Genomic DNA, 56,357 nt, shown 5'->3' on the forward strand with positions numbered 1-56,357 from the left:
AGGCGCTGCAACGGCACCTTGAACTCGGTGTCCTCGTTGCGCCTGCTGATCTCCAGCAGCTGGTTGCGGGTCAGCACCAGCTCCGAGACCATGGTCATCAGATGCTCCAGCGTATCCACGTTGACCCGGATCGACTGGTTGGCGATGCGGTCGCCCTCGGAGGCGCCCTCGTCGGCCATCGACTTCTTCGGCGCGGCCTTCTCCTTGGCGGGCTTCGCAGCTTCCTTGACAGCTTCCTTGGCGACAGGGGCCGGGGCTTCCGCGACCGGCGCCGGTGCAGGTTCAGCCTTGGCAATTGGCGCGGGGGCCGGCGCCTCAATGGCGGTCTCGCGGAAGGCGCGCTCCAGCTCGTCGAGCGACACTTCGCCCGGGCGCAGCGGGCGCTCCAGGGTCTGGTCGATCAGCGCCCCCGTGGTCATCTCCTTGGCCGGCGCAGGTGCGGCGGCGGCCGGCGCTTCCGGCGCCAGCGCCGGGGCGTCGGCAACGGGAGCAGCAGCACCCGCCGCCGGCATCGGCTGCGCCGAGCCTGACATTGCGGCCATGCCCTGCTCGACCATCGCTTCCAGCTTGTCGATGAGATCGCGGTCGGTACCCTCCGGCTCCGCTTCGGTCGCCTCGAGGCCGGCCAGAATCTCCTTGATGCGGTCGATCGAGGACAGGATCACCGTCACCGCCTGCCCCGTCACCGGCATGCCGTCACGGAACTTGCCCATCAGCGTCTCGCCGGCATGCGCCAGCGCTTCCAGACGCGGCAAGCCGAGGAAGCCGCACGTACCCTTGATGGTGTGGACCAGGCGGAAGATGTTATCCAGGATCTTGGCGTTGTTCGGCTCCTGCTCGAACTTCACCAGCTGATTGTCGACGGTGTCCAGGCTCTCGCTGGTCTCCGTCAAAAACTCCCGCAACAGATCATCCATGAGCTACGCCTTACTGAGCTGGGCTTCGGCGCCTGAGCCACGCTTGGCATCGACGGAAGTCCGCGCGTGGATCGTTAGACATCCCCTTTCACGGTCCCGTTAATTTCATCCTCCGTGCTAATACGGATATTGAAGAGAACTTTGCGGGTCGGCCGCACGCGGCAGCGATTTTCGGCAAAACCGGCCCCGAACCGTCACGAAAGGAAGCGTTAGGTAAACGCGCCGATAACGCCGAGACGACGCGCGCGAAAAGTCCTGCTCGTGAAGGACGATATGCACGGCCCGCGTGGGATCGAAGCCGATCGGCCGCGATCGGGAGCGCTCTCGCGACCGTCGCGTCGTGCCCTGCCGGGATCCGCAAGGCCCGCGTTTGTAGTAAACAGATGCTTACCCCGCCGCCACGACGGCCTGCGCCGCGCTAACCCAGGCGCGCGGCCGAGGCAACGTCATCGGAACGGTGCTCCGCGAGGCAATCCTTGATGGCGGCGAGCAACGCGTGCGGCGTGAACGGCTTGCGCAGACAGCGTGCCGCGCCGAGCTCGAGCGCCATCCGGAGGAAATCGGGAGCGGGTGAATTCAGATTTGCGAAAGCGTAGCCGGACATCGCGATCAGCGGAATGGTGGGCGCCCGCTCGTGGAAGATCCTGATCGATTCGAAGCCGCGCATGTGCGGCATGAAGATGTCGATGATCATCAGATCGAAATGCTCGTGTTCGAGGGCGCGCAGTCCGACCTCGCCTCCTTCGGCAATCGTCACCCGAAAATGATTTCGCTGGAGATAGACCTCGATGGCCATGCACACCATCGGGTCGTCGTCGACAACGAGAATATGGTGCAGACTTTCTGTCCCCGTTTGAGCTTCCAGTTTCGGCGATTCAATAATTGAACCGTGGGGCACGCCTTTCTCCTCTGGTTGGGATCGAAGAATTGACAGTCGCAAACATCTTTGGCGGAGCCAGGAAAACGAAAACGACGGATGCGAAATCTGCAGCCATGCGGCGCCATGGTTCGGAGCGATGTCCGGTTGCTGTAACCGCTCGTCCGATAGACGAGGCTGCGCGGACTGACCGGCGTCCGATCGCAGCGCGGATACAGTGCTGCCGGTCATGAAGGCCCCCCTGCCGCTTTTTCCTGCGCACCCTCGCAGGACTGGCGCGAAAGTTCCCGAGCGAATCAGCGCGCAGTACTTATTTCCGCCGTAAATGCGGCAGCCTGTCTGCCCTCTAACGGGTATATGGACAGCTACACAACCTGTACAATATGCTCTATTGCCGTGCAATTTGACCGACGAAACGGGCGCGGCGTCGATCGTAGATTGAACGCGCCGGAATTGATCCTGCATGACCGCGAGCGGCTCCCCGCCCAATCAGTTGCTGCAAATGCTCGATGCGGCGGATTTCAACCTGCTGCGCCCCCATCTCGCGACAGTCGAAATGGTCAGGGAATCTGTCTTGGGCGAGGCGGGCGCCGCATTGAGATACGTCTACTTCCCGCACGGCGGATCCGTTTCGATCACGCTGGGCTTGTCCGAAGGACAAATGATCGAGATCGCGATGCTGGGGCGCGACAGCGTCGTGGGCGGCGGCGCGGCGCTTGCCGACGGCGTCGCGCCGACGGACGCGGTCGTGCTCTTCCCCGGCACGGCTTCCATGCTTTGAAATCGCGGCTTTCCGGACGATCGCCGCCGCGAGCGTCCCGTTTCGAAGTCTGATGGTGCGTCATGAGCAGGTTCTGCTCGCACATGCGCAGCAATCGCTGCTCTGCAACACGCTGCACCCGGTCGAGGCCCGGCTGACGCGCTGGCTCTTGCGGGCCCACGACCTCTCCGACAGCGCGATCCTCCCGCTGACACAGGAGGCGCTGGCACAGATGATAGGCGTGCGGCGCAACGCCATTTCTCTCGTCGCGCATGCGCTGCAGCGGGCTGGCATCATTCGCTACACCCGCGGGCAGATCGAAATCATCGACCTGCGCGCGCTGGAGGCGACGTCCTGCGACTGCTATGCGACGGTCAAGGCCTTCCATTCACGCCTGCTCGGAGCGCCGCGGTGACGAGAGCTCGACGCGGCCGATCTGCATGCCGAGGTGCACACAGCGTCGCAGGGGTGACGCCGCACCCGGACATCTTGTCTCAATTGCCTATATATCCCGACGGGAACATGATGGAGCTTACCCGTGCCGGGATCGGCAAATTCGCTCTCGCAAGTCCCTGCCTGACGAGACGGGAGGCAGCTTTGGAAACGATGGCGCGTCCCTCCAACGGTTTCCTGTCCGCGCTGTCGGCGGACGATTATGAGTTGATCCGCCCGTACCTGCGCACGGTCGATCTGCCGCACGAGGCCGTGCTGGTCGAGGCCGGCGAGACGCTCAAGCGCGCCTTCTTTCCCCACCGCGGTGTCATCTCGCTGGTGGTGAAGCTCGCCAAGGGCGAGCACGTGCAGGTCGCCATGATCGGCCGCGACAGCCTGCTCGGCACGCTCTCGACCATGGGCGATACATGCGCGCTGAACACGGCAATCATGCTGATTCCCGGCGTCGCGTCGGTGATGGATCTCGACCGGCTGCGCATCGCGGCCGACCAGAGCGGCACCCTGCGGGCGTTGCTCACGCGCCACGGGCTGGCGGTTTACGCGCAGGTCCAGCAGACCGCGGGCTGCAACGCCGCCCACCCGGTGGAATCGCGGCTATCGCGCTGCCTGTTGCACACCCATGATCTGTCGGGCGACTACCGGCTGCTGCTGACCCAGGAGGCCATGGCGCAGATGATCGGGGCGCGGCGCAACAGCGTGTCGCTGGTCGCCAACACCTTGCAGCAGGCCAATTTCATCCACTACAGCCGCGGGCACATCCAGATCCTGAACCTGGACGGCCTGCGCCAGACCGCGTGCGAATGCTACGCCACCGTGAAGGCCCAGTACGACCGCCTGCTCGGCCAGCGCTGACCGGCGCCGTCGCGTGGTAAACCTGCAGCTAATGCCGGCCTGCAAACACCCGCCGTCCTGCTACCGGAACTGAAATTCAAATGCCGTAGACACGGGCCGAACCTCGCGCCGGACGCGCCGCGCGACAAACGAACCGTGATCAAGGCAGGCAAAGCCATGCTTGAAATGACCGTTGCGCCTGCGCAGGAAGCGCTCAATGCCGAGCCCGCGCGCGAGCCGGGCGCGTACGCGGCGCTGGTGCGCGAGATCGGCGAGGACGGCGCCGGCGAAGTGCGCGCCGTGTTCTGGAGCGAGACCTGCGCGCGCCTGCAACTGTTCCGCACGCTCTCGCTCGCGCAGCACCCCACAAAAATTGCGCGCGAAGCGCATTCGCTGAAGAGCGCGGCCGGGACGTTCGGCTATGTCCGGCTCGCGGCGCTGGCGCTGCGGCTGGAGAAGACCGCGGAGACGCTCGGCGAGGCCGAATTCAGTGATCTCCTGGAGCGCATGGATGCCGCCTACGCCGCCGCGCGCGCGCAGGAGCCGCAGGCATAACGAGACCTACGCAACCCCGCCGTACTTCTACGGTTTGGGATTTTCACAGATGGCTAATCATAGCTGGCGATAGTCGCGGGAAACCAGGAGGGTTTCCATGTTCACCTACGAGACTGTGGACCAGAAGGAGGTCCGTCGCTTTCGCATCGCACAGTTCAACGGCCGGATGGCGACGGTGAGGGCTGGCGAGTCGACGGTGACTGGCTTCGTGCGCTCGGTGCTGGAGCAGGAATCGAGCATCCCTCCCCGCTGGACCATCACGATCATTCCGAACGCGCCGAAGGAAGAGATCAAACCGCCGCGCCCCATCTCGCGCGCGCGTCCCTTCTCCGAAGACTATTTCTGAACGCGATCGGCTTCTCCGGCCCCGCGCCGCCACCGGCGGCGCAAGACAAGAACCTCAATCGATCGAATGCAGCAGCGCTGCGCGGACGAGGTCCGCGGTGTTGCGCGCACCGAGCTTGCGCATCGCCTCGGCGCGATGGCTCTCGAACGTGCGCGGACTGATCTGCATCCGAAGCGCACCCTGCTTGTTCGAATAGCCCTCGCTGATCAGCCGGAGTACCTCGCGCTCGCGCTTGGTCAGCCGCTTCTGGCCCGACAGGCCCAGGAATTCGGCGCTCGGCACGCGCTGCGGCTGCGGCACACGGGCGGCCTTCGATTCGGCGTCCTCGATCCGGGACGGGATCGGCGAGTCGCCCTTGTGGGGACCGGCAAGCTGCTTGACCAGGCCGCAAACGCGCTCGGTCTGCGTCAGCGCATTCTCCACCACCCGCTGCAAATAGGCACGGTCGCCCGTAACCGGCGCGAACTGATCGCTGTGATGCTTGATCTCACCCATGTAGAGCAGGAGCGCAGTCAGGGGGCCGTTGAGCTCGCGGGCGATGGCGGCGGCCATCTCGTCGGCGGCCTTGGCGCGGGCGGCGTTCAGGCGGACGAAATCGAGCTCTTCAGCCGGAGCAGTGCTGCTTTCGTACCATTCCGACGGCCCCGAATCGGTCGCCGTATCGTTCTGTGACCCCATGTGACCTGTTTAGCGGAACCCGGGCCGATCTGTGGTTAACTTTTTGCTCCGTAAGACTACGGTAATTTTGGCAGTTTTGCGCTGAAATGCCGACATCGGCACAATTTATGCTTGCACGAAGCCGACTTTGACCATGCAAAGGTTGAGAATTTCGCCCAAATCCCGGGCAAACGGGGCCGAAGCCTCCTTAACCGCCGTCTCCACAGACGGTCGTCCGCCGCCCCCGGATTTTACGGATAAATTAACGGCGACTTGCTTCTCTAGATCCGATTGAGAGCGCGCAAATGCCTCCATGCATTGGGCCGGTAGGCTTGCTGGAATCGTTGCGGAAGATTGCGTGCCATGAACGAGATCGATCGGCTGTCGGAATTCTTGCAGCGGCTGACGCCGCTCTCACGCAGCTGTCTGCTCAGCGAGCTCGAGCGGCTCGAGCTGTGCGGCATCGACATGCCCGGCTCGGCCGACGTCCAGGCCCGCCTGCGCGCCGAGTTTCGCAAGGACGGATCGACCCAGGCGCGCGCCACCAGCCCCTCGCGTTATTTCTTCGCGCCGCTCGAGCTGCTGCTGATCGACGGCGCACCCGAGCACGCCAATATGGGGCGAATTTCGCGCAACACCCTCACCCCGATCTGGGAGTGGATCTGCCGCGACCTGCTGCCGACCATGGCGCGCGACTACATCAAGGCGATCAACGACCAGGTCGCCGCCAACAACCCGAAGGAAGTGCTGAAGATCGCGTCGACCTTCCAGACCAAGGTCGTCAAGGTCCTCGAGAACACCCTCGCATCAGTGGAGAGCACCGAGTTCGCCCGCGGCAAGCTCGCGCAATACACGGCTTCGCGCAGCGCCTTCGACGACGTCAAGAAGATGCAGCAGGTGCTGCGCGCCGGCGCCGCGCTGCCGAAGTTCAACGAAAAGCTGCCCGAGAAGATCGCGAAATTCGACGACGGCCAGGTCGCCCAGATCACCGCGCAGCTCGATGCCTTCAAGAAGGCTCATCCCGAGGCGCTGCCCTTCGCGCTGGCGCTGGTGGCGCGGCGGCTGAAGACGTCCTGGCAATTGGTGCGCCTCGCCACCAGGGCCGCCGCGAGCAAGAGCGCGGCCGACGTCGCCGCCACGCCCTATGCCTGCGTCGTTGCCATGGTGCTCGACCGGCTCGACGACAAGCGCCTCGCTCTCAGGATCGCGCTCCGGCACAACCGGGTGCTGGTCGCCCGCGACCTGCTCGCCGAAATCTACGACACCGAATATGCGCTCAAGGTCCGCATCGACGGCATCGAACATTGCGAATGGGGCGTCCGCCTCCAGCAATTGATGGACGCGATCGCGGCGCTGGTGGCCGCCGAGGTGAGCCGCTTCCCGGACAATGTCGGACACATTCTCGGCTCGCGCCGGCTACGCAGCCACGATACGCTCGGCGGCAAGCTGTCCTACCTGGCCTGGAAGGGACGCGACGCCGTGCAGGACGGCGCGGCGGCGTTTCGCAAATTGATCGGACAGACCTGACATCCGGCCGCGCAATCAATGCGCGCGCGGCAGGCACAGGAAGCGATCGAGAAATCGCCCTGACAGCACGAACCTGAACCACCAATACAATATTCGCCGCGTCGTCATTGCTGCGATCCTCGACAGCCCACCACCGGCTGCCTGGAGCAATAGCGCAGGTGCAGCAAGCCGCATGTGATCTGTTTCACACTTGCGCCGTCGCGGCCGCGCGCATTGTCGCAGAACCGTCACGAGCGGAGGCGGAACTTGCGCGCATCGCGCGAAAATGAGTTCTTCGGCCGTAGCCGTCGCTCCTATTCTCCGGTGCACTGCGTGCACATTGGGAAGGAATTCGCGATGAGATCGAACCGACGGATATTGACGATGGCGGCCCTGCTTGCGGGCGCGCTGGCGCTCACATCGACAACGATGGCGCAGACCTCGCCGCCGCAAGGCAATGCCGCGCCGACCGCCGACAACGCGGTGCTGCTCACCGTCTTCTTCAAGCACGACCAGTCCCGCCCGCTCGACGAGCTGAATGCGCAGCTCGACAAGCAGGGATTCCGCAAGGCGTTTCCGCCGCCCGGAATCGAGGTCGTGAGCTGGTACGTGATGATGGGCATCGGCCAGGTGATAACGCTGCGGCTGCCGGCCTCGCGACTGCGCGAAGTCAATCGCGTCATCGAGGATACCGCGTGGGGCGCGTACCGCACCGAGTTCTATCCGACCTATGACTACAAGGCGGTCGGCATGGCTCAGCACGACAAGGCCACAGGCAATTGAAGACCATCGTTATTCAATTGGGCGAAGCGCGAACGGCGTCGTCCAATTGCAGGACACCGGCCTTGCTCTCGCACCGGCCGCAGCTTTCAAAAAATCTCTCGCGATGACCGTGTCATGCGTCCGTCACACGCGGTCAGACGTAAAGACTTCTCGAACGAGATCCGAACAATTTTAGGAATGATGAGGGCTTTAACGTTACCCAGATAATCCGACAATCGACTGAAGCCCTCCATATTTGAAACTGCTCCCATCGCTAACACCGTCGCCGAACGGGAGTGGCTTGAGATGAACGATCAAATTGTAGAACTCGCCGGACGAAGGCCCAAAACCTTCGGGCGGCGAAAGGTAACGCCGCGCGCTTGCGTCGCCGACGGCAAGCGCCATCTGCGTGCTTTCCTCGCCGAGGTGCTGGAGGATCTCGGCTTCGTCACGACCGAATGCGCCAGCGCGGAGGAGCTGCAAACCGTGCTGACGAGCGAATTGCCGGACCTGATCCTGCTCGGAATCGCCGCCGACGGCATCGAGCCCGGGACATTTCTGCAGACGCTGGTGCGCGAGGCCTTCGACGGCAAGGTTCTCGCCGTCGGCGCCCGCGAGTCGATCATCGTCAGGGCCGTGCAGCAGGTCGGCGAGGAATATGGCCTTGCGATGCTGCCGCCGCTGACCACGCCCTTTGCCGCCGAGACGCTGCGCGAGCGCGTCGCGATGCTGCTGCCGGAGGAGCCGGCGCCGAGCCCGGCCGTGCATGTCGGCGAGGCCCTGCATGCCGGCTGGCTCGAGCTGTGGTACCAGCCCAAGATCGACGCGCGGACGCTGATCCGCAGCGGCGCCGAGGCGCTGGTGCGGATGCGCCACCCGACCTGGGGCGTGGTGCCGCCCGCCTATTTCGTTCCCGAGGCACACGATCCGCATCTGCGCGATCTCTCGGAATTCGTGATCGAGCGCGCCGTGCAGGACTGGCACTATCTGCTGGAGCAGCAGAGCCCAGTCGACCTCTCGATCAACCTGCCGGCCTCGTATCTGAAGGAGCCGCAGGCCGTGCGCGACCTCTGCCGTCGCATGCCGACGCATCCGGCCTTCGGCGGACTGACGATCGAGATCGACAGCGAGGAGGCGATCCGCGACCTCGATGTCCTCGGCGAGGTGGCGCGCGAAGTGCGCCTGCACAATATCGGCCTGTCGATCGACAATCTCGGCGCCAACTGGCCGTCGCTGATGGACCTGAACAAGCTCCCCTTCATCAAGCTGAAGGCCGACCGGCACTTCGTCACCGGCAGCGGCAATGACCGCCTCAAGCGCACGGTGTGCCGTCACATCGTCGAGCTTGCGCAGGGCTATGGTGCGGGCACGATCGCCGAGGGCGTCGAGAGCCGCGCCGACCTCGTCGCCGCGAACGAGATCGGCTTCGACCTCGTGCAGGGTTTTCTGTTCGGCAAGCCGATGCCGCTGAAGAAATTCGCGAGGAGCACGCTGACGAAGACGGTGATGGAGTGAGCGCGTTCGCGGCGATCAAGTTCGCGCCCGTGCATGATCGATTGCGTCGAAGCTTTTCCGGCGCACCGCGTGCGGGTATCGTGATCCCGCACGCGTTCGCCGTCATGCAAGGCAATTCGCAGACCTAGGCAGTTGCCGCGCGAACATCCGTCGGCTGCGGCTCGGCACGCGAGCCGTGCGACTCGGCCCGCTCGACGTGAAGCGCGAAGCCGCTCGCCGCGGGATGCTCGAACCCCGCGCGGAGCTGCATGCCCGGAATCAGGTAGTCGCCGCCATTTTGGCGCCGATAGGGAATGGGCGAGGTCGTCGCAAGTGTTCGCATCCTCTCGCGCAGACTTTCGGCAACCGCCTGGTAAGCGGCTTCGTCAAGCTTGTCGCATTTATAGACCACGAACGGCGGAAGAACCTCATATCCCGGATAATAGAGAATGCCGTGATTGATCGGGAACAGCAGGTCGTCGATCGGCCCGTTGATCCCTCGTGCCGAATAATGCTCCTGCCAGCCGCCCGCCGTCACGATCAGCATCGCGCGTTTGCCTGCCAACGTCCCCTCTCCGTAACGGTCGCCCCACCGCTTATCGCTGTGCTCGCCGACACCGTACGCGAAGCCGTAGGCGAACACGCGGTCGACCCAGCCCTTGAGGATTGCCGGCATGCTGAACCACCACAGTGGGAATTGCAGGATCAGCACATCCGCCCACAGCAGCTTCTCGATCTCGTCTTTGACGTCGGCGGTCAGCGTGCCGGCCTCGAACGCCTGCTTGGATGCGGCGGCAGGCGCAAGTCGCGTGTCCGCCGGCAGCGAGGGGAAGTCCGCGCGATCGACATCCGATGTCCAGCGCTGGGCGTAAAGATCCGACACCCGCACCTCGTGGCCCTGCGCCTCGAGGGACCTGACGGCAACATCGCGCAGCCCGCCATTGAGCGAGCGCGGTTCGGGATGAGCGAAGACGATCAACACTTTCATGATCAGCACCAATGATTGATGATTTCGCACAGCAACTAGCCCGACGGGCCGCAATCCGCTAGATATCGGCAATGGATAGGATTATGCCGAAAAATGGATAGATTGGAGGTTTCGCTCGATCGCATGCGCAGCTTCGTGCGGGTCGCCGAGCGGGGAAACCTACCCGCGGTGGCACGCGAGCTCGGTCTCGGCCAGTCGACCGTCACGCGGCACATTCGGGAGTTGGAGCAAGCGGTCGGCGTGCCGCTGCTCACGCGAACGACGCGCAGGGTGACCATGACCGACGAGGGGCGCCGTTACTACGCCGATTGCGTACAGATCCTGCGCCTTGTCGAGCAGGCCGGCGAAGAGGCACGCAGCACGCGCGGCGCGCCTGCCGGGACGGTACGCGCCTCCTGCACGGCGGCCTTCGGCGTTCTCCACGTCAGCCGTTTTGTCTTCGCCTTCCAGGACCGCTATCCGGACGTATCAGTGGATCTCAGCCTGACGGACGAACGGATCGACCTCATGCGCGAAGGTGTCGACGTCGCGGTCCGCCTGGGCCCGCTCACCGACAGTTCGATGAAGCTCAAGCCTCTTGGCCGGTCGCGCCGGGTGCTTGTGGCCTCACCCGACTATCTGGCCATGCGCGGCAGGCCCGCGCGCCCGCAAGATCTCGCCAAACACGAGGCAGTGGGGATGTCCAACATCGCCGGCAGCGATGTGCTGGTGCTGCACGGGCGCCGCGGCGGCCGCCATGCGGTGCCTTTGTCCGGGCGATTGCGTGTCGATCACGGGCTTGCCGCACGAGAGGCGCTCGCTGCCGGTCGCGGCATTGCGCCGGCCCATCTCTGGCTGGTCGGGGACCTTCTTGCCGCCGGCAGACTCGAACGCGTGCTTCCGGACTATTCGCCGCCTCCCGTTCCACTGAACATGCTGATCGTGCCGGAGCGGTCCGGCATCGCGCGGGTGCGGCTGCTGGTCGACTTCCTCGCCGAGCAGATCGCGCGACTGCCCGGGATCGAAAAGGCGCTGCCCGGCGGCAAGCAGACCTGATGGGGTGTCGTCATGCAAACCGCCGCGCGAAGAAGACGCAGGCGACCACGAGCGCGGTCGCGGCGATCATACTCCATGCGACCGGCTCGTGCAGCAGCAAGCCGGCGAGCGCGAGACCGAAGAACGGCTGGAGCTGCTGCAATTGACCGACCCGCGCGATGCCGCCGATCGCAAGGCCGCGGTACCAGAAGATGAAGCCGACGAACATGCTGAAGATCGAGACGTAAGCGAGCCCGATCCAGGCCGGCGCAGTGATGCCGCTCCATGTCGACGGCCAGGTCAGGATCGCGACCGGCACCATCAGCGGCACCGCAAGCAGCAGCGCCCAGGAGATCACCTGCCAGCCGCCGAGGCGGCGCGACAAAGCGGCGCCTTCGGCATAGCCGAGCCCGCACAAGACGATCGCGGCGACCATCAGCAGATCGCCGGTGATTGACGCCGCGCCGCCGTTGGAGAGAGCAAAGCCGGCCACCGTGGCGCTGCCGAGGATCGCGAACAGCCAGAACAAGGGTTGCGGCCGCTCGCCGCCGCGCAGCACGGCGAAGATCGCGGTCGACAACGGCAAGAGGCCGATGAAAACGATCGAATGCGCGGAGGTGATGTGCTGGAGCGCAAGCGCCGTCAGCAGGGGAAAGCCGACCACCACGCCGATCGAGACGATGGCAAGCGAGGCGAGATCGTTGCGCTGCGGCCGCGCCTGACGGAGCAGGCCGAGCACGGCCGCACCTATCAGCGCGGCGATGACCGCGCGCGCGGACGTCAGGAACAGCGCAGAGAAGCCGCCGACCGCCACGCGCGTCGCCGGCAGCGAGCCGCTGAAGATGATGACGCCGAGAAGCCCGTTGCCCCAGCCGCTGCCCACAGACTGCATATCCGCCTCGCTTTTTGGGCGGCGATACTCGGCCTTCCCCGGTAGCAGGAACAGCCACAATCCAGTACAATCCAGCCAAACTGTATGGGTATAGAAGGCAGTACACCTTGGACAATTGGGCGCAACCGAAGGGCCGGGGCGGCACCCGGACCGTTGACGTGATGAGCGCGATCCGCGCCAAGGTCGCGGGCCGCGCGCTCGGGGCCGGCGACCGCCTGCCGTCGATCCGCAGCCTTGCCGCGACGATGGGTGTTTCGCCCTCCACCGTCGTCGAGGCCTACGATCGCCTCGCCGCCGAGGGCCTGATCCGCCCCCGCCGCGGCTCGGGCTTTTATGTCTCGCCGACCGTCACGCCGCCGCTTGCGTTGACCGAGGTCGAGCCGCGCCGCGACCGTGCGGTCGATCCGTTCTGGGTCTCGCGGCAGTCGCTCGATGCCGACGAAAGCGTGCTCAAACCCGGCTGCGGCTGGCTGCCGCCGGAGTGGATGCCGGAAGAGGCCTTGCGCCGCGCCGCGCGCGCACTCGCCCGCACTGACGCGAGCGTATTGACCAATTACGGCTCGACCTCGGGCTCGCTCGCACTGCGCCGGCTGCTGCTGACGCGCCTTGCGGAAGACGCGATCGAGGCATCGGTCGACCAGCTGATGCTGACGGGCTCGGGCACGCAAGCGACCGACCTCGTCTGCCGTTTCCTGCTTCGCCCCGGCGACACGGTGCTGGTCGACGATCCCTGCTACTTCAACTTTAGCGCATTGTTGCGCGCGCATCAGGCCAAGATCGTGGGCGTGCCCTACACGCCGTCGGGTCCGGATATCGCGCGCTTCGAGCAGATCCTCACCAGCGAGCGGCCACGGCTCTACATCACCAATTCAGCGCTGCACAATCCGACCGGCGCGACGCTATCGCTCCAGATCGCGCACCGGCTGTTGACCGCGGCCGCGGCACACGACCTCACCATCATCGAGGACGACATTTTTGGCGACTTCGAGCCGGAACGCTCGCCGCGCCTGGCCGCACTCGATGGCCTCAATCGCGTGATCCGCATCGGCAGCTTCTCCAAGACGCTGTCGGCCTCGGTGCGCTGCGGCTACATCGCCGGGCGCGCCGACTGGATCGAGCATCTCGTCGATCTCCAGGTCGCAACCAGTTTTGGCGGCCCGAGCCCGGTTGCGACCGACATCATCGCCGGTGTCTTGGCCGGCGGCAGCTATCGCAAGCACATGGACGAGCTCAGGCAAAGGCTCACACGCGCCCGGCGTGAGGTGGCACGCAAGCTCCAGGCGCTGGGCATCGAGCCGTGGCTTGTGCCGCGCGGCGGCTTCTTCCTCTGGTGCCGCCTCGCGGGCGGACAGGATGCTACGTCCGTTGCGCGCGCGGCGCTCGAGGAGAACGTCGTGCTCGCACCGGGCAACGTGTTCAGCGTGTCGCAGACGGCATCGCACCTCATGCGATTCAACGTAGCGCAGATGAGCGATCCCAGGATGTGGGACGTGCTGCGGCGGGCGCTGAAGGCGAAACAGATCGACCGCTAGAGCATGATCCGGAAAAGTGCGCAGCGGTTTTCCGAAAAGATCATGCTCAAACAATGATCTAAAGCGCGATGACGATTCATCCCAATCTCATCGCGCTTTAGTACAACGGCTCCTCGTACACCGGCTCGCCGTCGAGCAGCAGCCGCTTGATGGTGGCGCGGCCCGAGGGCAGCACCGCGGCGACGACCCGCAGCTTCTGCTGGTTGCGGGCCTGCTCGAGCTTCTTGCCCTCGCCTTCGGGCACGAAATAGCTTTCGAGACCGTATTTGATGGTCAGCTTATCGCAGAAGATGGGGCTTGGCGAACCGCAGGAATAGCTGACGCGGCCGCGGATCAGGATTTCCGGAGACGTGACAGGAACAGGCTCGGCGAACACCGAGACCGCCTCGTAAAGCCCGTTGGCATTGGGCACGAGCTTGACGAACACGACGGTATTGCGCTCGGCGGCGGGCTTGCCGGCGAGTGCGCCTGCCGGCAGCTGCGAGATGTCGTAGCGCAGCACGACATAATCGCCGCGCAGGAGATCGCGAGGATCGACCGGCTGCGTCTGCAAGGTCACCTCATGGCCATCGCGCAGGATCTGCATGCGATCGGCAACCATCAGGACGAGCAGCGCGCATTGAAGCAGGATGGCGACGCCGAACAGCACGGCTTTCGGGATGCGCTGCCAGAGTTTTGTAACGGATGCGACCATCTCCATCATCGCCCGGTCCTCGGCAGCGCGCGATTGAGCGCGGTTGCAAATGCGACGGCGACGATTCCGGCCGCCGCAAGGAAGGCCGAGCGGCGCAGCAGCGAGCCCTTCACCGCCCAGGTGATGCCGGCGATGACGCCGGCGATCCCGAGCCAGCCGGCAACGATCCGCGGACGCACCTCGTCGAGCATGCCTGACACGACGAGGCACAGCATGGCGCAGAGCAGCGCGGCATAAGCGAACCAGGGCTCGCCGGCCGTGGATGCCGGCCAGAGCGGCGCCGCGAGCAGGACGAGCCCGATTGAACATCCTGCCAGGACTTCTCCTGCGCGCCGGGTGATTGCGGCGGACGCGAGGGCAAGGATCACGCCGGCACCCCCGCACAGAATGGCCCAAATCGGTTGAGCTGGCGCAGTGCCGGTCCGGAAGCGGATGATGTCGTCGACCGTCGTCACCTCCAGGAACGCGACGGCGGCCAGCGAAAACGCCCCGTAGATCGACAGGACGGCCCCAAGCCGCAACGCCCTCGGCGACGGTGCGGCCGCGATCGCGAGCCCGGCGCCGAACAGCAGGGCCGCGCCGTTCGCAAGCACGAATGACGGCTGGGCCCCGTCGAATTCGAAGCGAAACGACGTCGCGATCCACCAGGGAAGCACCGCGAGCGCGACGAGGTGGGCCGCGACGCGGGAATTCCAGGCAAAGGCCAGAGCGGCGGCAAGGAGCCACACCACCACGAACGGAAGATGCTGCGCGTCCGGCGCGTCGTAAATCCGCATGCAGGTCCAGATGCAGGCGGCCACGAGGGCGACCGCAAGCGCGCCGCGCGATTCGGTCAGCAGCGCCGCGGCAAGCGCGCCGATCGACCACAACAGCATGCCGCCGGCGAAGTCTTCGCCGAGATGATACATCTGCCCAACCAGCGCGATGCCCGCGCCGAAGATGATCGCACCGATGCTGGCGCAGAGATCGGCGAGAACCGTGCGACCCGTGCTGGCGAACCACGCCCCAAGCCCCCCTGCGACGACCATGCCGGCAATCAGGATCGCGAACCGCAGCAGCCGCGCGATCTCCGTCCAGTGCGCCGCGACGAAGGCGAGGAATGCGGCTGCGATCAACAGGCCGCCGACGATGCCGACGACCACGGCGATGTTGATGCCGGGCGAGAGCGGCGGCAGCGCATTGCGGATCGAGACGGCGGCCGCCGGCGCGATCACGCCGTCGGCTTCCCATTGCGCAAGATCAGCTTCGAGGCGCTGCCGGTAGGTTCTGTCGAACATCGTCGTGGATCACCTCGCTCCCGGCCCGGCGGGATGCTGTTGGTCGGGCCGCGACGGTAGCAGGTTCAACCTATCACTGCTCCGGCTACGGGACACCGGGTTGTCGATTGCTGCGCAATCAGCCGGCCAGACTCCGTTCGCGGATCGCCTGCGCACCCGCGAGAATGCCGCGCTGGAGCGCGCGTGCGGCCGGCGAGAGATCGCGGCCGATGCGCCAGAGCAGATAGAGCTCACGCTCGATCACGGGATCGACCAGCTTGCGCCAGGTGAGCACGGGATGGCTGGCCTCGGGCCAGGCGAGACTCGGCAGCGGCGCCACGCCAACACCGGCCTCGACCAGCGCCAGCAACGTCGCCGGATGCTCGGCTTCATGGATCGGCGTGCCCTGACCAAGCTCGGCGACACCGCGCTCGATTTCGAGGCGGATGCCGGTGCCTGATGCCATCACCACGAGGCCTGCTTTCGACGCCTCCGCCCAGCTCACGGCATCGCGCGCGCTGAGCGGATGATCGCGTCGCATCACCAGCGCGAAATTGTCGACGAGCAGGCGCGAGGCGTCGAGCTCGGGATCGTCGCCTGGGACATTGGCAATGCCGAGATCGACATCGCCGCCGCGCAGCGCCGCAAAGATCTGGTGCCGTGAAATCTCCTTCAGCGTCACCGCGACCATCGGATGCTCGCGCTGAAACGCGGCGAGCACGCGCGGCATCAGCCGCAACGCCACCGACGGCACGCAGGCCACGGTGACGTGACCGCGGCGATGTTCGCGCAGGTCGCGCAGATCCTGGAGCTGGCGATCGAGATCGGCGAGCAGGCGCTGGATGCCCGGCATGAAATCCGCCCCGACCTTGCTGAGCTGGAGTTTTCGCGTGGTGCGGTCGAGCAGCCGCACCCGCAAGTTTTCCTCGAGTTGGCGCACCGCCTGGCTGACGGCGGATTGCGACATGCCGAGCGCGCGCGCCGCCGCGCTGAAGCTGCCGGTTTCGACGACGCGAACGAAAGCGCGGAGCTGTTTGAGGTCGAGCTGATCTATCAGCATGGCTTATAAATATATCTCTCTATTCCGGATTGTTAATGAAATTCTCCAATGCAAGGATTTTGGGCGAAGACCGGGGACGATCAACAATTAGGCAGAACAGCGCGTAACCCACTGTTCTGACAAGTCAAAGGACTGGGACGTGATCAACAGACGCGACCTCATAAAATATTCGCTGCTGGGAGCGGCGACGGCGCCGCTGGCCGGTCTCAGCACCCCGGGATTCGCCGATGGCACCAAGATGGCGATCGCCGAGGCGCTCCGGCTCGGCATGTACAACTCGCTCTATGTCGCCGCGGACAAGGGATTGTTCGCCAAGCACGGCCTCGACGCCGACCTCTCCACCGCCGGGGGCATCGCGCTGCCGGTGCCGATCCTGCTCTCCGGGCGCGGCCAGATCGGCGTCACCAGCCCCGGTATGTCGGTCAACGCGGTCCGCGAGGGCGGCAAGATCAAGAACATCGCAAAGATCGTTGGCGGCGTGTCGATGTGGGGCATCGCCAAGCCCGACAGCAAGATCAAGACGATCGACGATCTGCGCGGCAAGACGATCGCGACGCTGAAATTCCCCTCCTCCACGATCCAGGTGCCGACCTTCGCGATCAAGACCGTCGGCAAGTTCGACCCGAAGGAAGCGGGCATCACCTTCCTCGAGCTGCCGCCCGGCGCGCAGGCCGCCGCGGTGAAGGACGGCCGCGCCGACATCGCCACCGCCTTCGAGTGGGACGTCAGCATCGCCGCCGAGCAGTTCGGCCTGGTGCCCGTGCTGTCCTTTGCCGACGTGCTCGGCCCGCTCTGCTTCACCACCGCGATGGCGACGGAAGAGACGATCGCGAGCAATCCCGCCGCCGTGCAGGGTTTTTGCAACGCGATCGCGGAAGCGCAGAAGCTGATGCACGAGAACAACGCGGTCTTCACCGAGGTCGCGGAAAAGTATTTCCCGAAGGTCACGCCATCCGTCGTCGCCAGCGCGACGAAAAACTTCTTCGGCTCGAAGACCGCTATCCCGCGCAACCCGACCATCTCCGCGGACGAATGGGACCGTGCGATGCAGCTCGAGCAGGGCGGCGGCGCGGTGCAATCCGTCCTTCCCTACGCCCAGATGGTCGACAACCGTTTCGCCGAACAGGCGACCAGGCAGTTCGGTCTGGCGTGATGATAGTGAATACCTCTCCCGCGCGCGAGCCGCGCTACGTCACGCTGCCGGCGCGGCCCGAGCCGCTTCGCCTCGCGGTCGACGAGACCGCTGTGGTCGTTGTCGACATGCAGAACGCTTACGCCTCGCCGAACGGCTATCTCGACCTCGCAGGTTTCGACATCTCCGGCGCCAAGGCCGCGATCACGGCGATCCAGGATGTGTTGACGGTCGCGCGCGGCGCGGGCGTTCCGGTGATCTTCTTCCAGAATGGATGGGATGCTGATTACGTCGAGGCCGGCGGGCCGGGCTCGCCGAACTGGCACAAGTCGAACGCGCTGAAGACGATGCGCAAGCGGCCCGAGCTGCAAGGCAAGCTGCTCGCCAAAGGCGGCTGGGACTACGCGCTGGTCGACGAGTTGCAGCCGAAGCCCGGCGACATCGTGGTGCCCAAGACGCGCTACAGCGGCTTCTTCAACAGCCAGTTCGACAGCATTTTGCGCGCCCGCGGCATCCGCAATCTCGTGTTCTGCGGCATCGCCACCAATGTCTGCGTGGAATCGACGCTGCGCGACGGTTTCCACCTCGAATATTTCGGCGTGATGCTGGAGGACGCGACGCACCAGGCCGGCCCCGACTACATCCAGAAAGCCTCCGTCTTCAACATCGAGACATTCTTCGGCTGGGTCTCGTCTGCGAGCGACTTCCGCCGCGCCTTTGCCCAGACCGAAGCCGTTCCAGCCAAAGAGGATACGCCATGACCGACCGCGCCATTATTCCGCCGGGCACCCACGCGCCCATCGCCCCGTTCTCGCCGGGGATGATGGCCGACAACGTGATCTACGTTTCGGGCACGCTGGCCTTCGACGCGAACAACGACGTCGTTCATCAGGGCGATGCCGCCGGCCAGACCCGGCACATCCTGGAGACCATCAAGCGCGTGCTGGAAACAGCGGGCTCGAGCCTCGCCGACGTTACCTTCAACTCGATCTTCATCACCGACTGGGCGAACTACGCCGCGGTCAACAAGGTCTATGCCGAGTATTTTCCCGGCGAGAAGCCGGCGCGCTACTGCATCCAGTGCGGCCTCGTGAAGCCCGCATGCCTCGTCGAGATCGCCTCGATCGCGCACAAGAGGTCGTGAGGTGGCCGTGCTCGACGCCGGCCAGGCCGCGGTGACGGGCGGGACACGCTTCAAGCTGCCGTCCGCGCTGCGCATCGCGCTGCTTCAGATCGCGTTGCTGGTGGCGCTGCTCGCGGCGTGGGAGCTCGCGATCCGCTTCGGCCTGATCGCCGTCTATCTCTACGGCCAGCCCAGCGGCATCATCGCGAAGGCCGGCAAGCTGATCGGCAGCGGCGAGCTGCTGCGCGACGCAGCGCTCACCGCCTGGGAGGCGATCGCCGGCTTCCTGATCGGAACGGTGCTCGGCAGCGCGGCGGGGCTGGCGCTGTGGCTGGTCCCGACCGGCGCCGCGGTGCTGCGGCCCTACCTCGTCGCACTCAACGGCCTGCCGAAAATCGCCCTGGCGCCGCTGATCATCGTCTGGTTCGGCATCGGCCTCTCCTCGAAGATCGCGATCGCCGCGATCATCACCTTCATCGTCGCTGTCATCACCGCGCTCCAGGGAGCCAAGGAGGTCGATACCGACCTCGTCAAGCTGTTGCGCTCGCTCGGCGCCAGCCGGCTGAAGACCTGGCGCACCGTCATCGTGCCCGGCGCGATGCCGTGGATCGTCGCAGCCTTCCGCCTCAATGTCGGCTTCGCCCTGATCGGCGCCGTCGTCGGCGAGTACATCGCCTCCAAGGAGGGCCTCGGCTACATGATCTACTACGCCGGCGTCCTCTACGACCTCAACGCCGTCTGGGTCGGCATCGCGACGCTGATGGTGGTCGCGCTCTTGATGTACGGCGCGATCGACCTGATCGAGCGGCGCCTGCTCTCCTGATCCAATTCAAGTCACTTCAATAGCTGGGACGTCATGGCTTTTGCACGCGGCGAGGACGCCGATATCTATTACGAGGTTCACGGGCGCGGCACGCCGGTCGTGCTCTCGGCCGGCATGGGTGGCAGCGGCTCGTTCTGGGCGCCGCAGCTCGATGCGCTTGCGGAGCGCCACCAGGTCATTCTCTACGACCACGTCGGTACCGGCCGCAGCGCTCCTGGTTGCCGCAGCATCGCCGGCATGGCCGACGACATCGCCTGCGTGCTCGACCACGCCGGCGTCGATGCCGCGCATGTGGTCGGCCACGCCATCGGCGGCATTGTCGGCATCGAGCTTGCGCTGCGTCACCCCAAACGCCTGCGCAGTCTCGTCGTCGTCAATGGCTGGGGCCGTGCCGACCCGTTCCTGCGGCGCTGCTTCGAGATTCGCAAGGCACTGCTCAATCAGTCCGGCCCGCAGGCCTATGTGAGGGCGCAGCCGCTGTTCCTCTATCCGCCGCAATGGATCTCCGAGAATATCGCGCATCTCGATGCCGAGGAGGAACGCATCCTGAAGCACTTCCCGTCCGTCGCGACGATGAACGAGCGCATCGACATGTTCCTGGCGTTCGAGGGCGGCAGGCGCCTCGCGACCATCAACGTGCCGACGCTGCTGTCCTCCGCCAAGGACGATGCGCTGGTGCCGGCCTATCTCACCCGCGAGCTCGCCGCCGCCATTCCTGATGCGCGCGTGCACGAGGTCGATTGGGGCGCGCACGCCTTCAGCGTGGTTACGCCAAAAGTCTTCAACGACACGCTGCTCGATTTCTGCAGGGAGGTGGATCGATGAATGCGCTCGCGCAGAATCTTTCCGACGCCGCGCCGATCGTGCTGCGCGCCGAGAATGTCGGCGTCACCTTCGATGGTCAGGGCCGGCCGGTCGAGGCGATCCGGAAAGTGGATTTCGAGCTGCGCCGCGGCGAGACGCTGGCGATCGTCGGCCCCTCCGGCTGCGGCAAGTCCACGCTGTTCAATGCCATTGCCGGGCTATTGCGGCCGACCCGCGGCCATGTCGAGGTCGGCGGGCGCCGCGTCGACGATGCCGCCGGGCATGTCGGCTACATGCTGCAAAAGGACCTGCTGCTGCCGTGGCGTAGCGTGCTCGACAACGTCATGCTCGGGCTGGAAGTCCGAAAGACACCCAAGGCTCGCGCGCGCGAGATCGCGCTGGAGCTGATCAAAGCCTATGGGCTCGCCGGCTTCGAGCACGCCAGGCCGGCAGCGCTTTCCGGCGGCATGCGCCAGCGCGTCGCCATCATGCGCACGCTCGCCTTCGATCCCGAGGTGATCCTGCTCGACGAACCGTTCTCGGCGCTCGACTTCCAGACCCGGCTTTTGATGCAGGCCGACGTCTCCCGCATCATCGCCGAGCGCGGCAAGAGCGCCATTCTCGTCACCCACGACATCGGCGAGGCCATCGCCATGGCCGACCGCGTGCTGGTGCTGAGCGCACGCCCGGCGACGGTGCGCGCGTGGCACGTGATCGACCTGCCACGCACCGGCCGCGATCCGGCGGCGTTGCGGACGGACGCGGCGTTCCAGGATTATTTTGCGAGGATCTGGGCTGATCTGGAGATGCCGGTGGGGGTGGCGTGACATCGGACTAGTTCGCCTTGATGCCGGCCTCGCTGATGAGCTTGCCCCATTTCGTGCTTTCGCTTTGAATGAAGCGACCGAACTGCTCCGGCGACGTCGGCGAGGGCTCTGCGCCGAGGGTCCGAATCTTCTCGACCACCGACGGGTCCTTCAGGGCTTTCGTGAAGGCCTCGTTCAGCCTGGCGACGATGTCGGCGGGCGTGCCGGCCGGCGCGACCAGCCCGAACCAGCCCACCGATTCGAAACCCGCAATGCCGGTCTCGGCCAGCGTCGGCACATCTGGCAGGGATGAAAGGCGGCGCGCCGAGGAGACGCCGATCGCGTTGAGCTTGCCTTCGAGAATCAGTTGCCTCGATGCGGGAATATCCAGCACCGCGAAGGGGACATGGCCGGCAAGGACATCGACCGTCGCCGGCGCGGTCCCCCGGTACGGAACCAGCTCCATCGCAATGCCCGCCTTCTGCGTGAACAGCGCCGCCGTCAGATGCATGGCCGTCGAATTGCCGCCATGTCCGATCGACAGCGCACCCGGCTTTGCCTTGGCGAGCGCGATCGTCTCCGCCGTGCTGTGCGCAGGTATGTTCGCAGAGGCGACGAGCACAAAGGGAATTTCCGCAAGCAGCGTGATCGGCGCGAGATCCTTCAGCTCGAACGGCATCGACGAATTGAGATGCGGGTTCACCGTCAGCGCGCCGGCCGGCGCAACGCCGAGCGTGTAGCCGTCCGGCCTCGCCTGCGCGACCGCGGCCATGCCGATGTTGCCTCCAGCGCCTGCGCGGTTCTCGATCACCAGGCTCTGCTTGAGTTCGGCGGTGACCAACGGCTCGAGCGCACGGATCACGGTATCGGCGCTGCCACCGGGCGGGAAGGTCACGATGATCTTGATCAATTGCTCCGGATAGGCGGCTTCGCTCGCCTCCAGCGGCAGCACGGCGAAAGTCGCGGCCATCAGCACGGCCAGAATGCGGCGCCTTGCAATGTGAAACACGGTCCCCTCCTCGGTACGTTCTTGTTTGTGAACCACGACCGGGCGGCCAGCGCCGCCAGACCGTCCGCCTCAAGTCGCCTTACGCCGCAGCGCCGGTGATGCGCGCCAGCAAGCCCAGCGGATTCTCGGGACCGACCTGCCCGCGCCAGGCGATGTGCTGGTCGGGCCGCGCCAGCACCAGCTTCTCGGCATAGGCCCCGTTCGCCTCGTCTGGCGCGATGTCGACCAGCGCGAGCGGGATGCCGCGCTCCCTTGCGGCGGATTGCAGCCGCGCCACGTCGATCGCCGGGTCGAACCGCAACAATGTGTAGCCGGCTCCGAATGCGTCATAGAGCGATCGTCCGTCGCGCAGGAACAGATGCGGCGCGCGGGCGCCCGGAACTGTGGAGGGCGTGAAGCTGCCCATCGCGTAAGCCGGTGGCGTTTCGCCGTCATAGGCGATGATCGGCGAGGCATCGTAGTAGTAGCCGAAATTGAGACCCGCGCAGCAATATTGCTGCACGTTGAGATCGTAGGCCGCTTTGGCCAGCGCTGCGCGCGCCGCATGGCCGCGCGGCGTGTCGTCCTCGATCTCCGTCGACACGCCGCCGCGCTGCGCCATCATCTTCATCGCATGGTCCATCGCGAAGCGCGACACCTGCTCGGTGATGGGCTGACGCTCCGCTTCATAGGCGTCGAGGATCGAAGCCGGCGCCCACCCGTTCAGATGCGCCGCCAGTTGCCAACAGAGATCGACGGCGTCCGCAATGCCCGCATTCATGCCGTAGCCGGCATAGGGCATCCACAGATGCGCGGCGTCGCCGCAGATGAAGACCCTGCGGTCGCGGAAACGATCGGCCACCAGCCGGCGCCCGACCCAGTCCTCCTTGCTGAGGACCCGGTATTCGAAGCGCTCGTCGACGCCGAGGATGGCGCGGATCGCCCAGTCCCGATCGACCGAATCGAACTCGGGCTCGTCGGGCTTGAGGTGGTTGTGGATCAGCCAGCGGTCGTGACCGTCGATCGCAACCGTAGTGCCCGAGCGTCGCGGGTTGAGCGAGAGCACCATCCAGGCCGGCTTGTGCGCGCCCATCAACTCCCTCAGCTGGGGCGCTTCGATGAAAGTCGATTGCACGCGCTGGATCACCGGCGTCCCGGACAGGCTGGCACCGATCGATTTGCGAGCCAGGGAACGGCTGCCGTCGCAGCCGATCACGAAGCTGGCTTCGATGCGAAGCGAGCTGCCGCTGTCGAGGTCGCGCGCCAGGGCGATCACATGGCCGTCGCCCTGTTCGATGTCGGTGATTTCCGTACGCGCCAGAATGGTGATGCGCGGTTGCGCGGCGGCATGGCTGAACAGGATCGGCTCGAGATAGACCTGGTTGATCCGGTGCGGCGGCTCGGGCGTCGGCCACCAGGTGTCCGGGCCGCCGGTTGCGCTGTAACGGCGCGCGCGCGAGGGAATGTCGATGCGGCACAGTTCGATGCCGGTCGCCGTGGTCCGGTAGGAGCAATCGTTCGGGAAGTCCGCAGGCAGGCCTGCGTCGCGCAGCTTTGCGGCGACGCCGAGCCGGCGGAAGATTTCCATCGAGCGCGCCGAGACGTGATTGCATTTGACGCTGGGCGGATCGCCGGCATGGCGGATCTCCGCGACGACGACGTCGATCCCGCGCGAGGCCAGATCCATTGCCGCGGTCAGTCCCACGGGCCCGGCGCCCACGATCAGGACTTGTGTCCTCATATGCTCGTCTCCATCCATGAGCCGTTTGTAACACCGGCTGGGCAATGCGCGGCGCTTGGCTGCCTCACTTTAGAGTGGAACGATATCAACATGCATGACAGCAGCGCGTTCTGCATCTATTGCGCGGAGACAGCGAGTGATCGCCTCGTCAATCCCATCCGGATCACTGACTCTTTCGCCATGAGCACCGAACGCGCGGGCGATGTCGACGAAGTGTCGCTGCTCGTCCCGACGATCGGTACGAAGCTTGGACAGGAACGCGTCACCCCGCTGCGCAGCGCCATCCGGATAGACTCGCTGAACCGATGCCTTCACGGCCTGCCAGCCGCCGTTATCGAGAATGACGGTGAAGATCGGCAGCCGATACTGCTGAGACACGGCATAGACGGAATCCGGCGCGCCGAAGTGGAAAGCGCCGTCGCCGACAATCTGCACCACCCGACGGGCGGGATTCGCCAGCCTGAGGCCAAGCGCCATTCCGCCGCTGAAGCCAAGCCCCCCACCGGCCAGGCCCACATAGGTCAGAGGCTTCGTGCGACGAAGCTGCTGCTGAAGGATGGGCGCATTGCGGACCGCTTCATTGAGGACGATGTCGTCCTCCGACAGGAGCGCCTGTAGCCGCGCGAAGAGGAATGCCGGATTGATCGCGCCTGCTTGGCCGCTTTGCGCGGCCGCCGATCGTCGCCTCGCCTCTCCGGCGTCGAGCGACGGCTGCCAGCTCTCGATCCGGTCGCGCACTTTCCTCCGGTAGGCCTCATCGGCTCGCGCTTCGACGATCTCGAGCACCTGTTGCAGGATGATCGCCGAATCCCCGTGGATGCGCAGGTCGGTGGCAAAACCCCACATCGGAATATCCGCCTTCAGCGGATCGATATCGATCTGGATCCAGCGCAACGCCTCTGCCGGCTTCACCGCCTGCGGGACGAAGGGCACGTCGGTATCGATGAGCAGTCCGAGGTCGGCATTGGCCACCAGCGCGGCTGGATCGGCGCCAGCGGAGCACGGCGAGTCCTGGGGAATGTTCACCGTCACCGGATTGAACTCGGCGACACGGATGCCGCAGGCAAGCGCCAGGCGCGCGAGCACAGCCACGGCATCTGCATTTCGTCCGAGATAGGCGGTCAGCGCGATCGGATTCTCGGCGGTCATCAGCGCTTCGGCCATGGCTTGCGCGCGCGCCGGCTCGATGCCGCCCGCCTTCACGCATCCGAAGCGCGCCGGCGGATAGGCCGGCATCGCCTGCTCGTCCCAGGTCTCAGCGAGGGTTTCGCGCGGCAGCATCATGTAGACGGGGCCCGGTGGATCGCTGTGCATGAATGCCGCGGCGCGCGCCAGCGCCTCCTTCACGACTATGCCCGAAGGAAGCGTGTATTCCCATTTGACGTAGGGACGAACGATGCTCGCTGGATCGAAGCCGTCCTGCACGAAGTGCACATAGGTGTCGCGCGATCCCTGGAGCTCGCCATGCAGCGTGAACGGAGCCCGGCCGGCAAACAGCATGCCCGGCAGCCGATAGCGAAACAGGTTCTGGATCGCCATGCACGCGTTGGCGGTGCCGGCATCGACGTGGACGAATACGGCCTGACCGCGGCCGGTCGCAAGCGCGTAGCCGGCCGCCATGTGGACCGCGACCACCTCGTGGGGACACAGGATGACCTCGGGATGCCGCCGCCCCTCGCTGTCCCAGCGCGCGATCTCCTCGATCAACGACACATGGTCGGTGCCGAGATTGGCAAAGATGTAGTCGACCCCGAGATCGAAGAGGGCCTCGAGGAAGTAGTGCGCGGTGCTGTACGTTGTCATAACTACTCAGTTTCTGGTTGACGCCGTCATCGGCAGAGCCAACCGCGGAATCAGACCGCAGCTTGTGTCGCCGTTCCTGCCACCATGTACCAGGTCACCAGCACTCCGCAGATTAACGCGCCAGGCAGAGACATTCCGGTGCGTCGCCAGGTGAAGGTCGAGATCACCGCGACGGCCGCAAGGAGCGGAATGAACTGAATGCCAATGATGGTTGACAGCGGCACGACCGGTGAGGCTGGGAACGGATTTATCAGCTTCCCACCAAGCCACATCGCCAGATATTGGCCGCCGATAAGAACGACAAACCCCAGCGAGAGTACCAGGACCGTCGTAGCATAGTGGCCGAGCGCCGGCGCATCGAGGCGGCTGAAATTGCCATGCAGTGCGCGTAGCGCAACAATAAAGAAGAGCGTGAACGGAACAAGATAGATCAGCATGATCATGAATTGCGTCGCGCTAGGCAATTTAAGTGCAACGACCCAGAAGCGAAAGTCGATCTTGAACAGAAGGTCGGCGAGCCAAACCGACACAAAGCCGATCGCTATGGTCGCAAGCGCGATCAAGACGGCCTGTCCCGCAACCCCTTTGCGACTGGTATGACTGGGCACGAAAGGGAGCAGTGCCAGCGTAATCACGGTGTTGATGAGCGCCCAGGTCATGATGTTGGTTGTAAAAACCTGCGGGAGGAAACGCGATGCCGGCAGCCACGCATTTCCAATGGCAAAGGCAGGATAGTAAGTTACCGCAGGCAACAACGCCGAGATCAAGAAGGCGACCCACCAACGCCTGCCCTTTGGCAAAGAGGCACTCGTCGCACCAGACCGGGCCGGCTCGATCCGAAGCGGCGCAAACGCTGCCCACGTCAGCAGCAGGTCGAACGCACCGAGCAGAAAAACAAGGAACCCTATGAGAGCGACCGACGTGCCGATCTCCTTGCGGAGCCAGATCTGATCGGTGGACGGCAAAGGTGTGCCGCCTGCCAATGTTCTGCCAAACCAATCGAGGCTGTCGCCTATCGCTTCGTGCGAGAAGTGATCGGCCGGATGCGTAATTGCCGGCGTATAAAGAACCCGCGCTGTACCTTTGCTGATGTCACCGTAAGTCTTGCCGGGCTCGATGGGTCCCGTAGCACCGAACACGGCGCCAAGCTTTGCCGACTGAGGGACATTCCTGGCATACTCGCTACCCCACATGATCTGAGAGAACTCGTCATATTGGGAGAAGACCACAGCGAGGTTACGCGGCCAGGAGGGCGTTCCTTCGGCTGCAAAGGGCTTCCCGGTAGACGAGCCCTCCAGCACGATTGATTTGTAAGCGTCCGGCATCGCTGCAGCCGCGGCAAGAACCGTCCAGCCGCCCATGGAATGCCCTTCAAGGCCGATGTTGGCCTTGTCGACAAAGGGCAGGCTACGCAGATAGGCCAGGCCATCGGGACCGCCGAATCCGTGTGCGATAGCGGGCGGATCACTGTAGCCGTGACCGGTCTGGTCCAGTGCAACGACGACGTAGCCGCGCCTGGCGAATTCGATCGCAAAACCGTCCTGCGTCTCGCGGGAGTTGAGATAACCGTGGACCGCTAGGATCCCGGGTGCGGGGCTGCTTTCGCTTGCATTCCGCGGAATATAGACGAGAGCGCTCAGGGTATTTCCCGCGGCGCCCTTGAAACGCACGTCTTCGATACGAATGCCATTGGTCGTCTGTGTGAAATGCGCCAACATCCCACCCAGCAAGATAAGAACGGCTCCTATTGCAGCCATCGTTGCTTTAGGCATTGAGTCCCCCCTTAAAGACAAGAAAAGGCGCGGCGCGTAGTCAAACGGCGTGAGCACTGGCTTTTCTGATGGAATCGTGGTCGCTGCTGGTCGGCTTGGAGCCGGCTCCGCGCAACCGCTCGAACAGCCGGTCAGGCTCACGCGGCGCGGCCTGGCCACGCCAGGCGATGTGAGAATCCGGTCGCACCATCAGCAGAGTCTCGGCAAAGCCGTAGTTGGCCCTGGCTCGATCGACATCGAGCAGCGTCAAGGGAACGGCCGAGCGGGCGGCCGCGTCGACCAGCGGTGCCGCATCGACCGCGGGATCGAAGCGAACCAGCGTGTAGGCAGGTCCCAGCGCGTCGAGCAACGAGCGGCCATCGGACAGCCAGACGTGCGGCGCGCGGGCACCGGGTACGGTCGAGGCCGTAAAGCTGCCCATGCTGTAGGGCGGCGGCGCCTCGCCGTCATAGGCGATGATCGGCGAGTGGTCGTAATAGTAGCCGAAGTTCAGCCCGGCGCAGCAATATTGCTGGACGTTAAGATCGTAGGCGGCCTGCCCGACCTTGCTGCGTACGGCATCGCCGGCCGGACCATCGAGTTCGACCTCGGCCGGCACGGCGCGCCTCTGACCCATGACGGCCAGGGCGTGGTTCATGGCAAAATGCGACACCTGCTCGGTGATCGGCTGGCGCTCGGCCTCGTAGGCATCGAGCAGCGCGGGGTGCGCCCATCCTTGCAGGACGCCGGCCAGGATCCAGCAGAGGTCGACGGCATCCGCGATGCCGGCGTTCATGCCGTAGCCGGCATAGGGAATCCACAGATGCGCGGCGTCGCCACAGATGAATGCACGGCCGCCGCGGAAGCGATCGGCCACCAGGCGGCGCCCGACCCAGTCCTCCTTGCTGACGATCTCATATTCAAACCGATCGTCCACGCCGAGAATGGTGCGGAGCGCCCAATCGCGATCGACGCTGTCGAACTCGATTTCTTCGGGCGCGAGGTGATTATGGATCAGCCAGTTGTCGCGGCCGTCGATGGAGACGGTGGTGCCGCAGCGGCGCGGATTGAGCGACATGGTCATCCAGGCCGGCTTCTGGGTGATCAGGTCCTTCAGCGCCGGGGCATGGATATAAGTGGACTGCACGCGCTGCACGACATCGGTGCCGGCAAGGCGCGAACCGATCAACCTGCGCACCGTGGAACGGCCGCCGTCACAGCCGATCACATAATCGGCGGCAATGGCGATGTCCTGGTTGGTGTCGAGATCGCGGGCACGCGCGATCACGCCGTCTCCCTGTTGATCGAAATGCTCGACCTGGACGCGATTGAGAATCCTGATGCCGGGCCGCGCCTCGGCGCAGGCAAACAGGATCGGCTCGAGATAGATCTGGTTGATCCGGTGCGGCGGCTCGGGCGTCGGCCACTCGGTGTCCGGTCCTCCGGTCGCCGTGTAGCGATCCGCCCGGCAGGGAATCGGGATGCGCGTCAGTTCGCGCCCGACGACGGCTGTACGGTAGGCGCAGTCATTCGGAAAGTCGGCAGGCAGTCCGCCTTCCCGAACCTCGCGGACGATGCCGAGACGGCGGAACACCTCCATCGAGCGCGCGGAGACGTGATTGCATTTCACGTTCGGGGGTTCACCGGCGCGGCGGATCTCGACCACGACGACGTCGATGCCGCGGGAGGCGAGATCCATGGCGGCGGTCAATCCAACCGGCCCAGCGCCGACGATGAGGACCTGGGTCTGGATGCTTTTCATGTCATCTTCTCTGGCTTGTTCTAGGCTCCGGCGCGCTCGGGTACCGAAAGCGCGTCATGCTGTGTCTCGCTGCTCGGCGCGCGGCCGCGACGCATGCTCAGGAAGGCTAGGCCAAGGATCACCAGAGCCGAGCAGAGCTGCGGCACCGCGCTCACCTGGAAGAGCGATGGGATGCTCCATTGCGCCGCGAGCATCAGTCCGCCGACGGTAACGCCGAGGATCGAACCGAAACGGCCGATGCCGAGCGCCCAGCCGAGTCCGGTGGCGCGGATGTAGGTCGGGTAGAGGCGAGCCGCATAGGCATTGCAGCCGATCTGGCCGCCGATCACCGCAACTCCGGCGACGAAGACCGCCGGCACGAGGATCGGCAGCATGCTTCCGGCAAGGCCGATGGTGACGATCGAGGCGAAGCCGGCGACATAGGTCAGGAACAAGACGCGATGGAAGCCGAGCCGCTCGATCAGCAATCCGAGCCCGACCGTACCGAGAATTCCGCCGAACTGAAAAGCAACGCCGACTGCTATTGCCTCCTGCAAATCGAGCCCGACGCCATGCGTCAGCGTCGGCAGCCAGCTGTTGAGGAAGTAGATGTCGAGCATGTTCATGAAGAACATGACCCACAGGAGCAGCGTCGGCACGAGCCGACGGTTGGTGAAGAGCTGCGGCAACAGGAAGCCCTTGCCGCTTTCCTCGGCAATGACGAAGCGCGCATCCGCCGCAAAGGCTACCGAGGGATCGATCCGCGCCAGGAGCGCGCGGACGCTGCCGCTCTTTCGTTCATCGAGCGCGAGCAGCGACAGCGATTCCGGGAGCCAGACGATCAGGATCGGGCACAGAATGAGCGGAAGGATGCCGCCGATCACGAAGATGACCTGCCAGCCATAGGCCGTGATCAGCTTCGCCGCGACCGAGCCGCCGATTGCGGAGCCCAGCGAGACTGTCATGAACATCAGCATGATCAACAACGTCCGGCGGCGTTGCGGTGAATACTCGCCGGTCAGCGCGATCGTGTTGGGCAGGACGCCGCCGAGGCCGAGGCCAGTCACGAAGCGCAGCATCACGAGGTCGGAAACACTCGTAGCTTGGCTGGTTGCCAACGATCCCAGCGCAAACAGGAGGACACCGGCGATCACCAGCCATTTGCGACCAAAATAATCGGCGAGCGCGCCCAACAGCAGCGAACCGATCATCACGCCGAACAGCGACGCACCGAACACGGGTCCCAGCGCGCCGGGCGCCAGATGCAGGTCCTTGCTGAGCGCCGGCGCGACGAAGCCGAGCGCCTGGGCGTCGAAGCCGTCCAGCCCCACGACGAGCGCGCACAGGCAGATGACACGAATCTGGAATGCCGAAACCGGACGGTCGTCGATGAAACGGCCAATATTGATGACCTGCGCCAAATCTCCCTCCCCGTGCTTCTTCTCGTTGTCCGACCGACGGGTCGCCCCGCCGACAGCGGCGCCGGTCAGAATTATCTTGCATGCCCGAACTCTTTCGATTAGCCACAAAATTTTCATCGATTCACAAGGTTATCTTATGAATCCAACCATGCGGCAGCTCGAGGCTCTGGTCCTGGTCTATCGCCTCGGCAGCATCACGAAGGCGGCAGCCGAGCTGCGCGTGACGCAGTCGGCGATTAGCCTGCTGATCCGGCAGATCGAGGAGAACTTTCAGCTCAAGCTGTTCGACCGGACGACGCGCGCGCTGCACCCGACGGCGGCCTGCAAGGAAGCTGTTCCAGCCGCGGAGCGGATCCTGTCGGGCGCCCGAGGGCTGTCGCAGCACATGCGCGACCTGGTCGAGTTAAGAGGCGGACGGATCGCCGTGGCGGTCTCCGCAGGAGTAGCGTCGGCGCTGCTCCCGCGCATCCTGGCGCGATACCGGTCGCGTTATCCCGAGGTGAAGATCGACCTTTTCGATGTCGCCCCCGATGAACTGCTGTCGTTCGTCACTGCCGGCCACGCGGAATTCGGGATCGGCAGCTTCGAGGACGACGGTCGGTCGGAGGCGCGGATTGAGACGCTGATGCAAAGCCCGCTTTCGGCGATCGGTGTCAAAGACGGCCGGTTCGAGAAACGTCGGCGCCTGACCTGGGAAGATATCGCAGCTTCAGACCTGATCGCGATGCGTCGTGGAACACGGATCCGGACCCAGATCGACGAGGCGCTCGCGTCGACGGGACAGGAATTGAAGCCGGCTCTCGAAGTCTCGCTGATCACGACAGCCCTGGCGCTGACCGCAGAAGGCGCCGGAATCAGCATCCTTCCGGCGCACATGCTGCCGAGTGCGCAGTTTCCGACGCTTGCAGCCGTTCCACTCAGCCAACCGACCGTCAACCGGCATGTCTCTCTCTTGAGCCGAGCCGATTTTGCACTCTCGCCCGCAGCGGAACGCTTTTTCGAGATCGCCAAGCACGCCATGTCGACGAGATAGCTGCCAATCGATCGAGAGTCACAGGCCGCAGGGCTCAGTTCGGAGCCGATTCATACCTGGGTCCGCGAAGTGTCGTCGAATCCTGGAAAGTCGCGCGCGGGGCTTTTTCGAAGCCGTTTTGATATGGCGGAGAGGGAGGGATTCGAACCCCCGATAGGCTTGCACCTATGCCGCATTTCGAGTGCGGTGCATTCAACCACTCTGCCACCTCTCCTGAAGGCGCCATATAGGAGCAGGGCCCCTGTGGTTGGGGGCGTTAATAGGCGAGGATGGCTGGCCAGACAAGGCGCGAAAGGGGAAAATCCGCTGCCTCTTTCACCCCCGTCCTTCAGCCCGGGAGGAACCGCTGTGGAGCATCTGACGATCAAGGCCAATGGCGCCGATTTCCACCTGGTCCGCGCCGGCTACGGCAAACCGCTGCTTTTGCTGCATGGTTGGCCGGAATTCTGGCTGACCTGGGAGCCGGTGATGGCCCGGCTGGCCGATCGCTTCACGCTGATCGCGCCCGATCTGCGCGGCTTCGGCGACAGCGACAAGCCTGACGGGCCTTACGGGCCGGATGGCCATGCCGCCGACATGCTGGCGCTGATGGAGGGGCTCGGCATCGCGCGATTCGGGGTCGTCGGCCATGATGTCGGCGGCGCCGTGATGCAGCCATTGGCGCGGCGGGCGCCGGAGCGGCTCGCTGGTCTCTTCTTCTTCGATTTCGTCTATCCCGGCATCGGACCGCGCATGGCGGCGCCTGATAGGCTCAACCACATCTGGTACCAGTCCTTCCACCAGATGGAGATGGCGCCCGCGCTCGTCGGCGCGAGCCCCGAGAGCTGCCGGCTCTATATCAGCCACTTCCTGAAGGGCTGGGCGCATCGAAAAGACGCCTTCGACGACGTCCTCCACGCTTTCGTCGACAATTTCGCTAGGAAGGGCAACCTTGCCGGCGGCTTTGCGCATTATCGCGCCTCGCATGCCGGGCGTGTCGCGATGATGAAGGGCGAAGCCCCACAGCTGCCGCCGATCGATGTGCCGACCTGCGTGCGCTGGGCCGAGCACGATCCGCTGTTTCCCTATGCGTGGACCGACCGGCTCGGCGAGACCTTCAGCGCGCTCGATCTCGCGATGTTTCCCGGCGCCGGCCACTTCCCGCATCGAGAAAACCCTGACCACGCGGCCGCGGAGATCGCGGCGTTCTTTCAGCGCGTCGGCTGGAGTTGAGTGCGAGTAAGGGGTGGGACCGCCAGACGCGGTAAACACTGGCGGTCCCGTGCCGCTCATTGAAATACTGACCGGGAAGGGCGGCTTCGCCGGCCAGGTGAGGCGACAATTCGACCGTAGCGTGTACCCCATGCACCGCAACGCAATCCGTCCCTTAACCTAACCAGTCAAGGTTACTCCTTGTCAGACTTAGCCTTTTTCTTCCCATTCTCGGTAGAATCACGGTCTTTCCCATTGTCCTTGCGGCGGTTGGTGAAGCGCGCATTGCCGAGGCCCGTGCCGATGGTGAGCACGCCCCAGCGCTCGACGTCCTGCATGAACGGCACCTCGGAGAGGCCCTGAACCACGCCGTCATTGTGCATCAGGATCGCGGTGTCGTGCTCGCCGATCTCGGGGATGCCCTCGCTCAGGCTCGCCGGCAGGTTGAACTTGCTGCTCTCCCAATTGCCCGGCAGGTTCTGCGCACCCTTCTCGATCGAGCCGTCTGGGTTGATCACGCCGGGACAGGCGATGCCGATGAAGGGCGCGAGCTTGAAGCCTTCGGTCTCGGCCTCGGTGATCAGCCCTTTCAGCATCTTGGTGAGCCGCTTCACCGCGCCTTCGCGCGTCGGCTCGTCATCGGCATGACGCCACAGCTCGGATTTCACCACCTTGGCCTTCGACAGGTCTTTTGCCTTTTTCCAGCTCGTCTCCACCAGGCCGCAGCGGATGTTGGTGCCGCCGATATCGACGGCGAGGATGCTGTCATGAGCCTCGAAGATCCATGATGGCGCCAGATGCAGCGCACCGATCAGGCCGGCTTCATCAGGATGATGGCGGATCGGCTGCATGTCGATCTTGAAGTCCTCGGATTTCAGGATGATCTCGGTGCGCGCAATCGCGAGCTCGCCGAGCCTGGAATCACGAAATCCGCCGCCGACGATGATGCGTTCGGTCTTGGCCCAGGCCTTGGTCTTGAGGAAGCGGCGCGTGACTTGGGCAAGCTCCTGGGCGAAATCCTCGATCGCGCTGTGGACCAGCGCCGAGGCCTCGGTGTCGTCGCCGATCAGGATCGCATCCAGCGTCTTCTTGCTGATCTGGTCCGAGGGCTCCTTGCCGAACGGATCCTCGCCGGTCTTGCGCAGCGGCTCGCGCCAGCGGTCGAGGATCTCGCGGAACGCGCCCTTGCTGGCGCGGTCGCCGAGAAAACCGTCCTCGTCCTTGATCTCGATGTTGAAACTGTCGACATCCACCGACGGCAGGCGGCTCGCGCCGTGCTGCGCAATGCCCGTCGTCGCGACCAGTTCGTCCGTTGCCATGGGTGCCCTTGCCCGCTAGCGAAATCCTGGGGACAACGGCGCGGGAACCCGTTGGTTGCAACGCCGGGGGAGAATCGGCTGACGGGCGGGCGGGCGGCCAAATCCTTCAAATCCGGGCCTTTTTCGGTGGTTTTCCTTGACTTGCGGCGTCCGGCGGCTATAAGTCCCACACCCGGCGCGGGGCGTTTCTCGCGCCGCTTGTTTTTGCGTGGGTTTTCAAAGGGATAACTCCCGCCCGCACAAAACTCGCATAAACCCATAGCGACTGACAAAAAGCCGGCCCCGACAGACTGTCGCGAGGCCGGGATTGAACACGAAGGAAAGCAACGATGTTCGCAGTCATCAAAACCGGCGGCCGGCAGTACCGCGTCGCTCCGGATGATGTCTTGGAAGTAGGCAAGATCGAAGGCGAAGTTGGCTCGATCGTGCAACTGACTGAAGTTCTGGTGGTCGGCGGCGACACGCCGATCCTGGGTCTGCCCACGGTGGCCGGTGCGTCCGTGGCGGTCGAGGTGCTCGACCACAAGCGCGGCCCCAAGGTCATCGCGTTCAAGAAGCGCCGCCGCAAGAATTCGCGCCGCAAGCGTGGCTACCGCGACGAGATCACGGTGCTGCGCGTCAGCGAGATCCTGACGGACAACGCCAAGCCCACCAAGGGGCCGCGTCCGAAGAAGGAAAAGGTCGCCAAGGAAGCGACCAAGGAAGACGCCGCCGCATAAATTGATCACGCCAATTCACGAATTGATGCGTGAGAAATTGTGAAATGATTCCGTCAAGGAATTGATCTAGAACTAAGCAGGATTTCGGAGACGAGCCATGGCTCACAAAAAAGCAGGCGGTTCATCGCGCAACGGTCGCGATTCAAAGGGCAAGCGCCTCGGCATCAAGGCGTTCGGCGGGGAAGTTGTGATTCCCGGCAACATCATTGCGCGTCAGCGCGGCACCACCTGGCATCCCGGCCTTAATGTCGGCATGGGCACGGACCACACTTTGTTCGCCAAGATCGAGGGTCGCGTCACGTTCCAAGCCAAAGCCAACGGCCGCACATTCGTATCGGTACTCCCGATCGCAGAGGCGGCTGAATAGACGGTGGATCAAATTTGGAGTCCGCCGGGTCCTGACCAAACCGGCGGAGTCCACGAGTAGGCTCCAGGGGAGGCGGGAAACCGGCCTCCCCTTTCGTTTTGTCTTAGTGACTTCGACGGAGCCGGACATGTTGCAGGATTTTTCGAGCACCACCTTGCGGGAGGCGAGACCGAGCGTCGTCGCCACCGAACGGCTGACCTTGCGGCGCCCGACACTTGCCGATGTCAGGACCATCGCCCACCTCGCCAACGACCGGCGTGTCGCGGAAAATACCCGCCGCCTGCCGCATCCCTATTCGCAGGACGACGCCGTCGAATTCGTCCGTGCCACCGCCGAGATCGGCAGCGAGACCGTGTTCCTGATCGAGCACGATAGCGGGCCGGTCGGCATGGTCGGGATCGACTGCTCGAAGCCCGACAATGCCGAGCTCGGCTACTGGCTCGGCGTCGAGCATTGGGGCCACGGCTTCGCTACCGAGGCCGCGCGCGGCGCGATCGACTTCTTCTTCGAGGAGTTCGAGGACGACTACCTCTATGCCGGCGCGCGCGTCACCAACCCCGCCTCGCGCAAGGTGCTGGAGAAGTGCGGCTTCCAGTGGAGCGGCGTCCAGCTGCACCGCTTCCTGGCGCTGGGCTCCTCCACGCCCGTCGACTGCTTCCGCCTGTCGCGCGGCGTGTGGGCGTCGCTGAAGAGCTGGAGCAGCGCGAGGCGGATGAGGTAGGGCGCAGGCCGCGCCACAATCGCCACTGTCGTCCCGGCGAAGGCCGGGACCCATAACCACAGGGAGCAGTGTTGCGCGAAGCTCCCACTCCGAGTCTTCGCCAAACACCTCCCTGTGGGTATGGGTCCCGGATCTGCGCTCCGCTTGTCCGGGACGACGACCGAATTTATTCGGCTGCTATCAAACAGGCGGATTCACCTGCGTGTCGCCGCGTCCCAGATCCCGCTCACGCAGATAGATATAGAACCCGGCGCCGATGATGACGGCGGCGCCGACGATCGTTGCAATCGACGGCACGTCGCCGAACACGACGAAGCCGAAGATCACGGCCCAGACGATCATCGAATATTGATAGGGCACGACGACGCTGGCCGGCGCGAGTTTGAGGGACCGGTTGACGCAGAACAGCGCCGTCACCGAGATGCATCCGGCCAGCGCGAAGATGACGAGGCTGCCTGATGTCGGCGGCACCCAGTGGAATGCCGACAGCACCGCACCCAGCGAAAACGTGCCGACGAATTGCGAGGACGCCATCACGATGTCGGGGGTCTTGCGCAGGCTGCGCGTGATCAGCATCAACGTCGCAAAGGACAGGCTGCCGCCGAGTGCGATCAGCGCCGGCAGGCTGACGGTCTGCGCCGACGGCCGCAGCGCGATCACGACGCCGCAGAAACCGATCAAGATCGCCGTCCAGCGCCGCCAGCCGACCTTCTCCCCCAGGAAGATCGCCGACATCGCGGTGACGAAGATGGGGCCGGCGAGATAGTACGTGATGACGTCGGCGAGCGGCAGATAGACCGTCGCAAGGAAGAAGGCGGCCACTTCCAGCGTCGACAGCACGACGCGAAACAGCTGCAAGCGCGGCCGCTCCAGATGCAGGAACTGGTGACGCTGCCGCCAGATCAGCGGCGACAGCAGCAACAGCGCCGCGCAGGCGCGCAGAAACAGCAACTGCCCCACCGAATAAGTCCCGACCAGGAACTTGCCCATGGCGTCGCCGAACGAGAACATGAAGATCGACAGCACCATGAGTGCAATGCCGGCCAGCCGCGCCGATCGGTCGTCATAGGCGGAGAGATTCTTGAAGAAGGGCATCGCTGTCGCGTCGTGGCAAACCCGTCATTGCGAGGAGCTCTTGCGACGAAGCAATCCAGGCTGCTTCCTCGGAGACAGTCTGGATTGCTTCGCTTCGCTCGCAATGACGAGCGGAGAGAGCGTCGGAAAACCGCGACTAGTGCCGCTTGCGGTCGTTTTAATGACGTGGGCGACCAGGACAAGCCCACCACCGCCGAATTGAACGGATTGTCGCACTCTTCGCGTCGCGGTAGCGATAGGCGCCTCACCGACAAAGAGAGCTTTGACATGACCGACTTCGATCCAGCCCGGCACCGCATGATCCCCACGCAACGCTGGTTTGAGGATTTCGTCGTCGGCGAACGCTTCGTGCTGCCGAGCCGGACCCAGACGTCGGCGGTGTTCGCGGCGTTCCAGACCGCGAGCGGCGACACCCATCCCGTGCATTACGACGTGGAATATTGCCGCAGCCGCGGCATGCCGCATCTGCTCGCCCACGGTTTTCAGACCTTGATCCACACCGCGCCCGGGGCCGGCCTGTTTCCGTTCATGGTCGAGGAGTCCCTGGTCGGCTTCCTCGAGCAATCGAGCCGGTTCCTCAAACCCGTGTTCGCCGACGACACCATCTACCCCGCGCTCGAGGTCACGGAGCTGATGCCGGGACGCTCGACCGGCGTGGTGACGCTCAAAAGCACCGTGTTCAACCAGCGCAAGGAGCTGGTGCTGGATGGCACGCAGAAATTCCTGATCCGGCGCCGGCCCCTCTGAAGTCGTCTTGGAAGTCACCTTGGGGTTAAGCAAGGGGCGAAATTCGCGGAATTTCGGCCGGTTTGCGGGTCAGTCCGGGTTGCCGCGGAGGACCGGCTGGCCTACCTATGGCCCATGAAATTCCTCGACGAAGCAAAGGTCTATATCCGCTCCGGTGACGGTGGGAACGGCTGCGTGGCGTTCCGCCGCGAGAAGTTCATCGAATTCGGCGGCCCCTCCGGCGGCAATGGCGGTCGCGGCGGCAATGTCATCATCGAGGTCGCCGACGGGCTGAACACGCTGATCGACTACCGCTACCAGCAGCATTTCAAGGCCCAGAAGGGCGAGAATGGCGCAGGCTCGGACCGTCACGGCGCCAACGGCAAGAACATCGTGCTGAAGGTGCCGATGGGCACGCAGATCTTTGATGAAGACCGCGAGACGCTGATCCACGACTTCACCAATGTCGGCGAGAAGTTCGTGCTGGCCGAGGGCGGCAATGGCGGCTTCGGCAACGCGCATTTCAAATCCTCGACCAACCGCGCGCCGCGCAACGCCAATCCCGGCCAGCCCGGCGAGGAGCGCTGGATCTGGCTGCGGCTGAAGCTGATCGCGGACGCCGGCCTCGTCGGCCTGCCCAATGCCGGCAAGTCCACCCTCCTGTCCAAGGTCAGCGCGGCCAAGCCGAAGATTGCCGACTATCCCTTCACCACGCTGCATCCGCAGCTCGGCGTCGTGAATTCCGACGGCCGCGAATTCGTGCTGGCCGACATCCCCGGTCTCATCGAGGGCGCGCATGAAGGCGCGGGCCTCGGCGACCGCTTCCTCGGCCATGTCGAACGCTGCCGCGTGCTCTTGCATCTCGTCGATGCGACCTGCGAACACGCCGGCAAGGCCTACAAGACCGTGCGCACAGAGCTCAACGCCTATGGCGGGCTGCTCACCGACAAGATCGAGATCGTGGCGCTGAACAAGATCGACGCGGTCGAGCCGGATGAATTGAAGAAGCAGAGGGACCGGCTGAAGCGCGCCGCCAAGAAGACGCCGCTGCTGCTCTCCGGCGTCACCGGAGAGGGCGTGAAGGAAGCCTTGCGCGCGCTCGTCGCGGTGATCGGCGAGGCCCCGGTGTCCGCCAAGGCGAAGAGCGCCGCCGAAGCGGAGCCGTGGTCGGCCTAAAACTCTCTCCGCAACGTCGTCCCGGCGAAGGTCGGGACCCATAACCACCGAACGCGATTTGGCGAAGATTGGTCATTGCCATTTTGCGCCATAACTCCTTCTGAGGAGTATGGGTCCCGGCCTTCGCCGGGACGACATTGGAATGTAAGGTCGCAGAAGCGCGCAACACTGCCAGTATTGTCACCGGCGCTCTAATAGCGCAGCATCAACCAATCAAGAAACGGCAGGGATGACGCATGGCGCGCGCGAAGAACGTTCTCTGGATCATGTGCGACCAGCTTCGCTATGACTATCTCGGCTGCACCGGCCATCCCACGCTGAAGACTCCCAACATCGACGCCATGGCGAAGCGCGGTGTGCTCTTCAGCAAGGCTTACGTGCAGTCGCCGATCTGCGGGCCCTCGCGGATGTCGTTCTACACCGGCCGCTACATGCGCTCGCACGGCTCGCACTGGAACGGCTGGCCGCTCCGCGTCGGCGAGCCCACGCTCGGCGATCACCTCAGGAAGATCGGCGTGCGCAACGTGCTGGTCGGCAAGACCCACATGGCGCCCGACCTCGAAGGCATGAAGGCGCTCGGCATCCCGCCGGAATCGATGATCGGCGTGCATGTCGCCGAATGCGGCTTCGAGCCCTATGAGCGCGACGACGGCCTGCACCCGACCGGACGGCCGCGTCCGAAATACGATGAGTATCTCCGCAAGCAGGGATTCGAAGCGACCAATCCCTGGGAGCATTGGGCCAATTCCGGCGCAGCGGAGGACGGCTCGTTGCAGAACGGCTGGCTGCTGGTGCACGCCGACAAGGCCGCGCGCGTGCCGGAAGAGCACTCCGAAACGCCCTACATGACGCGGCGCGCGATGGATTTCATCACCGAGGCCGAGACCGATGGCAAGCCGTGGTGCCTGCATCTGTCCTACATCAAGCCGCACTGGCCCTACATCGCGCCCGAACCCTATGCCAGCATGTACTCGACAGCGGACATGATCCCGGTGATCCGCTCCGAGCGCGAGCGCTCGAGCCCGCATCCGGTGTTCGGCGCCTATATGGACATGCGCTACTCCCGCAACATGGCGCGCGACGATGCGCGGGAGAAGGTGATCCCGACCTATATGGGCCTGATCACCCAGATCGACGACCAGATGGGCGTGCTGATGAAGTTCCTGGAGGAACGCGGCCTGCTGGACACCACCATGATCGTGTTCACGTCAGATCATGGCGACTATCTCGGCGATCACTGGATGGGCGAGAAGGACCTGTTCCACGAACAGTCGGCGAAGATTCCGCTGATCATCATCGATCCGTCGAAGGAGGCCGACGCCACGCGCGGCACCCGCAGCGACGCGCTGGTGGAAGGCATCGATCTCGCGCCGACCTTCGTCGATTATTTCGGCGGCAAGGTGCCGGGCCATATCCTCGAAGGACGCTCGCTGCTGCCGCTGCTGCGCGGGCCGACGCCGTCCGACTGGCGCAAGGTCGCGTTCTCCGAATACGACTACGCCATGCAGGACGTGCGGCTGAAGCTGAACCAGCCGATTGAGCGCTGCCGCCTGTTCATGGTGTTCGACGGCCGCTGGAAATACATCCACGCCTCCGGCTTCCGCCCGATGCTGTACGATCTCGAAACCGACCCGCAGGAATTTTTGGATCGCGGCGACGATCCGGAATGCGCCGGCATCATCGCGCGGCTCCAGGCCGAGCTGTTCGACTGGGCGCTGCATCCGAACGACCACATCACCACGCCGCGCGAGAAGATCGCCGCCTATGCCGACAACCAGCTCCAGGTGAAGGGCGGCGTTCTGATCGGCATCTGGGATGAGGCCGAGCTTGCGGCGATCAAGGACGGCATCGCGCAGCGCGCGAAGATGTGAGTGAGGGAGCGAAGCTCTCTCAGCTCGTCATGCCCGGGCTTGACCCGGGCATCCACGCCTCACCTCCATCGCTGAAGCACGTGGATGGCCGGGTCAAGCCCGGCCATGACGACGGCGTGTGTGGCGCGAGCAGCAGCTCAATTCTCGATCTTGTATCCTGTCGTCTTCACGATCGGCTGCCAGAACGCCGTGTTCGCGGCGAGCTCCTTCGTCAGCCCATCAGCGCTGCTGCCGACCGGGATCAGGCCGATCGCGGTGAGCTTCTCCTTCACCTCGGGCTTGGCAAGCGCGGCGCTCGCGGCGGCGCGGAGCTTGCTGGCGAATTCCGGCGGACTGCCGGCGGGAAGCCACATGCCGTACCAGGCGTCCGCAACGAGATCGATGCCGCTCTCCTTCAGCGTCGAGACCTCGGGCGCGAAGGGCGACCGTTCCGGGCTCGATACCGCGATGATCTTCACGCCCTTGGCGCGGTGCTGCGGCAGCGCATCGGCCAATGTCACGATGCCGAACGACAGATGGCCGCCGATGAGATCATTGAGGATCGGTGCGCTGCCACGATAGGGCACGCGGGTCAAGGGAATGCCGAGATCCTTCTCGAGCTTGGAGCCCATGAAATGCGGAATGGTGCCGTTGCTCGGCACCCCGAACGACGTCTTGTCGGGATGCGCCATCAGCCACGCCACGAATGACTTGAAATCGGCAGCATCGATCGCCGGGCCGATCACAACGGCGAATTCGAACCGCGCCAGCAGCGACACCGGCATGAAGTCTTTCGCCGTGTCGAAGCTTGGCGTCGTCTCCACCATCGGCAGCAGGTACATGGTCGGGCCCGTCGTCACCAGCACCATGCTGCCATCGGGGCTCGCGCCCTTCACCGCCTTGATGCCGATCAGGCCGTCGCCGCCGGTGCGGTTCTCGACCACGATGGTCCGTTGCAGCGCCGGCGCCATCTCCTGCGCAATCAGCCGGCACAGCGTGTCGCCGCCGGCGCCCGCCGCGAACGGAAAGATCATTTTTGTCAGCCCGGCCTGCGCTTGCGCCCCGCCCGCCTGTGCCAGCAGCGGCAGCCCCAGACATCCAGCCATGAATTTGCGGCGATCCATACGTTTCCTCTTCCAGCCCATTTTGGTTGCCGGCATTAGAGCCGGGCCGGCGCGCAAGACAAGGCCGAAGACAAAGCCAACTTGCGCCGTTTACCATCCCCGCCGCCTTGCGCCGGCCATCGTCCTGCTGCAAAAGCAGGCCTTACCGGCGCCGCTTGTTTGCTCCGCCGTTCCACACCGAGCAATTCGTCACACGCGCCAACACATACACGCATGGCCAGCCCCGAACTCAGTCAATTCCGCCGCATCGTCGTCAAGGTCGGCTCCGCGCTGCTGGTCGATTCCGACAAGGGCGAGGTGCGGACGTCCTGGCTCGCCGCGCTCGCCGACGACATGGCCAAGCTGCACAAGGAGGGACGCGACGTCCTCGTCGTCTCCTCGGGCTCGATCGCACTCGGCCGCAGCCGGCTCAAGCTGCCGCGCGGCCCGCTGAAGCTGGAGGAAAGCCAGGCCGCGGCCGCCGTCGGACAGATCGCGCTGGCGCGGATCTGGTCGGAGGTGTTAGGGGCCCACGGCATCGACTCCGGCCAGATCCTGGTCACGCTTCAGGACACCGAAGAGCGCCGCCGCTATCTCAATGCGCGCTCCACCATCGGCAAGCTCCTGGAGTGGCGCGCCATCCCCGTGATCAACGAGAACGACACGGTCGCCACCACCGAGATCCGCTACGGCGACAACGACCGCCTCGCCGCGCGCGTCGCCACCATGGCGAGCGCCGACCTCCTGGTGCTGCTGTCGGACATCGACGGGCTCTACGACGCTCCGCCGAAGAACAACCCGAACGCAAAGCTCATTCCCGTCGTCGACAGCATTTCCTCGGAGATCGAGGCGGTGGCGGGCGACGCCGAGTCCGAGCTGTCGCGCGGCGGCATGCGCACCAAGGTCGAGGCGGCCAAGATCGCGACCACCGGCGGCACGCACATGCTGATTGCCTCCGGCAAGATCGAGCACCCGCTCCAGGCGATCGCCAATGGCGGCCGTTGCACCTGGTTCCTGACGCCGGCCAATCCCATCACCTCGCGCAAGCGCTGGATCGCAGGCACGCTGGAGCCGAAGGGCACGCTGACGATCGACGCCGGCGCGGTGACGGCGCTGCGCGCCGGCGCCAGCCTGCTGCCGGCCGGCGTGACCAAGGTCGAGGGCCAGTTCGCCCGCGGCGATGCCGTGATCGTGCGCGGCCCTGACATGAGCGAGATCGGCCGCGGCCTGATCGCCTATGACGCCGACGACGCCGAGCGGATCAAGGGCCGCTCCTCCCCGGACGTGATGACCATCCTCGGCATCAGCGGCCGCGCCGAGATGATCCACCGCGACGATCTGGTGGTGGGCGGGTAGGTGCCTCCACCGTCATGCCCGGGCTTGTCCCGGGCATCCACGTTCTTCGGGCCGGCAAAGACGTGGATGGCCGGGTCAAGCCCGGCCATGACGCCGGGGCTGGGCCAGTGGCCGAGCCCCGCCCCCTCCGCCCGAAGCCCTGCCATACCCTCCCCGCCCTTCGCAAAAGCGGGATTTCCGTGCTAGGACACCGCCTTAGCAGAAGGTTGAAACCCCATGGCCGCCCCCCTCAAAGCCGTTGACGGCAATGCCGATCTCCAGGCGCTGATGTCCGATCTCGCCACCCGTGCCCGCGCTGCCGCGCGCGTGCTGGCGCTGGCGCCGCCGGAGCAGAAGAACCGGGCGCTCGAGGCCATGGAGCGGGCGATCCGCGCGAACGCGGCGACGATTCTCGCCGCCAATGCCGAGGACGTGGCGGAGGCGCGCGCCTCCGGCAATGCGACCTCCTCCTTCATCGACCGCCTGACGCTGACACCGGCGCGGGTCGAATCCATGGCCGAGGGGATCGGCATCGTGCGCGGCATCGCCGATCCGGTCGGAATCGTCACCGAGAGCTGGCAGCGGCCGAACGGCATGACCATCGAGCGCGTACGCGTGCCGCTCGGCGTCGTCGGCGTGATCTTCGAAAGCCGGCCCAATGTCGCGGCCGACGCCGGCGTGCTGTGCCTGAAGTCCGGCAATGCCGTGATCCTGCGCGGCGGCTCCGACAGCTTCCGTTCCTGCCGCGCCATCCACGAATGCCTGGTGCAGGGCCTGCGCGAAGCCGGCCTGCCGGAAGCCGCGATCACGCTGGTGCCGACGCGCGATCGCGCGGCGGTCGGCATGATGCTGTCGGGATTGAACGGTGCGATCGACGTGATCGTGCCGCGCGGGGGCAAGAGCCTCGTCGCGCGCGTCGAGCAGGAGGCGCGCGTGCCGGTGTTCGCGCATCTCGAAGGCGTCAACCACGTCTATGTCGATGGCAGCGCCGACCTCGCCATGGCGAAATCGATCGTGCTCAACGCCAAGATGCGCCGCACCGGTGTCTGCGGTGCGGCCGAGACGCTGCTGGTCGATCGCGCGGCTGCCGCAACGAGTCTGAAGCCGCTGGTCGAGATGCTGATCGAGGCCGGCTGCGAAGTGCGCGGCGACGACGCCGTGCAGAAGACAGACGCGCGCGTAAAACCTGCGAAGGACGACGATTGGGACACCGAATATCTCGACGCGATCATCGCGGCGAAGGTGGTCGACGGCGTCGACGGCGCGATCGCGCATATCCAGAACCACGGCTCGCATCACACCGATGCGATCGTGAGCGAGAACGAGGCCGCCGCGAAGAAATTCCTGAGCGAGGTCGATTCCGCCATCGTGCTGCACAACGCCTCGACGCAGTTTGCCGATGGCGGCGAGTTCGGCTTCGGTGCCGAGATCGGCATCGCCACCGGTAGATTCCACGCCCGTGGCCCTGTCGGCGCCGAGCAGTTGACGAGCTTCAAGTATCGCGTTCACGGCACCGGGCAGACGCGGCCGTAGATAACGTCGCGAGGCGCGGGCAATTGAGCAACAATTTCGTCGTGCCGCGTTTCGTGGCGCAAGCGATCCCGCCCTCGACACCGGGCATGCGCGTCGGCCTGCTCGGCGGCTCGTTCAATCCGCCGCATCAGGCGCATCGCGCGATCAGTCAGTTCGCGCTGAAGCGATTGCAACTCGATCGCGTCTGGTGGCTGGTGACGCCGGGCAATCCGCTGAAGGAGAATGGCACGCTGCATGAGCTCGGCGCGCGCATGCAGGCCGCGCGCGACGTCGCCAACGATCCCAGGATCGAGGTGAGCTGTCTCGAATCCGTCATTCGCACGCGCTACACTATCGACACGATCAACACCTTGCGCCGCCGCCTCCGTGGCCTGCGCTTTGTCTGGATCATGGGCGCCGACAACCTCGCTCAATTCCACCGTTGGCAGGACTGGCGGCGCATCGCCGGCCAGATGCCGATTGCGGTCATCGATCGCCCGCCACAGAGTTTTCGTGCCCTCGCCTCACCGGCCGCCAAGGCGCTATCGCGTTACCGCCTGCCCGAGAATGAGGCGGCGTTGCTTGCGGACCGGCCGGCGCCGGCCTGGGTCTTCCTCACCGGACTGAAGCTGAACCTGTCCTCGACGGGCCTGCGGAACCCGGACGGGAGCTGGAAAGGTACGAAATGAGACAGACTGTGCGGGCGTAGTGTGGGCCTGGGGCTCTCTGGCATATTGAAACCCTTAACCCCACATGATGTAGTGTAACCAGTGAGGGCTGGATTCGGTTCTCGCGATACAGTGAAAGGAATGGTCCCTGGCCACATCTGTATTGTCCAAGTCTGTTTTACCCAAGGTTGCTAAGCCTACGCGTAAAACATCGACCAAAGCTGCGGCCTTGAAGGCGCAACCCGACGCCGACAAGACGCTGAGCCTGATCCTCTCCCGCCTCGAGGACATGAAGGCGGAAGAGACGGTCACCATCGACCTTCGCGGCAAATCGGCGTATTCCGACTACATGATCGTCACCACGGGCCGGGCCAACCGGCACGTCGGCGCGATCGCGGAAAACGTCACGAAAAGCCTCAAGGAAAACGGCATCAAGAACATCCACGTCGAGGGCTTGCCCAATTGCGACTGGGTGTTGATCGATTCCGGCGACGTGATCGTGCACGTGTTCAGACCCGAGGTCCGCGAGTTCTACAATCTCGAGAGATTGTACACGCAGGGCCCAGGGGCGGCGAAGGCGATCTAGGCTCACTGAGCCGATTTCGAATCGGCTGACGCGCATGCTAGCGTCGTGCGCGCGCATATTGCGCGCGGTCTTGAAAACGCGACCCTGAAGATATCATGCGTGTTGCTGTCATTGCGGTGGGCCGGCTGAAGCAGGGCCCCGAACGGGAGCTTGCCGACCGCTATTTCGAGCGGTTCGACGAGGCCGGCCGCAAGCTCGGATTCCGCGAGCTGTCGATCCACGAAATCCCCGAGAGCCGCGCGCGCGACACCGCGACGCGGATGGCCGAAGAGGCTGCCGCGATCTCCGCGCATATCCCGGACAAGTCGATCCTGGTGGCGCTGGACGAACGCGGCCAGAATCTCGATTCCACCGTATTCGCACGGCATCTCGGGCGCTGGCGCGACGAGGGTGCCGGTCATACTATCTTCGTGATCGGAGGGGCGGACGGACTTTCGCCCGAATTGCGCCGTAAGGCCAAGCTCGTGATCGCGTTCGGCTCTGCGACCTGGCCGCACCAAATGGTCCGCGTCATGCTTCTGGAACAGCTTTATCGGGCCGCCACCATCCTGGCCGGCCACCCCTATCACCGCGCGTGATCCGCGCCACACCGAGCACTTTTGCCTAAAGCGATGCGAGCGCCTGTCCTCAACCTGCTGCTGATCGCTGGCCTCACAGGCTCAAGTGTCTTGGGCGCAAGTGTCTTGGACGCAAGCCTCGCGCAAGCTCAGACGCCGCCGGCACCGCAGACCGCAGCCGTCTCGCCCGATGCGATCAAGCAGCGCGAGCAGGAGCTGGAGGCCGCGCGCGCCAGGCAGAAGAGCGCGGAAGAGGCGCAGGCCAAGCTCAAGGCCGAGATCACCTCGCTCGGCCAGGACCGCACCCAGCTCAACCAGCAGCTGATCGACACCGCCGCCAATGTGCGCACCGTCGAGACCAAGATCGACGAGGCCGAAGCGCGGCTGAAGACGCTGAACGGCCGTGAGCAGCAGATGCGCACGTCACTTGATTCGCGCCGCGCCGACATCGTCGAGGTGCTGGCGGCCTTGCAGCGCGCCGGCCGGCGCACGCCGCCGGCGCTGCTGGTGCGGCCCGAAGATGCGCTGCAATCGCTGCGCACGGCGATGCTGCTCGGCGCCGTCGTGCCGGAATTGCGCGGCCGCGCGGAAAAGATCGCGAGCGAGCTCGGCGAGCTCGTGGCTCTGCGCAAGAACATCGCCACCGAACGCGATCAGCTCGCCTCCGACCGCGACAGGGTCCGCAACGACCAGAGCCGGCTCGCCGCGCTGGTCGACGAGCGGCAGCGCCAGCAGACCGCGCGCGAAAAGGACCTGGATGCCGAGAACTCGCGCGCCATCATGCTTTCAAGGCAGGTCGGCGATCTCCAGGGGCTGATCACCAAGATGGAGCAGGACCTGCAAAGCGCCGCCAAGGCCGCCGAGAAGGCGGCCGAGGCCGCCAAGCAGGCCGAGGCAAAGGCGGCCGCCAGCGCCAAGTCCGGCCCGGCCGCTTTCAAGGACCGCTCCCGGACCACCCCCGCAATCGCCTTCGCTTCCGCCAAGGGCCTGCTGCCGCTTCCGGTTAACGGTAACAAGATCAGGGACTTTGGCGGTTCCGATGGGGTCGGCGGGGTCCAGAAGGGCATTTCGCTCGCGACCAAGCCCGGCTCCCAGGTCACGACGCCGTGTGATGGCTGGGTGGTCTATGCCGGCCCATTCCGCAGCTATGGACAACTCTTGATCCTCAATGCCGGGGGCGGGTATCATGTCCTGATCGCCGGGATGGAGCGCATTTCGGTCAACATCGGACAGTTTGTGCTCACGGGGGAGCCGGTCGCGACCATGGGGTCGACCTCTCAAGTCGCCTCCATTCTCGCCACGAACGCGAGTCAACCTGTGCTGTATGTCGAGTTCCGCAAAGACGGCACTCCAATCGATCCAGGCCCATGGTGGGCCGCAAATGAAGGCGAGAAGGTTCGCGGATGATGCGCAAGACTTCAGTTATCCTCCTCAGCGCGGCCACCGGTGCGGCACTGACGCTGTTCGTGACCCAGCCGCGCGCGGTCTTCATGGGCTCCAGCGCGCGAGCCGCCACCGCGGACACCTATCGCCAGCTCAATCTGTTCGGCGACGTCTTCGAGCGCGTGCGCTCCGACTATGTCGAGAAGCCCGACGACACCAAGCTGATCGAATCCGCCATCAGCGGCATGCTCACCGGCCTCGATCCGCATTCGAGCTACATGGACGCCAAGAGCTTCCGCGACATGCAGGTGCAGACCCGCGGTGAGTTCGGCGGCCTCGGCATCGAGGTCACGATGGAAGACGGCCTGATCAAGGTTGTCTCGCCGATCGACGACACGCCGGCCTCGCGCGCCGGCATCATGGCCAACGACATCATCACCAATCTCGACGACGAAGCGGTGCAGGGCCTGACCCTGAACCAGGCGGTCGAGAAGATGCGCGGTCCGGTCAACACCAAGATCAAGCTCAAGATCATCCGCAAGGGTCAGGACAATCCGCTCGACGTCACCTTGGTGCGCGACAATATCCGCGTCCGCTCGGTGCGCGCCCGCATCGAGGCCGACGACATCGGCTATATCCGCATCACCACCTTCAACGAGCAGACCACCGAAGGCCTGAAGCGCGAGGTCGCCAACCTCTCGAATCAGATCGGCGACAAGCTGAAGGGCTACATCATCGACCTCCGCAACAATCCGGGCGGCCTGCTCGAGGAAGCGGTCACCGTCTCCGACTCGTTCCTGGAGAAGGGCGAGATCGTGTCGACCCGCGGCCGCAATGCCGAGGAGACCCAGCGTCGCACCGCGCATGCGGGCGACCTCACCAAGGGCAAGCCGGTCATCGTGCTGGTCAATGGCGGCTCCGCTTCGGCGTCCGAAATCGTCGCCGGCGCGCTCCAGGACCACAAGCGCGCGACCATCGTCGGCACGCGCTCGTTCGGCAAGGGCTCGGTGCAGACCATCATCCCGCTCGGCTCGGGCAACGGCGCGCTGCGGCTGACCACGGCGCGCTACTACACGCCGTCGGGCAAGTCGATCCAGGCCAAGGGCATCGTGCCCGACATCGAAGTGCTCCAGGACGTGCCGGACGAGCTGAAGTCGCGCACCGACACCAAGGGCGAGGCTTCGCTGCGCGGCCATCTCAAGAACGACGGCGACGAGAAGACCGGCTCGCAGTCCTATGTCCCGCCGGACGCCAAGGACGACAAGGCGCTCAAGCTCGCCGACGACCTGCTCCACGGCATCAAGAACAGCGCCTCCGCGGCGCCCACGCCGGGTGCCGACAAGGCCGCGACCGACAAGCCCAAGGCCGCGAACTAAGTCGGCGAACTAAGGCAGCGAACTAAGTCGGCGTACCGCGCGATCCAACGCAAAGGGCGGCTCCTGGAGCCGCCCTTTTTGCTTGGAACTCCTGGCATCCCCGGCCTATCCCGGCCTGCCGCCGCTTGACCTCGGCGTGGTATCGTCGGCAGCAGTGATTCGGGATCGCGCATGACTGAAACGGCCGATGATCTGAGCGCCCCGCTCGGACAGGACAAGCCGCGCCGGAAACGCCGGCTGCGGCTGCCGTTCACGGCCCTGAAGGCGCTCGCCGTGCTGCTCGGCCTGTTCCTCGTCACCTTTGCCGGCTTCGCCATCTTCAACAAGGATCCGCTCGGCGGCGAGCCGATGACCCGGATCGCGATCGGCGAGCCGAAAGCCACGGACGAGAAGCCGGCCCCCTCCGGCCACGGCCAGGAAAGCAAGCAAGAGACCAGGGAGGCGCCGAAGCAGGCCGCCCCCGGCGACCAGAAGACCGTCACCATGATCGACGGCTCCACCGGTGCGCGCCACGACGTGGTGATCGGCGCCGGCGAGGCCACCGACAAGGGCGACGCGGCGGCCTCCGCACCGCCACCCGTCATGGCGGGGATCGACCCCAAGCTGCTGGAGAAATCGCGCTACGGCATGATCCCGGTGGCCACCGCGGGATTGAAGCCGTTCAACGTCTACGCGGCCGATGCCGACCGCGCCAAGGCCGCCAAGATGCCGGTGGTCGCGATCGTGATCGGCGGGCTCGGCGTCGGCGCCGCCAAGACCACCGACGCGATCATGAAGCTGCCGGCCGCGGTGACGCTGGCCTTCACGCCCTATGGTTCCGATCCCGGCAAGCTCGCCGAGCGGGCCCGCACCCAGCGCCACGAAATCTTCCTCCAGATTCCGATGGAGCCGTACGACTTCCCGGACAACGATCCAGGCCCGCAGACGCTGCTGACCTCGCTCAGCGCCGACCAGAACATGGACCGCCTGTACTGGCACCTGAGCCGGATGCAGGGCTATGCCGGCATCACCAATTTCATGGGCGCCCGCTTCGTGGCGACGGACGCGGCGATGCAGCCGATCATTCGCGAGGCGGCCAAGCGCGGCCTCGGCTTCTTCGACGACGGTTCCTCGCCCCGCAGCATCGCGCCCCAGGCGGCAGCGAGCCAGGCGATGCCGTTCGGCAAGGGCGACATCGCGATCGACGTGGTGCCGACCCCGACCGAGATCGACCGTGCGCTGAACAAGCTCGAATCGGCGGCGCGCGAGCGCGGCGCGGCCATCGGCACCGCCTCCGCCCTCCCCGTCTCGATCGAGCGCATCGGCGCCTGGACCAGGACATTGGGCGACCGGGGCATCCTTTTGGTGCCATTGACAACCGCGATGCTGAAATCAAAATCCAGCTAAATCAACGAATTGGTACGGCACAGCTCCAGGCGGGGCCGGTCAAGCCCTACCGAGAGCACGCAAGAGGTCTGGCGGAATGGCGCGTTACGAGGATTTGCCCTACCGGACCTGCGTCGGAGTGATGCTGATCAACACGAAGGGGCTGGTGTTCATCGGCCGCCGCGCCGGCGGCATCGAACATGTCGATGACGCCCATGTCTGGCAGATGCCGCAGGGCGGCGTCGATCCCGGCGAGGACACCTGGCAGGCCGCCAAGCGCGAGCTCTATGAGGAGACCAGCGTGCGCTCGGTCGAGCGGCTCGGCGAGGTTCCGGACTGGCTGATCTACGACATCCCGCGCACGGTCGCGGGGCGCGCCTGGAAGGGCCGTTACCGCGGCCAGCGCCAGAAATGGTACGCGGTGCGCTTCACCGGCAAGGACAGCGAGATCAATGTCGAGAACCCCGGCGGTGGCGGCCACAAGGCCGAATTCGTCAGCTGGCGCTGGGAGCCGATGAAGAATCTGACCGGGTTGATCATCCCGTTCAAACGCCCGGTCTATGAGCGCGTGGTGAAGGAGTTTTCCGCGCTGGCGGAGGAATAGTTTGCACCGTCACTCCGGGGCGTGCGAAGCACGAACCCGGGATCTCGGAATTCCGGGGCTGGTCTTTCGGACCATCCTGGAATGACGATCAGAGAAGTGACCGCATGTCGAACGACAACAAACCCTACCGTCCCAATGTCGGGATCGCGCTGTTCAATGCCGATGGCCGCGTGCTGATCGGCCACCGCTTCAAGGGCGACGGCCCCGAGATCATCCTGCCGGGCCTCGACTGGCAGATGCCGCAGGGCGGCGTCGACGAGGGCGAGGACCTGCGCGATGCGGCGATGCGCGAGCTCTGGGAGGAGACCAACGTCGTCAGCGCGAGCTATCTCGGCGAAACCGACTGGTTCACCTACGAATTCCCGCCCTATGACGGACCGCAGACCCATCGGCTGGCGAAATTCCGCGGCCAGCGCCAGAAGTGGTTCGCGCTGCGCTTCACCGGCAAGGATGACGAGATCGATCCGCTGACGCCGCAGAACGGACAGCCCGCCGAATTCGACGCGTGGCGCTGGGAACGTCTCGATCGCGTCGCCGATCTCGTGGTGCCATTCCGCCGCGAGGTCTACCAGGCCGTGGCGAAGCAGTTCGCGCCCTTCGCCAACTAAAATGGCGAAAACAACCCCATGCACAGTTGAATGGGATTGAATTCGTTGGACAATTCGGCGGGAAATTTGGACGTGAGGCGGCCGCGGCTCCCTCCCCCTTGCGGGCAATTCTATCGCATATGCACTCCGTCATCCTGAGGTGCTCCGCTTGCGAGGCGAACGCGTCGCAAGCGGAGCCTCGAAGGATGAACGGCCACGATGCAGCAGGGCCGTCGTCCTTCGAGGCTTGCTCTGCGGCGCATTCGCGCCGCAAAGCAAGCACCTCAGGATGACGGTGATAGATTGGCATTTGGCGCTCAGCGCCCGCCGCTAATTCGTCGGCCCGACCGTAAACGGGCCAATCGCGATCACGTGGCAGTCGCTGTCGCGCCTGGCGCAATCGGCCAGCGCGGAATTGACGGCGGTCTGCTCGTCGGCGGCCTTCAGGCCGAGGCCGGGGCGGCCTGCGGTGCCGACGGCGACGGCATTCCAGCCCATGGCGTCGGAAAGCTTGCGCACGACCTCGCTACGCGCGTCCGCCACGATCGAAGCGTTGGAAGCGGCATTGAAGAAGCCGGTGGTCCTGAACAGGGTCGGGATCGGCACGACGAAATTGTCGTCGATCGCGACGACCAGGCAGGCCACGCCGGCGATGGCGCCGCACGATTCCAGGGAGCGCCGCGCCGCGTCGTCGGCGGACGAGGCGCCCAGCACCATGAAATATTGTCCGCCCGGGCCGAGCGCGACCGACCGGGATTTCGCCGCCGGCACGAACATGTTCTCGAGCCGGACTTTCTGGGGATCGCGCACCATCGGGAAGTCCTTCGACGCGAAGGCCCGCTCGGTCATGGCATCGTGCCGCACCCAGGGCTGCGGCGGCATCGGCGGCTTGCCGTGCGCATAGACGATGGTGTTGCCGACCGCATAGAGCTCGCAGCGCCGCGGCGATTGCGCGGCATCGGCGCGCTTCTGGCACTGGTCGAGCGCGGCGTTGCGCGCGGCCTCCTCGTTTGGCTGGTTCAACGCCGAGCCGGTGAAGCCGCCGATGTTGAGCGCGAAGGCCTTGTAGTCGCCGGCGGCGGAATAGTCGCCAGCCAGATAGTTGCGGACGCGCTCGTTGATGAAGGGCACGCTGTCGGCAGCAAACTTGCCTGAGATCGGCGAGGCGGATGGCGACGGTGCAGGCATCGGAGCCATCGCCGCACCGGCATTCGGCGGCGCCATCGGTGTCACCGGCGCCTTTGCGAGCTGGGTCGGCGTCGGGCTCGGCGCGGCACTTGGTGTCGCGGCCGGCGTCACTGCGGCGGTCGCCGTCTGCTTGAGCTTGGTGTTGTAGAGGAAGCCGGTGACGCCGATGGCAACGACCGAGACGACTGCGACCACCAGCGGCCACATCCACACGGGTGCCGCCGCCACCTTGGAGGCCGCCTTCTTCAGCTGCGGCTTCGAATAGGTGCCGTCCTCGCGCCGCATCGCCACCATGTAGGCATGCACCGGCGTCGGGATGTTCTTCACCTCCTGCGCGCCGATATCGGCGAACTGCACCGACAGCTTGTTGGCGACCTGCTCGTGCACGGCACGGGAGACGCAGATGCCGCCGACCTCGGCGAGGCCTTCCAGCCGCGCGGCGATGTTGACGCCGTCGCCGAGCAGATCGCCGTTGCGCTCGACCACGTCGCCGATGGTGATGCCGATGCGGAACGACATCTGCCGGCTCGGCGGATAGGCCATGTTGCGGGTCCGCAGGGACTCCTGAATGTCGATCGCGCAGCGCACCGCGTCCACCGCGCTCGGAAATTCCGCGAGCACGGCATCGCCGGCAGTGTTGAAGATGCGGCCGTTCGCCTTTGCGATGAAATCGTCGATGACTTCGCGGTAGGAGGCCAGGCGCCGCAGCGTCTCCTCCTCGTCCTCCGCGACCAGCCTCGAATACCCGGCAATATCGGCTGCGAAAATCGCTGCGATCTTGCGTTTCATCTGTGACCCGCCCCCGGAACAAAATTCGCGGGCGAAGAATGCCGCTATCGGCGGCGCGGTGCAACAAAGTTTCAGCGCCCGCCACTTCCGCGACGAGCGCTGAACTTATTCAGGAATTTCTTGCAGGAATTTTGCGTTCGAGCCCCGAAGCGATGCCCCGGGGCTTAATGCATAGCCGTCGAGCTGAGCTGCTGCTGGATGCTCTTGAAGTGGTCGAGCCGCTCGATGGCCTGATCGAGCTCGTCGCCTTCGTGCTCCTTCAGCCCCTCTTCCATCTCCGCGATGGTCTCGGCGAACTGGGCACGGTCGAGCTCGGCCAGCGAGGTCGCGACGTCGGCGAGCACGGTCAGGCCCTTCTCCGAGACTTCGGCAAGACCGCCAAGCACGATGATCTTCTCGTGCTTGCCGCCGGTGGTGACGGTGAGGATGCCCGGCCGGATCGCAGCCACGACCGGCGCATGTCCCGCCAGCACGCCGAAGTCACCCTCGACGCCGGGGATGTCGACCTGGTCGACCTCACCCGAGAATGCGAGCTTTTCCGGAGAGACGAGATCGAAGTGGAAGGTGGCCATGGTGTACCTGCGAATAGCGAATAGCGAATGACGAGTGGCGAACCAACGGGGAGCAGCGGGTCTATTCGCTACTCCCTATTCGCCATTCGCCCCTTAGGCAGCCTCGGCCAGCTTCTTGCCCTTCTCGACCGCCTCTTCGATGGTGCCGACCATGTAGAAGGCGGCTTCCGGCAGGTGGTCATACTTACCTTCGCACAGGCCGCGGAAGCCCTTGATGGTGTCCGCGAGGTCGACGAACTTGCCCGGCGAGCCCGTGAAGACTTCGGCGACGTGGAACGGCTGCGACAGGAAGCGCTCGATCTTGCGGGCGCGGGCCACCGTCAGCTTGTCCTCTTCCGAGAGCTCGTCCATGCCGAGAATGGCGATGATGTCCTGGAGCGACTTGTAGCGCTGGAGCACCTGCTGGACCTGGCGCGCGGTCTGATAATGCTCCTCACCGACGACGAGCGGCGAGAGCATGCGCGAGGTCGAGTCGAGCGGGTCCACCGCGGGATAGATGCCCTTTTCCGAGATCGCACGGTTCAACACCGTGGTGGCGTCCAAGTGCGCGAACGAGGTCGCGGGCGCCGGGTCGGTCAAGTCGTCGGCCGGCACGTAAATGGCCTGCACCGAGGTGATCGAGCCCTTCTGCGTGGTGGTGATGCGCTCCTGGAGCGCGCCCATGTCGGTGGCGAGCGTCGGCTGATAACCCACCGCCGAAGGAATACGGCCGAGCAGCGCCGACACTTCCGAGCCGGCCTGGGTGAAGCGGAAGATGTTGTCGACGAAGAACAGCACGTCCTGGCCCTGGTCGCGGAAGTGCTCGGCGACGGTCAGACCGGTCAGGCCGACGCGGGCGCGAGCGCCCGGCGGCTCGTTCATCTGGCCGAACACGAGAGCGCACTTCGACTTCACGCTCGGATCCGGATTGTGCGGATCGGCATTGACCTTGGACTCGATGAACTCGTGATAGAGGTCGTTGCCCTCGCGGGTACGCTCGCCGACGCCGGCGAACACGGAGTAACCGCCGTGCGCCTTCGCGACGTTGTTGATCAGCTCCTGAATCAGCACGGTCTTGCCGACGCCGGCGCCGCCGAACAGGCCGATCTTGCCGCCCTTCGCATACGGAGCAAGAAGATCGACGACCTTGATGCCGGTGACGAGAATTTCGGCTTCGGTGGACTGGTCGGTGTAGGTCGGCGCTTCCTGGTGGATGGCGCGCAGGCCCTCGGACTTGATCGGACCGGCTTCGTCGATCGGCTCGCCGATGACGTTCATGATACGGCCCAGCGTGCCGTCACCCACGGGAACGGAGATCGGTTGACCGGTGTCAGTCACTTCCTGGCCGCGCACCAGACCTTCGGTGGCGTCCATCGCGATGGTGCGGACGGTCGACTCGCCGAGGTGCTGCGCAACTTCCAGCACCAGGCGGTTGTTGCCGTTCTTGGTCTCCAGCGAGTTGAGAATGGCCGGCAGGTGGCCTTCGAACTGCACGTCGACGACGGCGCCCATGACCTGGGTGACGCGACCGATCTGGGTGGCTGCTGTAGCCATGGACTCTATCTCCTTCGATCCGAACTTCTAGACCACGGTCAGCTTGACCGGGATGTTGCGTTTGACGGGTACTGAAGCGTCTTGGTCAGACGGCCTCGGCGCCCGAAATGATTTCGATCAGTTCCTTGGTGATCTGGGCCTGACGCGTGCGGTTGTAGACCAGCGTCTGCTTGCGGATCATCTCACCGGCGTTGCGCGTCGCGTTGTCCATCGCGCTCATCTGCGCGCCGTAGAACGAGGCGTTGTTCTCGAGCAGCGCGCGGAAAATCTGGACC

53 protein-coding genes, 1 tRNA gene and 1 pseudogene (1 of these 55 running past the window's edge) are annotated in these 56,357 nt (G+C 65.0%); 33 read left to right on the top strand and 22 right to left on the bottom strand.

All coding sequences use genetic code 11. The annotated features are described in order from the left end of the window. Together XI09_RS28865 and XI09_RS28870 are read right to left on the bottom strand one after the other, a co-directional pair. The coding region (locus XI09_RS28865) for an Hpt domain-containing protein (RefSeq protein ID WP_271569855.1) at positions 1-917 on the bottom strand (917 nt) is incomplete at its 3' end. Positions 918-1,335: 418 nt separating this feature from the next. Next, positions 1,336-1,755, bottom strand: coding sequence for a response regulator (locus XI09_RS28870; protein ID WP_271569962.1), 420 nt, complete (start codon positions 1,753-1,755; stop codon positions 1,336-1,338). 502 nt (positions 1,756-2,257) lie between these two features. Between XI09_RS28870 and XI09_RS28875 the strand changes: the two are divergent. The 4 genes and pseudogenes from XI09_RS28875 (at position 2,258) to XI09_RS28890 (ending at position 4,739) form a co-directional block, all read left to right on the top strand. Further along, positions 2,258-2,969: pseudogene (locus XI09_RS28875) on the top strand (Crp/Fnr family transcriptional regulator). A 191-nt stretch (positions 2,970-3,160) separates the two neighbouring features. Continuing rightward, the gene (locus XI09_RS28880; protein WP_271569856.1) at positions 3,161-3,859 is read left to right on the top strand and encodes a Crp/Fnr family transcriptional regulator; all 699 of its coding nucleotides are present in this window, start codon (positions 3,161-3,163) and stop codon (positions 3,857-3,859) included. 156 nt (positions 3,860-4,015) lie between these two features. After that, positions 4,016-4,393 carry an Hpt domain-containing protein gene (locus tag XI09_RS28885; protein WP_271569963.1) on the top strand — a complete coding sequence of 126 codons (378 nt, stop codon included), beginning with the start codon at positions 4,016-4,018 and terminating at the stop codon, positions 4,391-4,393. 97 nt (positions 4,394-4,490) lie between these two features. Continuing rightward, positions 4,491-4,739, top strand: a complete 249-nt coding sequence (locus XI09_RS28890) for a hypothetical protein (protein ID WP_271569857.1) — start codon at positions 4,491-4,493, stop codon at positions 4,737-4,739. Between the two features lie 54 nt (positions 4,740-4,793). Here the strand turns inward: XI09_RS28890 and XI09_RS28895 are convergent, their stop codons facing one another. Continuing rightward, positions 4,794-5,417 (bottom strand): helix-turn-helix domain-containing protein, encoded by a 624-nt coding sequence (locus XI09_RS28895; RefSeq protein WP_271569858.1) that lies wholly within the window; start codon positions 5,415-5,417, stop codon positions 4,794-4,796. Positions 5,418-5,759: 342 nt separating this feature from the next. On the opposite strand from XI09_RS28895, the gene XI09_RS28900 reads away from it, so the two are divergent. From XI09_RS28900 to XI09_RS28910, 3 genes are all read left to right on the top strand, one after another. Then, a complete protein-coding gene (locus XI09_RS28900; RefSeq protein ID WP_271569859.1) occupies positions 5,760-6,923 on the top strand; it encodes a hypothetical protein in 1,164 nt (387 codons plus the stop codon). 336 nt (positions 6,924-7,259) lie between these two features. After that, entirely contained in the window at positions 7,260-7,685 is a 426-nt protein-coding gene (locus XI09_RS28905; RefSeq protein WP_271569860.1) for a hypothetical protein, read from the top strand. A 285-nt stretch (positions 7,686-7,970) separates the two neighbouring features. Then, positions 7,971-9,179, top strand: coding sequence for an EAL domain-containing response regulator (locus XI09_RS28910; RefSeq protein ID WP_271569861.1), 1,209 nt, complete (start codon positions 7,971-7,973; stop codon positions 9,177-9,179). 124 nt (positions 9,180-9,303) lie between these two features. Here the strand turns inward: XI09_RS28910 and XI09_RS28915 are convergent, their stop codons facing one another. Next, on the bottom strand, positions 9,304-10,146 hold the full coding sequence (locus tag XI09_RS28915; RefSeq protein ID WP_271569862.1) for an NAD(P)H-dependent oxidoreductase: 843 nt from the start codon (positions 10,144-10,146) through the stop codon (positions 9,304-9,306). 93 nt (positions 10,147-10,239) lie between these two features. Between XI09_RS28915 and XI09_RS28920 the strand changes: the two genes are divergently transcribed. Next, positions 10,240-11,181, top strand: a complete 942-nt coding sequence (locus XI09_RS28920; RefSeq protein ID WP_271569863.1) for a LysR family transcriptional regulator — start codon at positions 10,240-10,242, stop codon at positions 11,179-11,181. 10 nt (positions 11,182-11,191) lie between these two features. On the opposite strand, the gene XI09_RS28925 is transcribed toward XI09_RS28920, so the two are convergent. Then, positions 11,192-12,052, bottom strand: a complete 861-nt coding sequence (locus XI09_RS28925; RefSeq protein WP_271569864.1) for a DMT family transporter — start codon at positions 12,050-12,052, stop codon at positions 11,192-11,194. A 161-nt stretch (positions 12,053-12,213) separates the two neighbouring features. On the opposite strand from XI09_RS28925, the gene XI09_RS28930 reads away from it, so the two are divergent. After that, positions 12,214-13,584, top strand: a complete 1,371-nt coding sequence (locus tag XI09_RS28930) for an aminotransferase-like domain-containing protein (protein WP_271569964.1) — start codon at positions 12,214-12,216, stop codon at positions 13,582-13,584. 97 nt (positions 13,585-13,681) lie between these two features. Here the strand turns inward: XI09_RS28930 and XI09_RS28935 are convergent, their stop codons facing one another. The 3 genes from XI09_RS28935 to XI09_RS28945 form a co-directional block, all read right to left on the bottom strand. Then, complete coding sequence (locus XI09_RS28935; protein WP_271569865.1) at positions 13,682-14,287, bottom strand: GDYXXLXY domain-containing protein; 606 nt, start codon at positions 14,285-14,287, stop codon at positions 13,682-13,684. Beyond that, a complete protein-coding gene (locus XI09_RS28940) occupies positions 14,284-15,555 on the bottom strand; it encodes a DUF2157 domain-containing protein (RefSeq protein WP_271569866.1) in 1,272 nt (423 codons plus the stop codon). The genes XI09_RS28935 and XI09_RS28940 overlap by 4 nt, the downstream gene beginning before the upstream one ends. A gap of 118 nt (positions 15,556-15,673) precedes the next feature. Then, positions 15,674-16,594 (bottom strand): LysR family transcriptional regulator, encoded by a 921-nt coding sequence (locus tag XI09_RS28945; protein WP_271569867.1) that lies wholly within the window; start codon positions 16,592-16,594, stop codon positions 15,674-15,676. A 139-nt stretch (positions 16,595-16,733) separates the two neighbouring features. Between XI09_RS28945 and XI09_RS28950 the strand changes: the two genes are divergently transcribed. From XI09_RS28950 to XI09_RS28975, 6 genes are read left to right on the top strand one after another with little or no spacing between them, the layout of a single operon-like run. Continuing rightward, positions 16,734-17,747, top strand: coding sequence for an ABC transporter substrate-binding protein (locus XI09_RS28950; protein WP_271569868.1), 1,014 nt, complete (start codon positions 16,734-16,736; stop codon positions 17,745-17,747). 5 nt (positions 17,748-17,752) lie between these two features. Beyond that, on the top strand, positions 17,753-18,487 hold the full coding sequence (gene rutB, locus XI09_RS28955) for a pyrimidine utilization protein B (RefSeq protein WP_271569869.1): 735 nt from the start codon (positions 17,753-17,755) through the stop codon (positions 18,485-18,487). Further along, entirely contained in the window at positions 18,484-18,870 is a 387-nt protein-coding gene (gene rutC / locus XI09_RS28960) for a pyrimidine utilization protein C (RefSeq protein WP_271569870.1), read from the top strand. The genes rutB and rutC overlap by 4 nt, the downstream gene beginning before the upstream one ends. Before the next feature lies 1 nt (position 18,871). Next, entirely contained in the window at positions 18,872-19,672 is an 801-nt protein-coding gene (locus XI09_RS28965) for an ABC transporter permease (RefSeq protein ID WP_271569871.1), read from the top strand. 33 nt (positions 19,673-19,705) lie between these two features. After that, positions 19,706-20,497 carry a pyrimidine utilization protein D gene (rutD, locus tag XI09_RS28970; protein ID WP_271569872.1) on the top strand — a complete coding sequence of 264 codons (792 nt, stop codon included), beginning with the start codon at positions 19,706-19,708 and terminating at the stop codon, positions 20,495-20,497. Continuing rightward, positions 20,494-21,303, top strand: a complete 810-nt coding sequence (locus XI09_RS28975) for an ABC transporter ATP-binding protein (RefSeq protein WP_271569873.1) — start codon at positions 20,494-20,496, stop codon at positions 21,301-21,303. The genes rutD and XI09_RS28975 overlap by 4 nt, the downstream gene beginning before the upstream one ends. Before the next feature lie 7 nt (positions 21,304-21,310). On the opposite strand, the gene XI09_RS28980 is transcribed toward XI09_RS28975, so the two are convergent. The 6 genes from XI09_RS28980 to XI09_RS29005 form a co-directional block, all read right to left on the bottom strand. After that, positions 21,311-22,291 (bottom strand): Bug family tripartite tricarboxylate transporter substrate binding protein, encoded by a 981-nt coding sequence (locus XI09_RS28980; RefSeq protein WP_271569874.1) that lies wholly within the window; start codon positions 22,289-22,291, stop codon positions 21,311-21,313. 79 nt (positions 22,292-22,370) lie between these two features. Next, entirely contained in the window at positions 22,371-24,011 is a 1,641-nt protein-coding gene (locus tag XI09_RS28985) for an FAD-dependent oxidoreductase (protein WP_271569875.1), read from the bottom strand. A gap of 69 nt (positions 24,012-24,080) precedes the next feature. Further along, the gene (locus XI09_RS28990; protein ID WP_271569876.1) at positions 24,081-25,814 is read right to left on the bottom strand and encodes a thiamine pyrophosphate-requiring protein; all 1,734 of its coding nucleotides are present in this window, start codon (positions 25,812-25,814) and stop codon (positions 24,081-24,083) included. 50 nt (positions 25,815-25,864) lie between these two features. Further along, entirely contained in the window at positions 25,865-27,586 is a 1,722-nt protein-coding gene (locus XI09_RS28995; RefSeq protein ID WP_271569877.1) for an alpha/beta hydrolase family protein, read from the bottom strand. A 40-nt stretch (positions 27,587-27,626) separates the two neighbouring features. Then, positions 27,627-29,327 carry an FAD-dependent oxidoreductase gene (locus XI09_RS29000; protein WP_271569878.1) on the bottom strand — a complete coding sequence of 567 codons (1,701 nt, stop codon included), beginning with the start codon at positions 29,325-29,327 and terminating at the stop codon, positions 27,627-27,629. 20 nt (positions 29,328-29,347) lie between these two features. Next, entirely contained in the window at positions 29,348-30,727 is a 1,380-nt protein-coding gene (locus XI09_RS29005; RefSeq protein ID WP_271569879.1) for an MFS transporter, read from the bottom strand. A 136-nt stretch (positions 30,728-30,863) separates the two neighbouring features. On the opposite strand from XI09_RS29005, the gene XI09_RS29010 reads away from it, so the two are divergent. Further along, the gene (locus tag XI09_RS29010; RefSeq protein ID WP_271569965.1) at positions 30,864-31,760 is read left to right on the top strand and encodes a LysR family transcriptional regulator; all 897 of its coding nucleotides are present in this window, start codon (positions 30,864-30,866) and stop codon (positions 31,758-31,760) included. A gap of 124 nt (positions 31,761-31,884) precedes the next feature. On the opposite strand, the gene XI09_RS29015 is transcribed toward XI09_RS29010, so the two are convergent. Further along, positions 31,885-31,974 (bottom strand) — tRNA-Ser (locus XI09_RS29015). Positions 31,975-32,108: 134 nt separating this feature from the next. On the opposite strand from XI09_RS29015, the gene XI09_RS29020 reads away from it, so the two are divergent. Beyond that, the gene (locus XI09_RS29020) at positions 32,109-32,972 is read left to right on the top strand and encodes an alpha/beta fold hydrolase (protein ID WP_271569880.1); all 864 of its coding nucleotides are present in this window, start codon (positions 32,109-32,111) and stop codon (positions 32,970-32,972) included. Between the two features lie 173 nt (positions 32,973-33,145). Here XI09_RS29020 and XI09_RS29025 read toward each other — a convergent pair whose 3' ends face one another. Then, positions 33,146-34,270, bottom strand: a complete 1,125-nt coding sequence (locus tag XI09_RS29025) for an ROK family protein (RefSeq protein WP_271569881.1) — start codon at positions 34,268-34,270, stop codon at positions 33,146-33,148. A gap of 329 nt (positions 34,271-34,599) precedes the next feature. On the opposite strand from XI09_RS29025, the gene rplU reads away from it, so the two are divergent. The 3 genes from rplU to XI09_RS29040 all read left to right on the top strand — a co-directional run bounded on the left by rplU (position 34,600) and on the right by XI09_RS29040 (position 36,077). Continuing rightward, positions 34,600-34,989 carry a 50S ribosomal protein L21 gene (gene rplU, locus XI09_RS29030; protein WP_271569882.1) on the top strand — a complete coding sequence of 130 codons (390 nt, stop codon included), beginning with the start codon at positions 34,600-34,602 and terminating at the stop codon, positions 34,987-34,989. 97 nt (positions 34,990-35,086) lie between these two features. Further along, complete coding sequence (rpmA, locus tag XI09_RS29035) at positions 35,087-35,356, top strand: 50S ribosomal protein L27 (protein ID WP_011083253.1); 270 nt, start codon at positions 35,087-35,089, stop codon at positions 35,354-35,356. A gap of 127 nt (positions 35,357-35,483) precedes the next feature. Further along, complete coding sequence (locus tag XI09_RS29040) at positions 35,484-36,077, top strand: GNAT family N-acetyltransferase (RefSeq protein ID WP_271569883.1); 594 nt, start codon at positions 35,484-35,486, stop codon at positions 36,075-36,077. Positions 36,078-36,257: 180 nt separating this feature from the next. Here the strand turns inward: XI09_RS29040 and XI09_RS29045 are convergent, their stop codons facing one another. Then, positions 36,258-37,172: a DMT family transporter gene (locus XI09_RS29045; RefSeq protein WP_271569884.1), complete on the bottom strand. Its 915-nt coding sequence runs from the start codon at positions 37,170-37,172 to the stop codon at positions 36,258-36,260. Positions 37,173-37,439: 267 nt separating this feature from the next. Between XI09_RS29045 and XI09_RS29050 the strand changes: the two genes are divergently transcribed. From XI09_RS29050 to XI09_RS29060, 3 genes are all read left to right on the top strand, one after another. Continuing rightward, positions 37,440-37,919 carry a MaoC family dehydratase gene (locus XI09_RS29050; RefSeq protein ID WP_271569885.1) on the top strand — a complete coding sequence of 160 codons (480 nt, stop codon included), beginning with the start codon at positions 37,440-37,442 and terminating at the stop codon, positions 37,917-37,919. Between the two features lie 114 nt (positions 37,920-38,033). After that, positions 38,034-39,074 (top strand): GTPase ObgE, encoded by a 1,041-nt coding sequence (gene obgE, locus XI09_RS29055; RefSeq protein ID WP_271569886.1) that lies wholly within the window; start codon positions 38,034-38,036, stop codon positions 39,072-39,074. 236 nt (positions 39,075-39,310) lie between these two features. Next, entirely contained in the window at positions 39,311-40,945 is a 1,635-nt protein-coding gene (locus tag XI09_RS29060) for an alkaline phosphatase family protein (RefSeq protein ID WP_027547563.1), read from the top strand. A 137-nt stretch (positions 40,946-41,082) separates the two neighbouring features. Here XI09_RS29060 and XI09_RS29065 read toward each other — a convergent pair whose 3' ends face one another. Further along, a complete protein-coding gene (locus XI09_RS29065; protein ID WP_271569887.1) occupies positions 41,083-42,048 on the bottom strand; it encodes a Bug family tripartite tricarboxylate transporter substrate binding protein in 966 nt (321 codons plus the stop codon). Positions 42,049-42,261: 213 nt separating this feature from the next. Here XI09_RS29065 and proB point away from each other — a divergent pair, with 213 nt between their 5' ends. The 10 genes from proB (at position 42,262) to XI09_RS29115 (ending at position 52,021) form a co-directional block, all read left to right on the top strand. Continuing rightward, positions 42,262-43,383 (top strand): glutamate 5-kinase, encoded by a 1,122-nt coding sequence (proB, locus tag XI09_RS29070; protein WP_271569888.1) that lies wholly within the window; start codon positions 42,262-42,264, stop codon positions 43,381-43,383. A 216-nt stretch (positions 43,384-43,599) separates the two neighbouring features. Next, positions 43,600-44,895: a glutamate-5-semialdehyde dehydrogenase gene (locus XI09_RS29075; protein ID WP_271569889.1), complete on the top strand. Its 1,296-nt coding sequence runs from the start codon at positions 43,600-43,602 to the stop codon at positions 44,893-44,895. Between the two features lie 23 nt (positions 44,896-44,918). Then, entirely contained in the window at positions 44,919-45,563 is a 645-nt protein-coding gene (locus tag XI09_RS29080; RefSeq protein WP_177234771.1) for a nicotinate-nucleotide adenylyltransferase, read from the top strand. Between the two features lie 208 nt (positions 45,564-45,771). Next, positions 45,772-46,128: a ribosome silencing factor gene (gene rsfS, locus XI09_RS29085; protein ID WP_100179365.1), complete on the top strand. Its 357-nt coding sequence runs from the start codon at positions 45,772-45,774 to the stop codon at positions 46,126-46,128. Positions 46,129-46,223: 95 nt separating this feature from the next. Beyond that, a complete protein-coding gene (gene rlmH, locus XI09_RS29090) occupies positions 46,224-46,706 on the top strand; it encodes a 23S rRNA (pseudouridine(1915)-N(3))-methyltransferase RlmH (protein WP_271569890.1) in 483 nt (160 codons plus the stop codon). A gap of 33 nt (positions 46,707-46,739) precedes the next feature. Then, on the top strand, positions 46,740-48,092 hold the full coding sequence (locus tag XI09_RS29095) for a murein hydrolase activator EnvC family protein (RefSeq protein WP_271569891.1): 1,353 nt from the start codon (positions 46,740-46,742) through the stop codon (positions 48,090-48,092). After that, entirely contained in the window at positions 48,089-49,444 is a 1,356-nt protein-coding gene (locus XI09_RS29100) for a S41 family peptidase (protein ID WP_027547555.1), read from the top strand. Before XI09_RS29095 ends, XI09_RS29100 begins: the two co-directional genes overlap by 4 nt. A gap of 171 nt (positions 49,445-49,615) precedes the next feature. Next, the gene (locus XI09_RS29105) at positions 49,616-50,830 is read left to right on the top strand and encodes a divergent polysaccharide deacetylase family protein (RefSeq protein WP_271569892.1); all 1,215 of its coding nucleotides are present in this window, start codon (positions 49,616-49,618) and stop codon (positions 50,828-50,830) included. Positions 50,831-50,906: 76 nt separating this feature from the next. After that, positions 50,907-51,413: an RNA pyrophosphohydrolase gene (locus tag XI09_RS29110; protein ID WP_271569893.1), complete on the top strand. Its 507-nt coding sequence runs from the start codon at positions 50,907-50,909 to the stop codon at positions 51,411-51,413. Between the two features lie 104 nt (positions 51,414-51,517). Further along, complete coding sequence (locus XI09_RS29115) at positions 51,518-52,021, top strand: RNA pyrophosphohydrolase (RefSeq protein WP_092189587.1); 504 nt, start codon at positions 51,518-51,520, stop codon at positions 52,019-52,021. Between the two features lie 309 nt (positions 52,022-52,330). Here the strand turns inward: XI09_RS29115 and XI09_RS29120 are convergent, their stop codons facing one another. The 4 genes from XI09_RS29120 to XI09_RS29135 all read right to left on the bottom strand — a co-directional run. Next, positions 52,331-53,977 (bottom strand): adenylate/guanylate cyclase domain-containing protein, encoded by a 1,647-nt coding sequence (locus XI09_RS29120; protein ID WP_271569894.1) that lies wholly within the window; start codon positions 53,975-53,977, stop codon positions 52,331-52,333. Positions 53,978-54,141: 164 nt separating this feature from the next. Then, complete coding sequence (locus XI09_RS29125; protein ID WP_271569895.1) at positions 54,142-54,549, bottom strand: F0F1 ATP synthase subunit epsilon; 408 nt, start codon at positions 54,547-54,549, stop codon at positions 54,142-54,144. A 93-nt stretch (positions 54,550-54,642) separates the two neighbouring features. Beyond that, positions 54,643-56,082: a F0F1 ATP synthase subunit beta gene (gene atpD / locus XI09_RS29130; RefSeq protein WP_271569896.1), complete on the bottom strand. Its 1,440-nt coding sequence runs from the start codon at positions 56,080-56,082 to the stop codon at positions 54,643-54,645. An 85-nt stretch (positions 56,083-56,167) separates the two neighbouring features. Next, positions 56,168-56,357, bottom strand: partial view of a F0F1 ATP synthase subunit gamma gene (locus XI09_RS29135; RefSeq protein WP_271569897.1) — the end only. Its footprint extends 683 nt past the window's final position; only the last 190 of its 873 coding nucleotides appear in the window; its start codon lies off the right edge, out of view — the gene reads right to left on this strand; it ends in the stop codon at positions 56,168-56,170.

Origin of the sequence: Bradyrhizobium sp. CCBAU 11386 (genome assembly GCF_028128955.1) — a bacterium.
Classification (GTDB): domain Bacteria; phylum Pseudomonadota; class Alphaproteobacteria; order Rhizobiales; family Xanthobacteraceae; genus Bradyrhizobium.

Bases quoted from the DNA above. Each gene is read 5' to 3' on its own strand.
- XI09_RS28880 (WP_271569856.1), top strand. From the start codon at position 3,161: ATGGCGCGTCCCTCCAACGGTTTCCTGTCCGCGCTGTCGGCGGACGAT.
- XI09_RS28885 (WP_271569963.1), top strand. From the start codon at position 4,016: ATGCTTGAAATGACCGTTGCGCCTGCGCAGGAAGCGCTCAATGCCGAG.
- XI09_RS28890 (WP_271569857.1), top strand. From the start codon at position 4,491: ATGTTCACCTACGAGACTGTGGACCAGAAGGAGGTCCGTCGCTTTCGC.
- XI09_RS28895 (WP_271569858.1), bottom strand. From the start codon at position 5,417: ATGGGGTCACAGAACGATACGGCGACCGATTCGGGGCCGTCGGAATGG.
- XI09_RS28900 (WP_271569859.1), top strand. From the start codon at position 5,760: ATGAACGAGATCGATCGGCTGTCGGAATTCTTGCAGCGGCTGACGCCG.
- XI09_RS28905 (WP_271569860.1), top strand. From the start codon at position 7,260: ATGAGATCGAACCGACGGATATTGACGATGGCGGCCCTGCTTGCGGGC.
- XI09_RS28910 (WP_271569861.1), top strand. From the start codon at position 7,971: ATGAACGATCAAATTGTAGAACTCGCCGGACGAAGGCCCAAAACCTTC.
- XI09_RS28915 (WP_271569862.1), bottom strand. From the start codon at position 10,146: ATGAAAGTGTTGATCGTCTTCGCTCATCCCGAACCGCGCTCGCTCAAT.
- XI09_RS28920 (WP_271569863.1), top strand. From the start codon at position 10,240: ATGGATAGATTGGAGGTTTCGCTCGATCGCATGCGCAGCTTCGTGCGG.
- XI09_RS28925 (WP_271569864.1), bottom strand. From the start codon at position 12,052: ATGCAGTCTGTGGGCAGCGGCTGGGGCAACGGGCTTCTCGGCGTCATC.
- XI09_RS28930 (WP_271569964.1), top strand. From the start codon at position 12,214: ATGAGCGCGATCCGCGCCAAGGTCGCGGGCCGCGCGCTCGGGGCCGGC.
- XI09_RS28935 (WP_271569865.1), bottom strand. From the start codon at position 14,287: ATGATGGAGATGGTCGCATCCGTTACAAAACTCTGGCAGCGCATCCCG.
- XI09_RS28940 (WP_271569866.1), bottom strand. From the start codon at position 15,555: ATGTTCGACAGAACCTACCGGCAGCGCCTCGAAGCTGATCTTGCGCAA.
- XI09_RS28945 (WP_271569867.1), bottom strand. From the start codon at position 16,594: ATGCTGATAGATCAGCTCGACCTCAAACAGCTCCGCGCTTTCGTTCGC.
- rutC (WP_271569870.1), top strand. From the start codon at position 18,484: ATGACCGACCGCGCCATTATTCCGCCGGGCACCCACGCGCCCATCGCC.
- rutD (WP_271569872.1), top strand. From the start codon at position 19,706: ATGGCTTTTGCACGCGGCGAGGACGCCGATATCTATTACGAGGTTCAC.
- XI09_RS28975 (WP_271569873.1), top strand. From the start codon at position 20,494: ATGAATGCGCTCGCGCAGAATCTTTCCGACGCCGCGCCGATCGTGCTG.
- XI09_RS28985 (WP_271569875.1), bottom strand. From the start codon at position 24,011: ATGAGGACACAAGTCCTGATCGTGGGCGCCGGGCCCGTGGGACTGACC.
- XI09_RS28990 (WP_271569876.1), bottom strand. From the start codon at position 25,814: ATGACAACGTACAGCACCGCGCACTACTTCCTCGAGGCCCTCTTCGAT.
- XI09_RS28995 (WP_271569877.1), bottom strand. From the start codon at position 27,586: ATGCCTAAAGCAACGATGGCTGCAATAGGAGCCGTTCTTATCTTGCTG.
- XI09_RS29000 (WP_271569878.1), bottom strand. From the start codon at position 29,327: ATGAAAAGCATCCAGACCCAGGTCCTCATCGTCGGCGCTGGGCCGGTT.
- XI09_RS29010 (WP_271569965.1), top strand. From the start codon at position 30,864: ATGAATCCAACCATGCGGCAGCTCGAGGCTCTGGTCCTGGTCTATCGC.
- XI09_RS29025 (WP_271569881.1), bottom strand. From the start codon at position 34,270: ATGGCAACGGACGAACTGGTCGCGACGACGGGCATTGCGCAGCACGGC.
- rplU (WP_271569882.1), top strand. From the start codon at position 34,600: ATGTTCGCAGTCATCAAAACCGGCGGCCGGCAGTACCGCGTCGCTCCG.
- rpmA (WP_011083253.1), top strand. From the start codon at position 35,087: ATGGCTCACAAAAAAGCAGGCGGTTCATCGCGCAACGGTCGCGATTCA.
- XI09_RS29040 (WP_271569883.1), top strand. From the start codon at position 35,484: ATGTTGCAGGATTTTTCGAGCACCACCTTGCGGGAGGCGAGACCGAGC.
- XI09_RS29045 (WP_271569884.1), bottom strand. From the start codon at position 37,172: ATGCCCTTCTTCAAGAATCTCTCCGCCTATGACGACCGATCGGCGCGG.
- XI09_RS29050 (WP_271569885.1), top strand. From the start codon at position 37,440: ATGACCGACTTCGATCCAGCCCGGCACCGCATGATCCCCACGCAACGC.
- obgE (WP_271569886.1), top strand. From the start codon at position 38,034: ATGAAATTCCTCGACGAAGCAAAGGTCTATATCCGCTCCGGTGACGGT.
- XI09_RS29060 (WP_027547563.1), top strand. From the start codon at position 39,311: ATGGCGCGCGCGAAGAACGTTCTCTGGATCATGTGCGACCAGCTTCGC.
- XI09_RS29065 (WP_271569887.1), bottom strand. From the start codon at position 42,048: ATGGATCGCCGCAAATTCATGGCTGGATGTCTGGGGCTGCCGCTGCTG.
- proB (WP_271569888.1), top strand. From the start codon at position 42,262: ATGGCCAGCCCCGAACTCAGTCAATTCCGCCGCATCGTCGTCAAGGTC.
- XI09_RS29075 (WP_271569889.1), top strand. From the start codon at position 43,600: ATGGCCGCCCCCCTCAAAGCCGTTGACGGCAATGCCGATCTCCAGGCG.
- rlmH (WP_271569890.1), top strand. From the start codon at position 46,224: ATGCGTGTTGCTGTCATTGCGGTGGGCCGGCTGAAGCAGGGCCCCGAA.
- XI09_RS29095 (WP_271569891.1), top strand. From the start codon at position 46,740: ATGCGAGCGCCTGTCCTCAACCTGCTGCTGATCGCTGGCCTCACAGGC.
- XI09_RS29100 (WP_027547555.1), top strand. From the start codon at position 48,089: ATGATGCGCAAGACTTCAGTTATCCTCCTCAGCGCGGCCACCGGTGCG.
- XI09_RS29105 (WP_271569892.1), top strand. From the start codon at position 49,616: ATGACTGAAACGGCCGATGATCTGAGCGCCCCGCTCGGACAGGACAAG.
- XI09_RS29110 (WP_271569893.1), top strand. From the start codon at position 50,907: ATGGCGCGTTACGAGGATTTGCCCTACCGGACCTGCGTCGGAGTGATG.
- XI09_RS29115 (WP_092189587.1), top strand. From the start codon at position 51,518: ATGTCGAACGACAACAAACCCTACCGTCCCAATGTCGGGATCGCGCTG.
- XI09_RS29120 (WP_271569894.1), bottom strand. From the start codon at position 53,977: ATGAAACGCAAGATCGCAGCGATTTTCGCAGCCGATATTGCCGGGTAT.
- XI09_RS29125 (WP_271569895.1), bottom strand. From the start codon at position 54,549: ATGGCCACCTTCCACTTCGATCTCGTCTCTCCGGAAAAGCTCGCATTC.
- atpD (WP_271569896.1), bottom strand. From the start codon at position 56,082: ATGGCTACAGCAGCCACCCAGATCGGTCGCGTCACCCAGGTCATGGGC.